40 protein-coding genes and 7 pseudogenes (1 of these 47 running past the window's edge) are annotated in these 57,671 nt (G+C 71.2%); 29 read left to right on the forward strand and 18 right to left on the reverse strand.

What is annotated here, in order from left to right:
- Nucleotides 1-377 (forward strand): ferredoxin (locus ACZ597_RS28200; RefSeq protein WP_471335638.1); only part of this gene is annotated, 377 nt, incomplete at its 5' end.
- A 65-nt stretch (nucleotides 378-442) separates the two neighbouring features.
- Here the strand turns inward: ACZ597_RS28200 and ACZ597_RS28205 are convergent.
- Complete coding sequence (locus tag ACZ597_RS28205; RefSeq protein ID WP_471335641.1) at nucleotides 443-901, reverse strand: MarR family winged helix-turn-helix transcriptional regulator; 459 nt, start codon at nucleotides 899-901, stop codon at nucleotides 443-445.
- A gap of 157 nt (nucleotides 902-1,058) precedes the next feature.
- Between ACZ597_RS28205 and eno the strand changes: the two genes are divergently transcribed.
- The 3 genes and pseudogenes from eno (at nucleotide 1,059) to ACZ597_RS28220 (ending at nucleotide 3,013) form a co-directional block, all read left to right on the forward strand.
- The gene (eno, locus tag ACZ597_RS28210; protein ID WP_471335644.1) at nucleotides 1,059-2,357 is read left to right on the forward strand and encodes a phosphopyruvate hydratase; all 1,299 of its coding nucleotides are present in this window, start codon (nucleotides 1,059-1,061) and stop codon (nucleotides 2,355-2,357) included.
- Nucleotides 2,358-2,483: 126 nt separating this feature from the next.
- A pseudogene (locus ACZ597_RS28215) lies at nucleotides 2,484-2,722 on the forward strand (cytochrome P450); the annotation flags it as partial.
- A gap of 45 nt (nucleotides 2,723-2,767) precedes the next feature.
- Nucleotides 2,768-3,013 carry a ferredoxin gene (locus tag ACZ597_RS28220; RefSeq protein ID WP_471335999.1) on the forward strand — a complete coding sequence of 82 codons (246 nt, stop codon included), beginning with the start codon at nucleotides 2,768-2,770 and terminating at the stop codon, nucleotides 3,011-3,013.
- Between the two features lie 161 nt (nucleotides 3,014-3,174).
- Here ACZ597_RS28220 and ACZ597_RS28225 read toward each other — a convergent pair whose 3' ends face one another.
- The 4 genes and pseudogenes from ACZ597_RS28225 to ACZ597_RS28240 form a co-directional block, all read right to left on the reverse strand.
- Nucleotides 3,175-5,112: an APC family permease gene (locus ACZ597_RS28225; RefSeq protein ID WP_471335648.1), complete on the reverse strand. Its 1,938-nt coding sequence runs from the start codon at nucleotides 5,110-5,112 to the stop codon at nucleotides 3,175-3,177.
- Between the two features lie 129 nt (nucleotides 5,113-5,241).
- Nucleotides 5,242-5,424: pseudogene (locus tag ACZ597_RS28230) on the reverse strand (hypothetical protein); the annotation flags it as partial.
- A gap of 32 nt (nucleotides 5,425-5,456) precedes the next feature.
- A complete protein-coding gene (gene kdpB, locus ACZ597_RS28235; RefSeq protein WP_471335651.1) occupies nucleotides 5,457-7,604 on the reverse strand; it encodes a potassium-transporting ATPase subunit KdpB in 2,148 nt (715 codons plus the stop codon).
- 259 nt (nucleotides 7,605-7,863) lie between these two features.
- Entirely contained in the window at nucleotides 7,864-9,753 is a 1,890-nt protein-coding gene (locus tag ACZ597_RS28240; protein ID WP_471335654.1) for an APC family permease, read from the reverse strand.
- Between the two features lie 89 nt (nucleotides 9,754-9,842).
- Here ACZ597_RS28240 and ACZ597_RS28245 point away from each other — a divergent pair, with 89 nt between their 5' ends.
- From ACZ597_RS28245 to ACZ597_RS28300, 12 genes and pseudogenes are all read left to right on the forward strand, one after another.
- Nucleotides 9,843-10,277, forward strand: a complete 435-nt coding sequence (locus ACZ597_RS28245; protein ID WP_471335657.1) for a DUF4118 domain-containing protein — start codon at nucleotides 9,843-9,845, stop codon at nucleotides 10,275-10,277.
- 200 nt (nucleotides 10,278-10,477) lie between these two features.
- The gene (gene kdpF / locus ACZ597_RS28250) at nucleotides 10,478-10,567 is read left to right on the forward strand and encodes a K(+)-transporting ATPase subunit F (RefSeq protein WP_458639295.1); all 90 of its coding nucleotides are present in this window, start codon (nucleotides 10,478-10,480) and stop codon (nucleotides 10,565-10,567) included.
- Nucleotides 10,568-10,575: 8 nt separating this feature from the next.
- Nucleotides 10,576-12,240, forward strand: coding sequence for a potassium-transporting ATPase subunit KdpA (gene kdpA / locus ACZ597_RS28255; RefSeq protein ID WP_471335661.1), 1,665 nt, complete (start codon nucleotides 10,576-10,578; stop codon nucleotides 12,238-12,240).
- Nucleotides 12,237-14,342, forward strand: a complete 2,106-nt coding sequence (kdpB, locus tag ACZ597_RS28260) for a potassium-transporting ATPase subunit KdpB (RefSeq protein WP_471335664.1) — start codon at nucleotides 12,237-12,239, stop codon at nucleotides 14,340-14,342. The genes kdpA and kdpB (ACZ597_RS28260) overlap by 4 nt, the downstream gene beginning before the upstream one ends.
- Before the next feature lie 9 nt (nucleotides 14,343-14,351).
- Entirely contained in the window at nucleotides 14,352-15,068 is a 717-nt protein-coding gene (locus tag ACZ597_RS28265) for a potassium-transporting ATPase subunit C (protein WP_471335667.1), read from the forward strand.
- 132 nt (nucleotides 15,069-15,200) lie between these two features.
- Nucleotides 15,201-15,890, forward strand: coding sequence for a response regulator (locus ACZ597_RS28270; protein ID WP_471335670.1), 690 nt, complete (start codon nucleotides 15,201-15,203; stop codon nucleotides 15,888-15,890).
- A 40-nt stretch (nucleotides 15,891-15,930) separates the two neighbouring features.
- On the forward strand, nucleotides 15,931-18,474 hold the full coding sequence (locus ACZ597_RS28275) for a DUF4118 domain-containing protein (RefSeq protein ID WP_471335673.1): 2,544 nt from the start codon (nucleotides 15,931-15,933) through the stop codon (nucleotides 18,472-18,474).
- A 516-nt stretch (nucleotides 18,475-18,990) separates the two neighbouring features.
- Nucleotides 18,991-19,797 carry an SDR family NAD(P)-dependent oxidoreductase gene (locus ACZ597_RS28280; protein WP_471335675.1) on the forward strand — a complete coding sequence of 269 codons (807 nt, stop codon included), beginning with the start codon at nucleotides 18,991-18,993 and terminating at the stop codon, nucleotides 19,795-19,797.
- Between the two features lie 17 nt (nucleotides 19,798-19,814).
- Complete coding sequence (locus tag ACZ597_RS28285) at nucleotides 19,815-19,889, forward strand: 50S ribosomal protein bL37 (RefSeq protein ID WP_471336002.1); 75 nt, start codon at nucleotides 19,815-19,817, stop codon at nucleotides 19,887-19,889.
- A 240-nt stretch (nucleotides 19,890-20,129) separates the two neighbouring features.
- Nucleotides 20,130-20,219, forward strand: a complete 90-nt coding sequence (gene kdpF / locus ACZ597_RS28290) for a K(+)-transporting ATPase subunit F (protein ID WP_471335678.1) — start codon at nucleotides 20,130-20,132, stop codon at nucleotides 20,217-20,219.
- A 72-nt stretch (nucleotides 20,220-20,291) separates the two neighbouring features.
- Nucleotides 20,292-20,762, forward strand: a pseudogene (locus ACZ597_RS28295) (histidine kinase); the annotation flags it as partial.
- Nucleotides 20,763-20,786: 24 nt separating this feature from the next.
- Entirely contained in the window at nucleotides 20,787-21,020 is a 234-nt protein-coding gene (locus ACZ597_RS28300; protein ID WP_471336005.1) for an ATP-binding protein, read from the forward strand.
- Here ACZ597_RS28300 and ACZ597_RS28305 read toward each other — a convergent pair.
- Nucleotides 21,004-21,681, reverse strand: coding sequence for a TetR/AcrR family transcriptional regulator (locus ACZ597_RS28305; RefSeq protein ID WP_471335681.1), 678 nt, complete (start codon nucleotides 21,679-21,681; stop codon nucleotides 21,004-21,006). The genes ACZ597_RS28300 and ACZ597_RS28305 overlap by 17 nt on opposite strands.
- A 95-nt stretch (nucleotides 21,682-21,776) precedes the next feature.
- Between ACZ597_RS28305 and ACZ597_RS28310 the strand changes: the two genes are divergently transcribed.
- The gene (locus tag ACZ597_RS28310) at nucleotides 21,777-23,180 is read left to right on the forward strand and encodes a serine hydrolase domain-containing protein (RefSeq protein ID WP_471335684.1); all 1,404 of its coding nucleotides are present in this window, start codon (nucleotides 21,777-21,779) and stop codon (nucleotides 23,178-23,180) included.
- A 120-nt stretch (nucleotides 23,181-23,300) separates the two neighbouring features.
- Here ACZ597_RS28310 and ACZ597_RS28315 read toward each other — a convergent pair whose 3' ends face one another.
- Nucleotides 23,301-24,086, reverse strand: coding sequence for a GNAT family N-acetyltransferase (locus ACZ597_RS28315; protein WP_471335687.1), 786 nt, complete (start codon nucleotides 24,084-24,086; stop codon nucleotides 23,301-23,303).
- A 123-nt stretch (nucleotides 24,087-24,209) separates the two neighbouring features.
- Entirely contained in the window at nucleotides 24,210-25,016 is an 807-nt protein-coding gene (locus ACZ597_RS28320) for an SDR family NAD(P)-dependent oxidoreductase (RefSeq protein ID WP_471335690.1), read from the reverse strand.
- Nucleotides 25,017-25,427: 411 nt separating this feature from the next.
- Here ACZ597_RS28320 and ACZ597_RS28325 point away from each other — a divergent pair, with 411 nt between their 5' ends.
- Both ACZ597_RS28325 and ACZ597_RS28330 read left to right on the forward strand, forming a co-directional pair.
- Nucleotides 25,428-25,616, forward strand: a complete 189-nt coding sequence (locus ACZ597_RS28325) for a hypothetical protein (protein WP_471335693.1) — start codon at nucleotides 25,428-25,430, stop codon at nucleotides 25,614-25,616.
- Nucleotides 25,617-25,676: 60 nt separating this feature from the next.
- A pseudogene (locus ACZ597_RS28330) lies at nucleotides 25,677-25,879 on the forward strand (winged helix-turn-helix transcriptional regulator); the annotation flags it as partial.
- Nucleotides 25,880-26,200: 321 nt separating this feature from the next.
- On the opposite strand, the gene ACZ597_RS28335 reads toward ACZ597_RS28330, so the two are convergent.
- From ACZ597_RS28335 to ACZ597_RS28345, 3 genes and pseudogenes are all read right to left on the reverse strand, one after another.
- Nucleotides 26,201-26,662 carry a GNAT family N-acetyltransferase gene (locus ACZ597_RS28335; RefSeq protein WP_471335696.1) on the reverse strand — a complete coding sequence of 154 codons (462 nt, stop codon included), beginning with the start codon at nucleotides 26,660-26,662 and terminating at the stop codon, nucleotides 26,201-26,203.
- Nucleotides 26,650-27,057 carry a hypothetical protein gene (locus tag ACZ597_RS28340; protein ID WP_471335699.1) on the reverse strand — a complete coding sequence of 136 codons (408 nt, stop codon included), beginning with the start codon at nucleotides 27,055-27,057 and terminating at the stop codon, nucleotides 26,650-26,652. The genes ACZ597_RS28335 and ACZ597_RS28340 overlap by 13 nt, the downstream gene beginning before the upstream one ends.
- Nucleotides 27,058-27,584: 527 nt before the next feature.
- Nucleotides 27,585-27,749, reverse strand: a pseudogene (locus ACZ597_RS28345) (pirin family protein); the annotation flags it as partial.
- 95 nt (nucleotides 27,750-27,844) lie between these two features.
- On the opposite strand from ACZ597_RS28345, the gene ACZ597_RS28350 reads away from it, so the two are divergent.
- The 3 genes and pseudogenes from ACZ597_RS28350 to ACZ597_RS28360 all read left to right on the forward strand — a co-directional run bounded on the left by ACZ597_RS28350 (nucleotide 27,845) and on the right by ACZ597_RS28360 (nucleotide 29,224).
- Nucleotides 27,845-28,654, forward strand: a complete 810-nt coding sequence (locus tag ACZ597_RS28350) for a hypothetical protein (RefSeq protein WP_471335702.1) — start codon at nucleotides 27,845-27,847, stop codon at nucleotides 28,652-28,654.
- A 10-nt stretch (nucleotides 28,655-28,664) separates the two neighbouring features.
- A pseudogene (locus tag ACZ597_RS28355) lies at nucleotides 28,665-28,844 on the forward strand (DUF6817 domain-containing protein); the annotation flags it as partial.
- Between the two features lie 89 nt (nucleotides 28,845-28,933).
- Entirely contained in the window at nucleotides 28,934-29,224 is a 291-nt protein-coding gene (locus ACZ597_RS28360) for a hypothetical protein (RefSeq protein ID WP_471336026.1), read from the forward strand.
- Between the two features lie 56 nt (nucleotides 29,225-29,280).
- Here the strand turns inward: ACZ597_RS28360 and ACZ597_RS28365 are convergent, their stop codons facing one another.
- Nucleotides 29,281-30,021: a thioesterase II family protein gene (locus ACZ597_RS28365; protein ID WP_471335705.1), complete on the reverse strand. Its 741-nt coding sequence runs from the start codon at nucleotides 30,019-30,021 to the stop codon at nucleotides 29,281-29,283.
- A gap of 510 nt (nucleotides 30,022-30,531) precedes the next feature.
- Here ACZ597_RS28365 and panD point away from each other — a divergent pair.
- The 7 genes and pseudogenes from panD to ACZ597_RS28400 all read left to right on the forward strand — a co-directional run.
- Nucleotides 30,532-30,990: an aspartate 1-decarboxylase gene (panD, locus tag ACZ597_RS28370; RefSeq protein WP_471336008.1), complete on the forward strand. Its 459-nt coding sequence runs from the start codon at nucleotides 30,532-30,534 to the stop codon at nucleotides 30,988-30,990.
- A gap of 477 nt (nucleotides 30,991-31,467) precedes the next feature.
- The gene (locus ACZ597_RS28375) at nucleotides 31,468-33,252 is read left to right on the forward strand and encodes an ABC transporter transmembrane domain-containing protein (protein WP_471335708.1); all 1,785 of its coding nucleotides are present in this window, start codon (nucleotides 31,468-31,470) and stop codon (nucleotides 33,250-33,252) included.
- Entirely contained in the window at nucleotides 33,249-35,009 is a 1,761-nt protein-coding gene (locus ACZ597_RS28380) for an ABC transporter ATP-binding protein (RefSeq protein WP_471335711.1), read from the forward strand. The genes ACZ597_RS28375 and ACZ597_RS28380 overlap by 4 nt, the downstream gene beginning before the upstream one ends.
- A gap of 112 nt (nucleotides 35,010-35,121) precedes the next feature.
- Nucleotides 35,122-36,288: a threonine synthase gene (locus ACZ597_RS28385; RefSeq protein ID WP_471335713.1), complete on the forward strand. Its 1,167-nt coding sequence runs from the start codon at nucleotides 35,122-35,124 to the stop codon at nucleotides 36,286-36,288.
- Nucleotides 36,289-36,394: 106 nt separating this feature from the next.
- Nucleotides 36,395-41,050, forward strand: coding sequence for a type I polyketide synthase (locus ACZ597_RS28390; protein ID WP_471335716.1), 4,656 nt, complete (start codon nucleotides 36,395-36,397; stop codon nucleotides 41,048-41,050).
- A 92-nt stretch (nucleotides 41,051-41,142) separates the two neighbouring features.
- Nucleotides 41,143-41,745 (forward strand): cysteine dioxygenase family protein, encoded by a 603-nt coding sequence (locus tag ACZ597_RS28395; RefSeq protein WP_471335719.1) that lies wholly within the window; start codon nucleotides 41,143-41,145, stop codon nucleotides 41,743-41,745.
- Between the two features lie 40 nt (nucleotides 41,746-41,785).
- Nucleotides 41,786-45,220: pseudogene (locus tag ACZ597_RS28400) on the forward strand (amino acid adenylation domain-containing protein); the annotation flags it as partial.
- A 186-nt stretch (nucleotides 45,221-45,406) separates the two neighbouring features.
- Here ACZ597_RS28400 and ACZ597_RS28405 read toward each other — a convergent pair.
- The 6 genes from ACZ597_RS28405 to ACZ597_RS28430 all read right to left on the reverse strand — a co-directional run.
- The gene (locus tag ACZ597_RS28405; RefSeq protein WP_471335722.1) at nucleotides 45,407-49,930 is read right to left on the reverse strand and encodes an amino acid adenylation domain-containing protein; all 4,524 of its coding nucleotides are present in this window, start codon (nucleotides 49,928-49,930) and stop codon (nucleotides 45,407-45,409) included.
- A 5-nt stretch (nucleotides 49,931-49,935) separates the two neighbouring features.
- Nucleotides 49,936-53,079, reverse strand: coding sequence for a condensation domain-containing protein (locus ACZ597_RS28410; protein WP_471335725.1), 3,144 nt, complete (start codon nucleotides 53,077-53,079; stop codon nucleotides 49,936-49,938).
- Between the two features lies 1 nt (nucleotide 53,080).
- Entirely contained in the window at nucleotides 53,081-54,286 is a 1,206-nt protein-coding gene (locus tag ACZ597_RS28415; protein ID WP_471335728.1) for a class-II aminoacyl-tRNA synthetase family protein, read from the reverse strand.
- Between the two features lie 99 nt (nucleotides 54,287-54,385).
- Nucleotides 54,386-54,637: an acyl carrier protein gene (locus ACZ597_RS28420; protein ID WP_471335731.1), complete on the reverse strand. Its 252-nt coding sequence runs from the start codon at nucleotides 54,635-54,637 to the stop codon at nucleotides 54,386-54,388.
- 30 nt (nucleotides 54,638-54,667) lie between these two features.
- Nucleotides 54,668-55,519, reverse strand: a complete 852-nt coding sequence (locus tag ACZ597_RS28425) for a 3-hydroxyacyl-CoA dehydrogenase family protein (RefSeq protein ID WP_471335733.1) — start codon at nucleotides 55,517-55,519, stop codon at nucleotides 54,668-54,670.
- Nucleotides 55,520-55,604: 85 nt separating this feature from the next.
- Nucleotides 55,605-57,671, reverse strand: partial view of a type I polyketide synthase gene (locus tag ACZ597_RS28430; RefSeq protein WP_471335736.1) — the 3' end only. 2,517 nt of this gene lie beyond the right edge of the window; 2,067 of the gene's 4,584 nt are visible here — the last part of the coding sequence; its start codon lies off the right edge, out of view; its stop codon occupies nucleotides 55,605-55,607.

Below are 57,671 nucleotides of genomic sequence, written 5' to 3' on the forward strand. Positions count from 1 at the left end.
CAGCCTCCCCGCACTCAGCAACCGCTCCATCCAACAAGCCACACAAGAAGCCACCACCACCACAACCCCCACACCCAACCAACTCGCAACCAAGTGACGAACGGCACCGCCTCGACCACTCGGACGAGCAGATCGAGGCGGTGCGCGCTCTCTTCCCATGTGACGAAGGAGTCATCGAAGTGATTGAGGTCGAAATCCAGGTCGAGAATTGCCTCGGGACGGGCTCGTGCCTGATGGCGGCCCCGGATGTCTTCGACTTGGACGACGACGGCATCGTGCAACTGCTGCACGAGCGTGTTCAGGGCGACGAAGAGGCCCAGGCCAAGGAGGCCATTCAGCTCTGCCCGGCCCAGGTCATATCCGCCAGACAGCTCTGAGGCCGGAGGCAGCGCCGGGGGGACCGGAGCGCCGCCTACTGCGGTATCCCCAGGACGCCTCCGGCCTAGCGCGCGGCCAGCCGCTCCATCAGGGCCGCGCTGCGCGCGAGCAGTTCCCGCTCGGCTGCCGTGAGTTCGGTTTCGATGGCCAGGGCCAGCCATCCGGCCCTGCGACCGCGCTCCGCCTCCAGGGCGGCCCGGCCGGCGTCCGACAGCTCGAGCAGGGTCTTGCGGCCGTCCGTGGGGTGAGCCCTGCGGGTGACCAGGCCCTGTTCGAGGAGGAGGCCGACGGCGCGGGCCATCGACTGCGGGCGTACGCCCTGATCGGTCGCGAGGTCGCTGGTGGTCATGGCGCCGCCGCGCTCCAGGACTCCGAGCACCGCGATGTATCCGTGCGGAATCCGGTCCTCGTGCTTCACGGAGGGTCCGTGCGGGGTCCGGTCCTCGTGCTTCGCGCGCCGGGTGAGCTTGGCCATCGCGGTGCGCAGTTCGGTGGCGACGGTGGCGGCTTCCGGGGTGGTCATAGGGCACTTTAACCCGGGCGCATCGTTGCGCAGCAGAACTGAACAGCACAACTGAACAGCAGAACTGTTCAGCCATGCTGTACAGTTTTGCCGCGTCGGGCCGAGCGTCAGCGTCGTCGCAGCCAGGGCCCGGCAGGCGACAACGGGAGGAACTCCTATGCCCGCATACACAGTCGAGCCGACCGCCGTCCGCGGCGTCACCGCCCGAGCCGTTCTCGACAGCCGCGGCAACCCGACCGTCGAGGTCGACGTCGTCCTCGCCGACGGATCCCTGGGACGTGCCGCCGTGCCCTCCGGCGCCTCCACCGGCGCCCGCGAAGCCGTGGAGCTGCGCGACGGCGACGCACGGCGTTGGCACGGCAAGGGCGTCGACCGCGCCGTGGCCCATGTGAAGGGCGAGATCGCGGATGCCGTCACCGGCCGGGACGCCGACGACCAGGCCGGCCTCGACGCCGCCCTCGTCGCGCTCGACGGCACGCCCACCAAGGCACGGCTCGGCGCCAACGCCCTGCTCGGGGTCTCCCTCGCCGCCGCGAAGGCCGCCGCCGTCTCGCACCGGCAGCCGCTGTACCGCTACCTCGGCGGAGCCGACGCCCGTGTGCTTCCGGTGCCGATGATGAACATCGTCAACGGCGGCGCCCACGCCGACAATCCGTTGGACTTCCAGGAGTTCATGATCGCGCCGGTGGGTGCGGGATCCTTCCTGGAGGCCGTCCGGATGGGATCCGAGGTCTTCCACACGCTCCGCCGCGACCTGCTGGCCGCTGGCCACTCCACGGGCGTCGGCGACGAGGGCGGCTTCGCGCCCGCCCTGCGCACGGCCGAGGAGGCGCTCGACTTCGTCATGGCCGCGATCGAGCGGACCGGCTACCGGCCCGGCGCGGACATCGGCCTCGTCATGGACCCCGCGTCGTCGGAGTTCTACCGGGACGGCGTGTACGTGTACGCCGGCGAGGGCGTCCGGCGTACTTCCGCCGAACAGGTCGACTACCTCGCCAAGCTGATCGACGCGTACCCGATCGTCTCGGTGGAGGACCCCATGGCCGAGGACGACCTCGGCGGATGGCGCGAGCTGACGGCACGGGTCGGGGACAGGTGCCAGCTGACCGGCGACGACGTGTTCTGCACCAACGAGGCCCTGGTACGCGATGGCATCCGCGCGGGCGTGGGGAACGCCGTCCTGATCAAGGTCAACCAGATCGGGACGCTGACCGAGGCACTCGCGACGGTGGGCACCGCACGGAGGGCCGGATGGGCGGCGGTCATGTCCCACCGCTCCGGCGAGACGGAGGACACGACCATCGCGGACCTGGCCGTCGCCACGGGCTGCGGGCAGATCAAGACCGGCTCCCTGTCACGCTCGGACCGCACGGCCAAGTACAACCAGCTCATCCGGATCGAGGAGGAGCTGGGGGCCTCCGCGATGTACGGGTACGCTGCCGCGCCCGCCGTGTGAGACGCTCCGGCGGACGCGGATCCGCCGGGCCGTCCCGGTAGGACAGGCGGGTGCGGGGGCGCAGCGTTGTCGCTACCTCCGATATCGCCTGCCCAGACGCAGCGGCCGCGACGAAGCCGTCCACCGACACCGAACATGCTGTCCCTCGGCACCTTCGCGCTGCTGCAGAACCCGGTGCAGCCGGCCGCGCTGCGCGCCGACCCCGCGCTCACCGACGGTGCGGTGGAGGAGCTCCTGCGGTACCTCAGCATCGCCAAGACCTTCCATCGGACGGCGCTGGAGGACGTCGAGGTCGGCGGCCAGACCGTCGAGGCCGCACGACGGTCGTCCTGTCGATCAACACCGCCAACCGCGACCGAGGCCGCCGACATCTTCGGCGTCAAGAGCCTCCCGGTCACCTGGGACGAGAAGTGAGCCCGGCCCGCCTGAGCACCGACCGTGAGCGCTGCGTCGGCGCCGGGATGTGCGCCGTGACCGCTCCGGAGGTGTTCGACCAGGACGCCGATGACGGCCTGGTGGTCCTGCTGCAGGCCGAGCCGGCCGCCGACCGGCTCACGGCCGCGCGGATGGCCGTCGGCGTTTGCCCATCCGGGGCGATCGTCCTCAACGAGCCGGAACCGGGGCGGGGTTCAGGAGACCGGCCGCCGTCGCGGTGAGCGGCATCATCCGAGCCCGGAGACCTTGAACACGGACCGGGCCGCCTCCCGGTCGATGTGCTCGGCCAGTTTCCGCAGGGCTGCGGTCCCGGTCAGCCCCGCCGGTCCCCCGCTTTTGCGAGGGACAGACGGGATTCCTCGCGCTTCACATACGGAAGTGGTCAGCCGGCGTGGACGTGGGGCCGGCGGGAGCGTTCGGGCTCGGCTTCGCGGATGACCTCTCGGGTGACGGGGGCGACCTCGCCCTGGCCGAAGAGGAAGAACCGGAAGAAGTTGGCCATCGGGTTGCCCTCGGTCCACTCGAAGTAGATGTGCGGCCGCTGCCCGGTCTCGTCGCGGACGTGGAGCAGCAGCGCGGCGAGGGCGTTGGGGATGCTGGAGCTCTCCAGGGTCAGGACCCGGTAGCGGTCGTGCAGGACCTCACCGCGGACGCGCATCCCGGACTCGAATTCGGACGCGTCCAGGACCGTGACCTCGACGAACATCACGTCGTCCTCGGCCGGGATGTCGTTGTCCGCGCGGATCTGCGCCTTCTTCTGCCGGTACTCCTCGGCGTCCCGGTTGTCGGGCTCGTTGGCGATGAACCGGATCGTGCGGCTGGCGGTGTCCCGGATGAACCGCTGCGCCATGTCGTCGAACTCGATGTCCGTGACGCGCAGCTCGAAGACACGGGCCAGGCGGGACAGCAGGGACAGGGCCATGATGCCGGCGATGAAGCAGGCACCGATCTTCACGCCGTCCGGGCGCTCCACGACGTTGACGCCGGTGGTGTAGATGAAGACGGCCGAGATGATGCCGAAGCCGATGGTCCAGCCGCGCTCCCCCGCCCGGCGGGCGGCGATGGTCACGGCGACGGCGGCCGAGGTGATCAGGACGAGGACACCGGTGGCGTAGGCGCCGCCCTGGGCGTCCACGTCGGCGTTGAAGATCCAGGTCACGAGGAAGGCGATCAGGGTGAACACGATGACCATCGGGCGCAGGGCGCGGGCCCAGTGCGGGGCCATGCCGTAGCGCGGCAGGTACCGGGGCATCAGGTTGAGCAGGCCGGCCATGGCGGAGGAGCCCGCGAACCACAGGATGAGGATGGTGGAGACGTCGTAGACGGTGCCGAAGGCGGATCCCAGGTACTCGTGGGCCAGGTAGGCCAGGGCGCGGCCGTTCGCCTCGCCGCCGGGCTGGAACTGGTCGGCCGGGATCAGCAGCGTCGTGATGAAGCTGGAGCAGATCAGGAAGACGCTCATGATGATGGCCGCGGTGGTGAGCAGCTTCTTCGCCCCGCGGATGCGGCCCGCGGGCCTCTCCACGGTGTCGTCGGGGTCGCCCTTGACGTGCGGCATGACCGCGACTCCGGTCTCGAAACCGGAGAGGCCGAGCGCGAGCTTGGGGAACACGACGAGGGCGATGGCGATCATCATCAACGGGTTGCCGTGCTCGGTGGTCAGCGCGGTCGTCCAGTCGGTGATCACGTGCGGTTCGGTGATCACGTTCCACAGGCCGACCGCCACGACCACGACGTTCAGGCCGAGGTAGGTGGCCACGAGGACCACGGCGACGCCGATGGCCTCGCTGAACCCCTTGAGGAACACGGCTCCGAGGAGCGCGATCATGATCAGGGTGATCAGCACTTCGTGGCCGTGCAGGGTGCTGGTGAGGTGCGGGTTCTCCACGAGGTGCGCGGTCGCGTCGGCCGCGGAGAGGGTGATGGTGATGAGGAAGTCGGTCGCCGCGAACCCGAGCAGGGTCAGGACGAACAGCTTGCCCTTCCAGAACGACAGCAGCTTCTCCAGCATGGCGATCGAGCCCTCGCCATGGGGGCTCTCCTCGGCCACGCGCCGGTAGACGGGCAGCGCGCCGAAGAGGGTGAGCAGGACGAGCACGATGGTCGCGAGCGGCGACAGCAGCCCGGCCGCGAGCGCCGCGATGCCGGGCTGGTAGCCCAGGGTGGAGAAGTAGTCGAGCCCCGTGAGGCACATGACCCGCCACCACGGCCGGCCGTGGGGCTGGGCCGCCGCCTCCTTGGCGGCGGGCGAACTGTTCTCGGCGGTCAAGCCTTCCAGCAGCCACGCGCGCAGGCGCGAGGAGCGGGCAGGGGTGGCCATCGTGGGGGCTCCTGTCGTACGGCAAAGAATCAGCCGTCGACGTCGACGGCTGAGCCAGCGTACGCAGCAGGATCATTCGTGCACGTGCGTGGGCCGATCCTGACGCTTCCTTAACGCGGAGGAAGCCTCCTATGGCGTAGGAGATACGGCCACGGTGGCGCAGCAGCCCTTGCCCTGCCAGGCGTCACGGCTTTCCCTGACGGCCACGACAGCGGTGCGCAGGTCGTCCAGGGCGTGGCCGAGGCGGGGGTCGGCGAGTTCGTACCGCGTGCGGCGCCCGTCGGGAACCGTGATGACCAGGCCGCAGTCGCGCGGGCTCGATGCGCCCGGCCCCGCGGGGGTTCTCATCCGAGGCCGGGGATGGTGGAGACCAGGAGGTCGATGAGCTTGATGCCGACGAAGGGCAGGATGAGGCCCCCGAGGCCGTAGACGCCCAGGTTGCGGCGCAACAGGTCGTGGGCGGAGGCCGGCTTGTAGCGGACGCCGCGCAGGGCGAGCGGGATCAGCGCGACGATGATGAGGGCGTTGAAGATGATCGCCGAGGTGATGGCGGAGGTGGGGCTGCTGAGCCCCATGATGTTGAGGGCACCGAGTCCGGGGTAGGCGGACGTGAACATCGCCGGAATGATCGCGAAGTACTTCGCGACGTCGTTCGTGATCGAGAAGGTGGTCAGGGCGCCTCGGGTGATGAGGAGCTGCTTGCCGATCTCGACGATCTCGATGAGTTTGGTCGGGTTGGAGTCCAGGTCGACCATGTTCCCGGCCTCCTTGGCGGCCGAGGTGCCCGTGTTCATCGCCACGCCCACGTCGGCCTGGGCCAGGGCCGGGGCGTCGTTCGTTCCGTCGCCGGTCATCGCGACCAGCTTGCCGCCCGCCTGCTCCCGCTTGATCAGGGCCAACTTGTCCTCGGGGGTGGCTTCCGCCAGGTACTCGTCGACCCCGGCCTCCGCGGCGATGGCCCGGGCGGTCAGTTCGTTGTCGCCGGTGACCATGACCGTCCGGATGCCCATGCTGCGCAGCTCCGCGAAGCGCTCGCGGATGCCGTCCTTGACCACGTCCTTGAGGTGGATGATGCCGAGGACCCGTGGTCCGTCCCAGTCATGGACCGCGACCAGCAGGGGCGTGCCCCCGGACTCGGACACGGAGGCGGACCAGGTGGCGGCCTCCGCCGCCACGGTGCCGCCGCGCGCCGCGACCCAGTCGCAGACCTGTGCCACCGCTCCCTTGCGGATGGCGCAGCCGGCCCCGTTGTCCCAGCTGAGGTTGATGCCGCTCATCCGGGTGCGGGCGCTGAACTCGGTGAAGCGGGGGTTGCCGAGGTCCTCCGTGGCGACCGGCTGGAGTCCGTACCGCTCGGCCAGGGCGATGACGGAGCGGCCTTCGGGCGTCTCGTCGGCGAGGGAGGAGAGCTGGGCGGCGTCCGCGAGCTTGGTGTGGTCGATGCCGGGGAGCGGGATGAAGGCCGCGGCTTCCCGGTTGCCGTGGGTGATGGTGCCGGTCTTGTCGAGGAGAAGGGTGTTCACGTCGCCGGCCGCTTCGACGGCGCGGCCGCTCATCGCGATGACGTTGCGCTGGACCAGGCGGTCCATGCCCGCGATGCCGATGGCGGACAGCAGCGCGCCGATCGTGGTCGGGATGAGGGTGACGAGGAGCGCGACCAGCACGGTCGTGGACTGGGCGGCGCCCGCGTAGGCGGCCATCGGCTGGATGCCCACCACGATCAGGACGAAGATGACGGTCAGGGCGGCCAGCAGGATGTTCAGGGCGATCTCGTTCGGGGTCTTCTGCCGGGACGCGCCTTCCACCAGGGCGATCATCCGGTCGATGAAGCTGTTGCCCGGGCGCGAGGTGACCCGTACGACGATCGAGTCGGACAGGACGGTCGTCCCGCCGGTGACCGCGGTCCGGTCGCCGCCCGATTCCCTCAGCACGGGCGCCGATTCGCCGGTGACGGCCGACTCGTCGACCATCGCCGCCCCGTCGACCACGTCGCCGTCGGCCGGAACCAGTTCGCCGGCTTCCACGAGGACGAAGTCGAAGGGCTGGAGCTCGGCCGGGGTGACGGCCTCCGTCCGCGCCTGCCGCAGGTTCGCCCCGTACGTCCAGTGCTCCAGCCGCAGCGCGACCGTGTCCGTACGGGCCTTGCGCAGCGACTCGGCCTGGGCGCGGCCCCGGCCCTCGGCGACCGCCTCGGCCAGATTGGCGAACAGGACCGTCAGCCACAGCCAGACGCTGATCACCCAGGTGAAGACGGACGGGTGGATGAGGGCGGAGAGGGTGGTGAGTACGGAGCCGACGGCCACGACGAACAGCACCGGCTTCTTGACCAGCTCACGCGGGTGGAGCTTGGCGACGGCATCCCGGGCGGAAGTGGCGAGGAGCTCGGGCTCCAGCGCCTTCCCCCGGCCGGGGCGCTTCCGGGAGGGCCGGTTGACCGGGGTCCGCGGCGGGGTCCCGAGACCCGGGGAAACGTGCTGGGCGGCGGGAGCCATGAAGAGACCTTCTGGTGAGTGCGGCTGGGCACCCCTCATCGGCCCTGGCGGGCGGGAGGCGGGTGCGCGGGTGAGGAGTGTCGCCGCCGGGGGCCTCTCCCTCGACCCCCTCGGCCGTCATACGGGTATGTGAGACCCCCGGCGGCGCAACAGGCAGGAAGTTACTGCCTGTTGTTCATGAGATCCCCTTTCCGTGAGGGGAATTGGCGCCTTCTTGACGGCGGCGTACGGGCCGTGTCAAAGCGCCATCAAGGGTGCGTCAGCGCGCCTCGGAGGCGACGCGGAAGCGCAGTCGGCAGATGACCGCGTCCGTGTCCCGGCGGACGGCGTGGGCGACGACGGAGCCGCGCTGGTTCTGGAGCAGCCGCTGCCACAGGCGGGCCGGTTCGGTCTCCGGGATGAGCACGGTGACCTGTGCGTCCGGGTGGGTCGCGGTCAGTTCGCGTACGTAGCCGGAGACGGGGCGGCCGAGGGACCGGGCCTGGGAGGGGAGCTCGACCAGCTCCACTCCGGGGTTCCACAGCTCCCAGTCGCGGCGCAGCGCCTCGGCGGCCCGCCGGTCCTCGGGGGCGGTGTGGGTGACGGTGACGGCGAGGACCTCGTCGCCGAGGGAGCGCGCGGCCGTCAGCGCCTGGGAGGTGAGCCGCGACAGTCCCGAGACGGGGACCACGACCAGGGACCGGGCCCGCGTCGGGGGCTGCGGGATCCGGCCGAGCTCCAGGCGCTCGCCGATGCCGGCGTACGTGCGGTGGATCTTCTCGAAGCCGAGGACGAGCAGCGGCAGCGCGACCACGATCAGCCAGGCGCCCTCGGTGAACTTGGTGGCGGTGACGACGGCCGCCGAGACCCCGGTGAGCAGCGCGCCGAAGCCGTTGAGGACGGCCTTCATCCGCCAGCCCCGCGGGCGTTCGCCCCACCAGTGCCGGACCATGCCGACCTGGCAGATGGTGAAGCCGACGAAGACGCCGATGGCGAAGAGCGGGACGAGGGTGTTGGTGTCGCCGCCCGAGAACACCAGCAGGGCGGCGGACACGAGGGCCAGCCAGACCACACCGTGGCGGTGGACCTGGCGATCGGCCTTCAGCGCGAAGACGTGCGGCAGGTGGTTGTCCCTGGCGAGCAGGCTCATCAGGACCGGCAGTCCGCCGAAGGAGGTGTTGGCGGCGAGGGCCAGAAGCACCATGGTGGCGAACTGGACCACGTAGAAGGCGGCGTTGTGGCCGAAAGAGGCGTCTGCGAGCTGCGCGAGCACCGTGACGCCCTCGACGGGCTGGAGGTGGAAACGGCCGATCAGCACCGACAGGCCGATCAGCATGACGCCCAGCAGGGTGCCGAGGGCGACCTCGGTGCGCTGGGCACGGCGAGCGGCCGGGGCCCGGAACGACGGCACGGCGTTGGCGACGGCCTCGACTCCGGTCAGGGCGGAGCAGCCGGCCGCGAAGGCCTTGAGCAGGAGCAGCGCGCCGACCGTGGTCGCGCCCTCGCCGAGGACGGAGGCGTGCCCGGCGGCGGAGGCCGTGCTGACGGGGGCGTCCCGGAACAGCCCGGCGGTGATCATGGCGAGGATGGAGCCGACGAACAGGGCGGTCGGCACCAGGAACGCCTTGGCCGAATCGACCACGCCCCGCAGGTTGACAAGGGTGACCAGGACGAGGATCCCGAGGCAGATCCACACCCGCTCCCCGTACAGCTCGGGGAACGCCGAGGTCAGGGCGGCCACGCCGGCCGTGACGGAGACGGCGACGTTCAGTACGTAGTCCAGGATCAGCGAGGCCGCGGCGACCAGGGCGGTGCGCCGTCCGAGGTGCCGCTTCGCGACGGCGTACGAGCCGCCGCCGTCCGGGAACGCGGCGATGACCTGGCGGTACGAGGCCACCAGCACGGCCAGCAGGGCCGCGATGGCGAACGTCACCGGGAGGGTGAAGCCCATCCCGTACGCGCCGGCCGCCGCCAGCACCAGCACGATCGACTCCGGCCCGTACGCCACGGACGCCATGGCGTCGAGCGACAGCGCGGCCAGCCCCTGCAGCGCGGTCAGTTTGTGCTGGTCCCCGGCCACTGCCACGGGCGTCGCCACGCCGGTATCAGGAGGCTCCTCCGTGCCGGGAGCCCGTCCCGCCGCCGCCTGCTCTCCCATGTGTATGGACATCTTCGCTGTTCCTCCGTTGGACAAGGTCAGGCCAGCGTCGGAACGGCCCGGCGGGACGACCAGTGTTCTTGGCGAGATCCATACGGCGGGTGCCGCAGTCTTCACGCGGTCCTGACGCCGGGGGCGGAAAGTCGGTGCTCCTCGCGGCCCTCGTGACACCCTTCCTCGTGGCGCTCGCGCTCGTTCCCTTCCGTGCGGACCTCTCCGCGACGAACGAGGCCCTGGTCATGGTCGTCGCCGTGGCCGCGGTCGCCTCTGCGGGCACGCGCGCCGCCGGCGCCCTGGCCGCGCTCTCGGCGGCCGCCTGGTGCGACTTCTTCCTCACCAGGCCCTACCAGCGGTTCACCATCTCCGACCGTGACGAGGTCCGGACGGCCGTCCTCCTGCTCCCCTGCCCTCCGAGGAGGCCCGCCGGGTGGCGGTCGCCCTGGCCGCACAGGCCGGGGCCGCCCTGGACACCGTCGGACTCCCCCACCAGGCCTGACACAGCCTTCCCCTGGCCCGCGGCGCAAGAACCCCGTTAAGAGTTGCCCCGCGCCCGTATGGAGCCCGTCAAGGTGTCTTAACGCCGGGGTGAAGACACGGTTATCTCGTCTTCGGCCACATGGCCGATAAACATCTTCCACTTCATCCAGGAGCTCACGGTGGCCGATCTGGCCTTCGTCGTCACCACGGTCGCGGTCTTCGCGCTGGTGGCCCTCATCGCCCGGGGGGTGACCAAGCTGTGAACGCCGAGAACATCGTCGGCCTCGTGGTGGCCGTCTCCCTGCTCGGATACCTCGTCCTCGCCCTCGTCAAGCCGGAGAGGTTCTGAGTACCGACATGAGCCCCGAAATCGCTGGTGTGCTCCAGCTCCTCGCGCTGATCGCCGCACTCGCACTGGCCTACCGCCCGCTGGGCGACCACATGGCCAAGGTCTACTCCTCCGAGAGGCACTACAAGCCGGAGAAGTGGATCTACAAGGCCATCGGCGCCAACCCGTCGACCGAGATGCGCTGGCCCGCGTACCTGCGCGGCGTCCTCGCCTTCTCCGCCGTGAGCGTCCTGTTCCTCTACGCCCTCCAGCGCGCCCAGGGGATCCTGCCCGGCTCGCTCGGCTTCTCCGCGATCGACCCGGACCAGGCCTTCAACACCGCCGCCTCCTTCGTGGCCAACACGAACTGGCAGTCGTACTACGGCGAGCAGGCCATGGGCCACGTGGTGCAGACCGGCGGCCTGGCGGTGCAGAACTTCGTGTCCGCCGCGGTGGGCATGGCCGTCGCGGTCGCCCTCGTACGGGGCTTCGCGCGCTCCCGCACCGGTGAGCTCGGCAACTTCTGGGCCGACCTTGTGCGCGGCACCGTCCGCATCCTCGTTCCCATCGCCGTCGTCGGCGCGCTCGTCCTCGTCGCCTGCGGCGCGATCCAGAACTTCTCCGGGATCCACGAGGTCGGTCAGTTCTCGGGCGGGACGCAGCAGTGGAACGGCGGTGCGGTCGCCTCGCAGGAGGTCATCAAGGAGCTGGGTACCAACGGCGGCGGTTACTTCAACGCCAACTCGGCCCACCCCTTCGAGAACCCGAGTCCGTTCTCGAACCTGTTCGAGATCTTCCTGATCCTGGTCATCCCGTTCTCGCTGACCCGCACCTTCGGCCGGATGGTCGGCAACCTGCGCCAGGGCTACGCGATCCTCGCGACGATGGCGATCATCTGGCTCGGCTTCACCGCCCTGATGATGTGGACCGAGTTCGCGGGCAAGGGCCCGGCCTTCGAGGTCGCCGGCGGTGCGATGGAGGGCAAGGAGACCCGGTTCGGCATCGGCGCCTCGGCGATCTTCTCGGTCGCCACCACGCTCACCTCAACCGGTGCGGTCAACTCCTTCCACTCCTCCTACACCGGTCTGGGCGGCGGCATCCAGCTCCTGGGCATGCAGCTCGGCGAGATCGCGCCCGGCGGAGTCGGCTCCGGCCTCTACGGCATGCTCGTCATGGCGATCATCGCCGTGTTCATCGCCGGCCTGATGGTGGGCCGCACCCCCGAGTACCTCGGCAAGAAGATCAGCACCCGCGAGATCAAGTTCGCGGCCTGCTACATCCTCATCACCCCCGCCCTGGTCCTCGGCTTCACCGCCGCCGCCATGGCACTGCCCACCCCGCCGCACTCGATGCTCAACTCCGGGGCACACGGCTTCTCAGAAGTCCTGTACGCCTACACCTCGGGCGCCAACAACAACGGCTCCGCCTTCGGCGGCCTGAACGCCGACACCCAGTGGTTCAACAGCACCATCGGCATCGCGATGCTGCTGGGCCGCTTCCTGCCCATGGTGTTCGTCCTCGCACTGGCCGGCTCGCTGGCCGAGCAGAAGCCCGTCCCCGAGACCGCGGGCACCCTCCGTACCGACAAGCCGCTCTACGCCGGCCTGCTCGTCGGCACCATCTTGATCATCACCGGTCTGACCTACTTCCCGGCCCTGGCGCTGGGTCCGCTCGCCGAAGGGCTCGCATCATGAGCACCGCCACCCCCACCAGGGCTCCGCACCAGGACGTGCCAACCGGCCACAAGCCCGGCGGCGGCCGCGTCGGCGGCGGCCTGTTCGACCCCAAGCAGTTGCTGAAGTCCTTCCCGGACGCCGTCCGCAAGCTCGACCCGCGCGTGATGATCAAGTCGCCGGTCATGTTCGTCGTCCTGATCGGCTCGGTCGTCACCACCCTCCTCGCGCTGAAGGACCCCACCGACTGGTTCGGCTGGGCGATCACCGCGTGGCTGTGGCTGACCACGATCTTCGCGAACCTCGCGGAGGCCGTGGCCGAGGGCCGGGGCAAGGCCCAGGCCGACACCCTGCGCAAGGCCAAGACGGACTCCGTCGCCCGCCGCCTCACCGCGGACGGCCTCGGCGAGGAATCCGTACCGGGCACCGAGCTGAAGATCGGCGACCTCGTCGTCTGCGAGGCCGGCGACACCATCCCCGGCGACGGTGACGTCGTCGAGGGCGTCGCGTCCGTCGACGAATCGGCCATCACGGGCGAGTCGGCGCCGGTCATCCGCGAGTCGGGCGGCGACCGGTCGGCGGTCACCGGCGGTACCAAGGTCCTGTCCGACCGGATCGTCATCAAGATCACGACGAAGCCCGGCGAGACCTTCATCGACCGCATGATCAACCTGGTCGAGGGCGCCGCCCGGCAGAAGACCCCCAACGAGATCGCCCTCAACATCCTGCTGGCCTCGCTCACCATCGTCTTCCTGCTGGCCGTCGTCACCCTCCAGCCCTTCGCGATCTACGCGGGCGCCAAGCAGTCCATGATCGTGCTGACGGCCCTGCTGGTCTGCCTGATCCCGACGACGATCGGCGCGCTGCTCTCCGCCATCGGCATCGCCGGCATGGACCGCCTGGTCCAGCGCAACGTCCTGGCCATGTCCGGCCGCGCGGTCGAGGCCGCGGGCGACGTCTCCACCCTGCTGCTCGACAAGACGGGCACCATCACCCTCGGCAACCGCCAAGCCTCCGAGTTCGTCCCCGTCAAGGGCACGACCGAGGCCGAGCTGGCCGACGCCGCCCAGCTGTCCTCGCTCGCCGACGAGACGCCCGAGGGCCGTTCCATCGTCGTGCTGGCGAAGGAGAAGTACGGGCTGCGCGAACGCCACCAGGGCGAGCTCGCCCATGCCGAGTGGATCGCCTTCACCGCCCAGACCCGCATGTCGGGCGTGGACGTCGACGGCAGGCAGACCCGCAAGGGCGCGGCCGGTTCCGTCATCACCTGGGTCAAGGAACAGGGCGGACAGGTCACCGAGGAAGCCGGCTCGCTCGCCGACTCGATCTCGCAGGCCGGGGGAACCCCCCTGCTGGTCGCCGTTCACGATGAGAAGGGCGCCCGTGTCCTGGGTGTCATCCACCTCAAGGACGTGGTCAAGGAGGGCATGCGCGAGCGGTTCGACGAGCTGCGCCGCATGGGCATCAAGACCGTCATGATCACCGGCGACAACCCGCTGACGGCCAAGGCCATCGCCGAGGAGGCGGGTGTCGACGACTTCCTCGCGGAGGCCACGCCCGAGGACAAGATGGCCCTCATCAAGCGGGAGCAGGCGGGCGGGAAACTGGTCGCGATGACCGGCGACGGCACCAACGACGCCCCCGCGCTCGCCCAGGCCGACGTCGGCGTCGCGATGAACACGGGTACGTCGGCCGCCAAGGAGGCCGGCAACATGGTCGACCTCGACTCCAACCCGACCAAGCTCATCGAGATCGTCGAGATCGGCAAGCAGCTCCTCATCACCCGGGGCGCGCTGACCACGTTCTCCATCGCCAACGACGTGGCGAAGTACTTCGCGATCATCCCGGCCATGTTCGCGGTGGTCTACCCGGGCCTGGACAAGCTCAACATCATGGGCCTGGCCTCGCCGGAGTCGGCGATCCTCTCCGCCGTCATCTTCAACGCGCTGATCATCATCGCCCTCGTCCCGCTCGCCCTCAAGGGCGTGCAGTACAGGCCGACCAGCGCGGACAAGATGCTCCGCCGCAACCTCGGCGTCTACGGACTCGGGGGCCTCGTCGCCCCGTTCATCGGCATCAAGCTCATCGACCTGCTCATCTCCCTCATCCCCGGAATCGGCTGAGACACGACCATGAACACATCCGTAGGAAACACGGCACGTCTGCTCGGCGCCGGCCTGCGCGCCCTGCTCGTCCTGACGATCGTGTGCGGCGTGCTCTACCCGCTCGCCGTCACCGGCATCGCCCAAGCCCTGTTCAACGACCGGGCCAACGGCTCCGAGATCAAGGACAAGAGCGGCAACGTCGTCGGCTCCTCCCTCATCGGGCAGACCTACAACCTGCCCAAGAAGGACCCCAACGACGCCGAGGAGGCCGCCAGGCCGGACCTCAAGTGGTTCCAGCCCCGCCCCTCCAACGGCCTGGGCGGCAACAGCGTCAACACCCAGTACTCGCTGATCCTCTCCGGCGCCACCAACCGCTCCGCCGACAACGGCACCGTGAACGGCCGGTGCACCAAGGACGCCGAGGAAGGCACCCTCTGCGCCCAGGTCGTCGCCGCCAAGGAAGCCGTCATCGCGGACAACTCCACCGCCGGCCACACGGTCAAGCCCGAGGACGTACCGGCCGACGCCGTCACCTCCTCCGGTTCCGGCCTCGACCCGAACATCTCCCCCGCCTACGCCGACCTCCAGATCCACCGCGTCGCGGAGAAGAACGGCCTGACCGTCAAGCAGGTCGAGAAGCTGGTCGCCGACCACACCCAGGGCCGCACCCTCGGCTTCATGGGCGAACCCCGCGTCAACGTCCTCGAACTCAACACCGCCCTCAAGGCACTGACCAAGAGCTGACCCGTCGTATGACCTGAGAGCCGACGGGGCTCTGGGGCTCCCAAATCCCGCGGCCACCGCTGGGAGGCAACCCCAGAGCCCCGCCGGCTCCTCACCGTTTCGTACCCGCAACGAAGGAAAGGCTGCACACCCATGACCCGGGTGCTGGTGGTGGAGGACGATCCCCAGCTCGTCCGCGCGCTCAAGATCAATCTCCAGGCGCGCAAGTTCGAGGTCGCCGAGGCCGGCGACGGCGGCTCGGCCCTCAGACTCGCAGCCGCGTACAAACCGGATGTCATCGTCCTCGACCTCGGGCTGCCCGACATGGACGGCATCGACGTCATCAAGAGCGTCCGCAACCGGAGCTTGGTCCCCATCCTGGTCCTGTCCGCCCGCCACACCTCGGAAGACAAGATCCGGGCCCTGGACGCGGGCGCCGACGACTACGTGACGAAACCGTTCAGCATGGACGAGCTCCTGGCCCGCCTGCGAGCCGCCAGCCGAAGGCAGGAGCCGTCGGCGACCGCACAGGCCGACAAGGTCACCCGGGTCGCGACTGACGAGTTCACCGTGGACCTCCTCGCGAAGAAGGTGCTGAGGGGCGAGCGCACCGTACGGCTGACCCCGACCGAATGGCACCTGCTGGAGATCCTCATCACCCACCCGGGCCACCTGATCAGCCAGAGTCGGCTTCTGCTGGAGGTCTGGGGCCCGACCTACGCGGAGAACACCAACTACCTCCGCGTATACATGGCCCAGCTGAGGCGCAAACTGGAAGCGGACCCTTCGCACCCCCGGTACCTGATCACCGAGCCGGGCATGGGCTACCGCTTCGAACCCTGATCATCCATCCGGTCACCAGCAGAGAAGAAGAGTCGGGAACATGGGACGCGGCAAGCTCCGTATCTACCTCGGCGCGGCGCCGGGCGTCGGCAAGACGTACGCGATGCTCTCCGAGGCGCACCGCCGGATCGAGCGGGGCACCGACTGCGTCGTCGGCTTCGTCGAACACCACGACCGCCCGCGCACCGAGGTGATGCTGCACGGCCTCGAACTCATCCGGCGGCGCGACCTCGACTACCGGGGCTCCACGTTCACCGAGATGGACGTGGACGCGATCCTGGCGCGCCGTCCCGCCGTGGCGCTGGTGGACGAGCTCGCGCACACGAACGTGCCGGGCTCGCGCAACGCCAAGCGCTGGCAAGACGTGGAGGAACTGCTCCAGGCCGGCATCCACGTGATCTCTACCGTCAACATCCAGCACCTCGAATCGCTGGGTGACGTCGTCGAGACGATCACCGGTGTCCGCCAGCGCGAGACGGTCCCCGACGAGGTGGTGCGGAGGGCCGACCAGATCGAGCTGGTCGACATGTCCCCGCAGGCCCTGCGGCGGCGCATGGCCCACGGCAACGTCTACAAGCCCGACAAGGTCGACGCCGCTCTCTCGAACTACTTCCGTCCCGGGAACCTGACCGCCCTGCGCGAGCTCGCGCTGCTGTGGGTCGCGGACCGGGTCGACGAGTACCTCCAGGAGTACCGGGGCGAGCACAACATCCGCTCCACCTGGCAGGCCCGTGAGCGGATCGTCGTCGGCCTGACCGGCGGACCGGAGGGCCGCACCCTCATCCGGCGCGCTGCCCGCCTCGCCGAGAAGGGCGCGGGCGGCGAGGTCCTCGCGGTCTACATCGCGGCGAGCGACGGCCTCACGTCCGCCTCGCCCAAGGAACTGGCCGTCCAGCGGACCCTGGTCGAGGACCTCGGCGGCACCTTCCACCACGTCATAGGCGACAGCATCCCCGACGCGCTGCTGGAGTTCGCCCGGGGCTGCAACGCCACCCAGATCGTGCTCGGCGTCAGCCGCCGGCGCTCCTGGCAGTCCGTCTTCAGCCCCGGCGTCAGCGCCACCGTCGCCCGCGAATCCGGCCCGGACCTCGACGTGCACATCGTCACCCACGACGAGGCCGCCAAGGGGCGCGGCCTGCCCGTCACCCGCGGTGCCCGCCTCGGCCGGGCCCGCATCATCTGGGGCTGGCTGACCGGCATCGCAGGCCCCGCACTGCTCGCCGTGCTGCTCAACCAGCTCGTGCCCGACCTCGGGCTCGCCAACGACATGCTGCTCTTCCTCACCTGCACGGTGGCGGCGGCGCTGCTCGGCGGGCTGCTCCCCGCCCTGGCCTCGGCAGCCTTCGGGTCCCTGCTGCTCAACTACTTCTTCACCCCGCCCCTGCACGAGTTCACCATCTCCGACCCGAAGAACATCGTCGCCATCGCGATCTTCGTCGGTGTCGCGGTTTCGGTCGCCTCCGTGGTCGACCTGGCCGCCCGGCGCACCCACCAGGCCGCCCGGCTGCGCGCCGAGTCCGAGATCCTCTCTTTCCTCGCCGGCAGCGTCCTGCGCGGCGAGGACTCCCTCGACGCCCTGCTGGAACGGCTGCGCGAGACCTTCGCCATGCAGTCGGTCGTCCTGCTCGAACGCGCCAGCGAAGTCGAACCCTGGACCACCGCGGCATCCGTCGGCACCAGCCCGGTCGCCCGCCCCGAGGATGCCGACGTCGACCTGCCGATGGGTGAGAACATGGCGCTCGCCCTCACCGGCCGGGTCCTCCCGGCCGAGGACCGTCGCGTGCTGGGCGCGTTCGCCGCGCAGGCGGCCGTCGTACTCGACCGCCAGCGCCTCGTCGACGAAGCCGAGAAGTCCCGGGAACTCGCCGAGGCCAACCGCATCCGCACCGCTCTGCTCGCGGCCGTGAGCCACGACCTGCGCACCCCGCTCGCCGGCATCAAGGCCTCGGTCAGCTCCCTGCGTTCCGACGACGTCGAGTGGTCCGAGGAGGACAGGGCCGAACTCCTCGAAGGCATCGAGGACGGCGCCGACCGGCTCGCCGCCCTCATCGGGAACCTCCTCGACATGTCGCGCCTCAACACCGGCACCGTCGTGCCCCTCATCCGGGAGACGGACCTCGACGAGGTCGTGCCGATGGCTCTGGGCGGCGTACCCGAGGACAGCGTGGAACTCGACATCCCCGAGACCCTCCCCATGATCGCCGTCGACCGCGGCCTGCTGGAGCGGGCCGTCGCCAACATCGTCGAGAACGCCGTCAAGTACAGCCCCGGCGGCCAGCCCGTCCTGGTCTCGGCCAGCGCCCTGCGCGACCGCGTCGAGGTGCGCGTGGTCGACCGCGGCCCCGGTGTCCCCGACGAGGCCAAGGACCGCATATTCGAGCCGTTCCAGCGCCACGGGGATGCCCCGCGAGGAGCCGGCGTGGGTCTCGGGCTCGCCGTCGCCCGGGGCTTCACCGAAGCCGTCGGCGGCACCCTGGCCGCCGAGGACACCCCCGGCGGCGGGCTCACCATGGTCATCACGCTGCCCACAGCGGGCGGCACCCCACCGGTTGCCGTCGAACTCCCGGGGTCGGTGGTCACCTGACCGTGCGGCGAAGGGCACGGTGAGACCGTGCGCTGCTTCGAACGGTGTTCAGGTCAGCGCCCGTCGGCCGCGTGCCGCCGGTCCGTCGTCCGGCTCAGTCGCCCCATCAGTCTGCTCCGGGCCGACAGCCCTGGCAGCACTCGTTGACGGGTTCCTTCCGCACGGAAATCGATCTTTGACGCGGCCCTGACGGCGGACATCAGAAGGCCGTCAAGGAGCGCGGGAGGACTTGCCACCGGCTCTCTCCATACGGTGGGATTGCGCCATGAACAGCGGTCCCCGCCACGACGATCGGCCACCGAATCCGGTGCGGCCGACGGCGCCCGCTGTCCGCCCGGCCGTCTGACACAGGCCGCGCGTCACTCCGCGTACGGCCCGCCGGGTCCTGACGGACCCAGGCCGAGGCTCTGCGCGCCTCCTCACCTTCAGCACCCTCACCGCGTGACCTGAGCCCACGCCCCGGCCTCCCGCCGGGCTCCTGGGCATGTCGGTCATGCCTGCATCCGGGAATCACACATGCCTTCATCCCTGTCCGGACGTACCGTCCTCGTCACCGGCGCCACCTCCGGCATCGGCTACGAGACCGCCCGCCGGCTCGCCGGGCGCGGCGCCACCGTCCTCGTCCACGGCCGTACCGCCGAAGAGGCCCGGGCCGCCGTCGACCGGCTCATCGCCACCGCCGGTGTCAGCACCGCGTCGGTACGGCCGCTCGCCGCCGACTTCGCCCGCCTGGAAGAGGTCGAGAACCTGGCCCACGCGGTCGTCCGGGAGTACCCGCGTCTCGACGTACTCGTCAACAACGCAGCCATCGCCGCGCCCGAACGCCACACCCTCACCGTCGACGGCAACGAGATCGCCTTCCAGGTCAACTTCCTCGCCCACTACCTCCTCACCAACCTCCTGGAGCCGGCCCTCACCACCGATCCGGGCGGGCGCGTCGTCAACGTCTCCTCCTCCCTCCACCGCACCGGGGCGATCCAGTGGAGCGACCCGAACCGGGAGCGCCGATACTCCCGCCTCGCCGCGTACGCGCAATCGCAGCTGGCGCTGACCGTCTTCGCGTCCGACCCTCGCGTGACGGCCGTCTCCGTGCACCCCGGCGTCTGCGAGACCGGCCTGCTCCCCCTCTACGGGCACGAGGGCGCGTCCGCCGCCGAGGGCGCCGGCCACGTCGTACGGCTCTGCGACCCGGCCACCGAGATCGTCAACGGCGCCTACTACGACCGCTCCGAGCGCGTCGCCCCGGCCCCGGCCGCCACCGAGGACCGCACCGTCAAGCGCCTCAACAAGCTCGCCGACCTCCTCGTCGGCCACACCGTCTGAAGGGAACCGCCACCGCCATGTCCCAGCGCGCACGCAAGAAGAGGGCCCGCCGCAAGAAGGGCGCCAACCACGGCCGCAAGCCCGGCCAGTAGCCCTCCTCAACACCCGACGGGGCGGCCCTCCTGGAAGGGCCGACCCGCTTCCATGCCCAGGGAAGGGAGCCGAATGGTCATCCTTCCGTCCCACCGCCTCCACCCGATCGACGATACGGGCGTCAATACACCGTCAAGGTCCCGGCCGAGTGGCGTCAGGGGGGCGTACGGGTCGTTTCGTCCAGGTCCTCGCTGCTGTTCCCTGGTGAGGTCGAGGGCACATCGAGGAGTCGGGTTCGGTTGAGCACGGAGAATGTCGTAGGTGTCGTCGTCGCCGTCAGCATCGTCGGGTATCTGGTCCTGGCGTTGTTCTTCCCCGAGAAGTTCTGAGATGACGACCACGAACGAGGCGGTCCCGGTGACCGCGCCGGGGCAGCCGGCGTACCGCGCGGAAGACTCAAGGTGTTCCTCGGAGCGGCCCCTGGAGTCGGCGAGACCTTTTCGATGCTCGACGAGGCGCACCGCCGTGCGGCCCGCGGCGCGGACGTGGTGGTCGGCTTCGTGGAGTGCCACCGGCGCCGGCACACAGAGGCGCAGCTGCACGGCCTCGAACGCCTTCGGCCCGCCGATCGCGCGTACCGGGGCGGCCCGCACTCGGAGCTGGACCGGGAGGCGCTGCTGTCCAGGCGGCCGCAGGTGGTGCAGATCGACGAACTCGCCCACTCCAACCTGCCGGGGGGTGGTGACCGGCAGGCGAAGCGCTGGCAGGACGTCGAGGAGATCCTCGCGGCCGGGATCGACGTCGTCACGACCCTCAACATCCAGCACCTCGAATCGCTGAGTGACGTCGTGGAGAAGATCACCGGGATGCCGCAACGGGAGACCGTCCCCGACGAGTTCGTGCGCCGCGCCGACGAGATCGAGCTGGTCGACAGGATCGCCGACCGGGGCACCGGGATCGACGCCGACGACCGCGAGCGCGTCTTCGAGCCCTTCCAGCGCCTCGGCGACCGCGACAACACCGCCGGGCTAGGCCTCGGCCTCGCTCTGGCCCGGGGCCTCACCGAGGCGATGGACGGCACGCTCACCCCCGAGGACACGCCCGGCGGCGGCCTGACAATGGTCCTCTCCCTGCCCGTCGCCCCAGCCGATGTGGCCGGGGGGGCACTGAAGACTAGCTCCCGCCTTTGAGCAGTCCCTCGAATCCGGCGAGGGTGGCCCGCAGGCCGAACTCGAAGGTGCTGTCGGGGGCCTCTGCGTAACCGGCCCCGGCGCTGCCGGCGATGCGCTCGCGCAGCCGCGGGAAGGCCATGGCGATCCCGGCGGCCGCCGCCATGGTGTCCGCCAGCTCCTTCTCCGGGTCTCCGGTCCTGCTCAGCCGGCGGGTCAGCGAGACCTGGGCGGCGGAGCCGAGGGCGCTGCCGAGCACGAAGACGAAGACTGCGGCGGCCGCGCGGTCCGCGTCGGCGGGCGAGAAGCCGGCCTTCTCGTAGAGGGCGAGGCTGTGGTCGTCGTGGCGGGCTTTACCGGGTCCGTAAAGCAGGTGGCTGCCGAAGGCCTGCCCCAGCCACGGGTGCCGGGTGAGCATCGCGTGCATGCTGCCGGCCATGGCGGTCGCGGCGCTGCGCCAGTCCATGGCGTCGAGGTCGGGCAGCTCGACCTCGTTCCACACGGCGTCGGCGGCGAGCCGGACGAGTTCGTCCTTGGTCTTGATGTGCCAGTAGACGGCGGTGGCGGCCGCGCCGAGCCGCCCGCCCAGGCTGCGCATGTTGAGGCCGTCGAGGCCCTCGTCGTCGAGCAGTTGGATGGCGGCGCGGACGATCTGGTCCGGGGTGAGGGCGTTCCGAGGCATGCCAAGAGACTAGTTGAACTTAGTGAAGAGATGCGCCTATGCTCAATTGCACTTAGTTCAAGAATCCTTGTGACTCACGGACCCGAGGGGGAACCATGCAGGAGCAGCAGCACGACGACCACGGTGATTTCAGCGCGGTCGTCGCGGCCCTGGCCGAGGAGCACGGCGTGCCGGGTGCGTCCGTCGGCATCCTGACCGGCGGCCGGACGGTCTTCCTGAACCACGGCGTCACCAGCGTCGCCCACCCGCTCCCGGTCGACGAGCACACCCTGTTCCACCTCGGATCCACCACCAAGACCTTCACGGCGACCGCGCTGCTGCGTCTCGTCGAGCAGGGCGAGGTCGACCTGGGCGCGCCGGTCCGGCGGTACGTGCCCGAGCTCGTGCTCGCCGACGGGGCGGCCGCCGAGCGGATCACCGTCCTCAACCTGCTGAACCACACGGCAGGTCTGGACTGGAACCTCGTCGACAGCGAGGACGAGGACGGCTCCCTGGCCGCGTTCGTCGCCAAGCTGGACCGGCTGGCGCTGATCGCACCACCCGGCGCCCGCGCCTCGTACAGCCAGGCCGGCTACAACCTCCTCGGCCGGATCATCGAGAACGTGACCGGACAGACCTACGAGCAGGCCGTGGCCTCCCTGCTCCTGGAGCCGCTCGGACTCGCGGACACCGTCTTCGGCCTGGACGACGTCATGGTGCGGAAGTTCGCGGTGGGCTACGTCCGCGACGAGGCCGACGAGTTGAAGCCCGCCCGGCCCTGGAAGGCCTACCGGGCCGGCGCCCGCGGCGACAACCCCGGTGGCGGCATCGTCTCCAACGTGACCGACCTCCTCGCCTGGGCCCGCTTCCACCTCGGCGACGGCGACGGCCTGCTGACGCCCGGCACCCTGCACGGCATGCGCGAGCAGACGGCGGAGCTGCGCGGCAGCACGCTGGGCGACGGCTTCGGCATCTGCTGGTTCCTGCGCGGCGTCGACGGGGTCCGCACCATCGGCCACGGCGGCTCGGGCAACGGGCAGTTCGCCGAACTGCACCTCGTCCCGGAGCACGACTTCGCCGTCGTGTCGCTGGTCAACTCCGAAGACGGCCACGTCTTCAACCAGGCCGTGGTCCGGGCGGCGTTCGAGCACTACCTCGGCCTGGTCGAGAAGGACCACGAGCCCGTACCGCACGACGAGACGCGGGCCCGCGAGGTCGCCGGCCGCTACGAGAGCGACGTCATGAACATCGACATCGTCACCGACGGGCAGCGGCTCACCCTCGCGGTCGGGATCAAGCCGGAGATCCGCGCCGCCTCGGACGCGGAGATGCCGCCGGACTACGCCGCGGCCGCCATGGGCCTCCTGCCCGGCGACGGCGACGAGTACGTCCTCACCGAGGGCGGCCTGAAGGGACAGCGCGGCTTCTTCACCCGAACCGCCGACGGCACGGTCACCGGCGTCGACCTGGGCGGCCGGCTCTTCACCCGGGCCACGACGGGCCGGCGCGATGCGCGCTGAGGACACCGTGCGGGCACGCCACCGGCCCGGTCTCTGAGCCGTTCACGGCCCCAGCATTGCGCAGTGTTCCCCCGGTCCCCCCGCCGTTTCGGGGGAAGCTCAAGGAGTTTCCGTACGGGCTCACGCCGCCTCCGGCTGCCTGCGTAGCATCTGACGGCGAGCCGGGCCGGTGGCGTAGTGGACGTATTCGCGCGTCAGACGGAAGCCTACCGACCAGGCCAGGAGGCGGCTGGGGCGGTTGTCGCGGGAGCAGGTCCAACTCGGTGTACGGCCGCGGGCGGCGATGTCCGCGCACAGGGCGGTGACGCAGGCCAGTGCGAGGTGCTGCCTGCGGTGGCCGGGGTCGGCCAGGGCGGCGACGTCCTCGTGGCCGGTGCCGAGGAAGTAGGTGCAGGCCAGCGAGAGGGCACGGCCGCGGTGGAAGGCGCCCCAGGCGAGACCGGAGGCGGCGAGCCGCTCCGGGCCGCCCCAGGTCTCGTGGATCCAGGCCGCTCCTGGTCCGAGCGCGACGAGAGCCGACGCGTCGCGCGGGGTCAGCCGGCGGACCGTGACGCCGGGTGCCGGGCGGGCGGCCATGGCGGGCTCCCGGTGCACGTAGACCATGCGCTCCCACGGGTCCACGCGGGCGAAGGCACCGCCGAGGACCGGCAGGAAGCGAGCCGGTGCCTCCACGTAGCGGTCTGCGAAAGGAACGAGCGAATCGGGGGACAGCGCGCCCGGATCCCCACGGAGCAGGACGTGGTCCCCGCTGGAGACCGCCACCACCCGCGGATCGGCGGCGCGGTCGGCCCACCAGCGGCCGTTGCCGGTGGCGAGGACGTGGTCGGGCAGAGCCGCGACGCCTGCGGCCCCGCCGGGGAACCAGCGGGCAAGAGCGGGAAGGCTGGAGGGAAGGAGCTCGATCACGACGGATGCCGCCTCGATTCAAGGGACGGAGAGGCGGGGGCGGCCCCGGACGGTGGGCCGCCCCCGCGGGTAACCGGCGCTGGGGGAGTCAGCGCCGGCCGGCGCAGTCTTGGGTGTCGCGCTTCAGGACGAGTGGCCGACCAGCAGGTCGGCGAGCTTGCTCAGCCTCTTGACCGTGCGCTCCTCGGTCGCGCCGGGGGCCGAGTCCTTGCGCGTGTTCCGGTCGTAGTAGGCGCCGTTGACGATCTCCAGCGCCGGGTCGCAGAGCCGCGCTACATGGGCGGCGCCTGCGGCAGGCTTCGCGCCCTCGTGTCCGTAGAGCGGCCGCAGGGCGGTCTCGCAGACGCCCGGGTCGACGGAGACCGCGGTGACGCGGGGGTCCGCGGCGAAGACGGTGAGGGCGAGCCGCGACTGGGCGTAGGCCGCGAGGCGCGAGTACCTGCGCGTGCGGTTGGGATCGTGCCACGAGATCGACGCGGAGCGGTGCATCGAGGAGGAGACGTTGACGACCCGGCCGCCCGGGTCGGTGGTGAGCGCCGGTTCGAGCAGATGGGTGAGCAGGTAGTGGGCGAGGAAGTTCACCTGGAAGGAGAGCTCGTTGCCGTCATCGGTGACCGTGTGGCGCTCGGGGGCGGCGACCGCGGCGTTGTTGACCAGTACGTCGAGGTGCGGATGCCCGGCGATGACACGGTTGGCGAGCCGCTCGACCTCGTCGAGGTGCGCGAAGTCCGCCGCACACGGCCGCAGGAGCTCGGCATCGACATCCGCGGTTGCGATGAGCCGGGTGACCGCTGCCCGGGCCTCCTCCGGGGTACGGCCGTGAAGCAGCACGGTCGCGCCGCACTCCGCGAGCAGGCGGGCGGTCTCGTAGCCGATGCCGGAGGTGGCGCCGGTGACCATGACGGTCCGGCCGGAAAGGAAGAAGGGCATGAATGGTTCCTGAAGATGGGCACGGCGGCGCGAGGCACGGGAAGCCGGGCCACAGCCATGCGGTGAAGTGCGGTGAAGTTGATTCCGGGGCCCAGGGGAAGCTTCGCCCCTCGGCCCAACGGGCGCTAGCTCAGCGGCAGGTGAACAGGGCGCTTCCCCGGCGCCACCGGATTCGGCGGCCGGTCGTCGTAGCGCGATCCGGTGTTCACGTCATCCATCCAACGTGCCCGCGGCTGAGCACTCAAGGGCTCTGACATCCCTTTGATGCAGCCCTGACGGCTTTCGTTCAAAATGCCGCCATGACCGTGGGGCACACCTGCGAAGCGGGCTGCCTGACGGGAGGCGTCCGCACCGAACGAGGAGGAAGCTACCGTTCACAAGACCGGAGCGCCGGAAGGGAACCACCGAGCCATGAGAGACCTCACAGAGGGGCTCAGCGGTCGAGAGGTCGGCGGCGATGAAGGTCTTTTCCTCGACCTCCTCGGGGCGACTGCGGCCGGTGACGAGCACGTCGGCGCCGGCGCCGGCGAGCCGTCGGGCGATGGCGGCTCCGGTCCCCTTGGTGCCGCCTGTGACCAGGGCACGGCGGCCTTCGAGTGATTCGTTGACGGGGCTGGTCATGGCGCCTTCCGATCCCTGGTGCGCACGTTCGGCACCACACTGGTCACCGTGGCGAGCCGCATCAGACCGGAGACCGGGAGTGCCCGCTGTCCACGACGGTGGAACACGTCGGTGAATGGTGGACGCTGCTGATCCTCCACGACGCCTTCGACGGCTACACCCGCTTCGATCAGTTCCAGGAAAACCTGGGCATCTCGTCGAGCATGCTCACGGCCCGCCTGCAACTGGCCGCACCCGAGGGGGCCGGACGGAACAACGTGGACATCGGCCCGTCATCGACAAGGCACCCGGTCTCGCGTTCTCGGGCGGCCTCGACCTGGCGGACTTCCGGCAGACCGCGGCCCGACTGCCGGAGCTGCTCACCGACACCCGGCACGTCGAACTGCCCTGGGCCGGCCATCTCCCCAGCCTGGAGAGGCCTGCCGCCGTCACGGACCTGCTGCTGGACTTCCTGCGCGAGACGGTCCCCACCGGCTGAACAGGCACCTGGCGTCCGGCCGAACCGAGATCGCAGCAAGCAGGCCCAGGCCGGAGACCTGGGCCTGCTTCGTTGACATCGAGGACTACAAAGCCCGGGACACTACGGCGAATCGCAATTCCGGGCGTTCCCAGGTCACCCTCGGCGGTGAGGGAGGAACCTTCCCCACCACCTCGGCACCCAAGCGCCGGTAGAACTGCTCGGCCGGAGGGTGCGACACGACACGCACGTGCGCCAGGCCCGCCCTCCTGGCCTGGTCGATCATGTGCTCCACGAGGAGGCGGCCGACCCCCGTTCCCTGTGCCTCATCCGACACGAACGCGAGGTCCAGTTCCGCTGGTTCCAGCACCAGGGCATAGAAGCCCAGGAGGCGGCCGGTCGTCTCGACCGCTGCGAAGACCTGATGCCGGTCGATGTAGTCAGCCGTGACCCGGTAGCCGGAAATCGCCGTGGCGTACTGCCCCCGATAGGCGCTGGACCTCTGCACCAGCGCGGTGAGGCCCTTGGCATCCTGCTTGGTGGCACGCCTGATCGTCATGGACCGCATAGGCCGAAGTATAGGGGTGCAGAGGGCTTGTGGCCATTACTCATCGAGGTGTGACAGGTGGCCACGAGCCGGCCGATCCCCGGTGTGCGCAGGTAGAGCCCGAGGGTGCCAACGGAGAACGCGGTGAGCGCAACCCCGGCGACAGCGGCAGGGACGACCGGCAGGAGCAGTGCGGTGGCAATGGCGAGCTCGCTGGCGGAGAGCAGCCGGACGAACCTCTGGGCGTCCTGCTTGCCCAGGAACGGGTAGGTCGTGGCGGCGAACTGCTGCATCCCCTCGGCGGTGGCCTCGTCCGCACCGAGTTTCGAGAGCCCGGAATTCAGGAAGAACGCGCCGACCGTGAGCCTGAGCGGAAGTTGCCGTGCTGCGTAACATCGTGCCCAACCGAATGCCATTCCGAGCCTCCCGACATTGGCCCCGAATACAACCCTGCCATCCGTTCGAAGCATGTCAGACGGGGGTCGGTTCTCCCCCACCCGCCGGCCCCGGAGCCCCGGAACCCCGGGCCGGGTCTGTGCAGTGAAGCTGCCAGTCCGGCGGGACTCTGCCCTGCGGCCCCGGGGTCGGCTGCGAGACCGGGTGTGAGGTCGGCGGTGGCGGCGCTGCCCGACCCCGCTGCGATGAAGGGCTGGAAGCCGAAGACCGGCAGCCGAGGAGTCCGGGGACAGGCCTCCCGGCTTGGGGTTCCTCTGCCGCGAGGCGCGCCCGCACTCCCTCTCCAGGAATCTGACTACTCGTCCGTAGAGTCAGCAAAGGGTCAGCATCCGTCCGACTGGACCTGACCACGGCCTGCTTCACATGAGACTCGACCTCAAGACCGGGAAGCGCTCCCAGAGGCCTCGTCGACGTCCGACGGACCTCCGGAAGCGGAGCAGCAGCACGACGAGTACACCGAGCCCCACCTTCAGGACATAGATACAGTTCAGCGCACTCTTCCCCTAGGCTTCAGGCGAGTTGGGGGGAGTTCCGGAGCCGGAATCGGAGCGCCGTCGTAGCCCTTCACCTCTCCGAATCTGCTCCCGTTCATCCAGTCTTCCCGGGCCTGTGCGATATCCTCTTGGGACCGTCCGATCCAGTTCCAGAACATACCCCTGCTCAGAGACATCTCTGCAGGTCAAAGGCCCCCTTGGCCGCTGAAGGTCAGCAAACCGTCAGCATCGCGAGCCAAGGAGTCCGACCACCATGGCGGCCACGACACCCTTCCACGGCATGGGCACGGTCTTCAAGGACTGCGGGCACGCGCCCTCCTACTGGCCGAAGTGTGCCCATGGCTGGAAGATCCGGTACCGCAATGCCTTCGGCAAGCAGAGCGAGGAGTCAGGCTTCACCGAGAAGGACAAGGCGTACGAGCGCCTGTTGGAGATCCACAACCAGAAGGCCTCCAAGCCGGCGAACCAGTCGAAGGCTGAGCGCATCGCGCGATACGGCCAGATGCGGTTCGACGACTACGCCACCGAGTGGAAGCAAGGCCAACGCCACCTGGCTCCGGCATCCATCAACCACCTCGACTCGCTGCTGCAGCACCACCTCTATCCGGTCTTCGCCAGCCGCCGAATGGGCACCGTCGACCACAAGGTCGTCGACGGGTTCATAGGCACCATGGAGAGGAACAGCGTCGGCCTAGCGACACAGTCGAATGTGTTCGACAAGCTCAAGGCGATCCTGCTCGACGCTCACCGCCTCGGGATCTTCGAGGACAACTCGCTGCTCGGTGTACAAGCGCCGGTCTACGACGCCAAGAGGGCCGTCATCCCCTCGCCCGAGCAGTTGCGCAGCCTGCGGACAGCCGGTGACGACATCTTCACCTTGCTAGTCGACGCCATGAGTGGGTGCGGGCTGCGCAACGCCGAGGGCAGCCCAAGTGGCTCGACGGCGAAGATCAAACTTCGGCCGAGGTCCCGCCGCACGGGCGGCGCCAACGGCGAGGAGCCATGGAGGGCCGGTGTCCGCATGCCGGTTCCGGTGTACGCCGGGGCAGGGAGCTCGTCATGATGGGCCCATGATGCACAGCGACGACCAGCACACCGATTCGCCGGCTCTGGCCCTGCTCAAGGAGGTGGGGGCGGAGACGACCAAGCACTCCGGTGGCACGCTCCTGACCCACCTGCTGCGCGTCGAGGCGCTGCTCGCCGCGTGGGGCGCCCGGCCGGCACTGCGGACCGCGGGACTGTGCCACGCCTTCTACGGGACCGACGGGCTGCCGTTGGTGCTGCTGGAGCTGTCCGAGCGCGACCGCTTGGCGGGGCGATCGGTACGGAGGCGGAGGAGCTCGTGTACTTCTACGCCAGCTGCGACCGCCAGTCGTCCTACGCCGGCCTCGCCGCCGACGGGGCGGCGGCGACCTTCCGGGACCGGTTCACCGGTGAGGTGTTCACGCCGTCTCCGCAGCGGCGCCGCGACTTCGCCGAGCTCACGGCGGCCAACGAGCTGGACCTGACCAAGGTCAACGAGTCGTTCCGCGAGCACAACGGGGCGGCCCTGCTGGAGCTGTTCACGTCCTGGGCACCCCTCCTGTCGGAGGCCACCCGCCGCGAGGTGACCGCGGTCCTCGGCCGGGGGTAACGCCGGGCCGGCCGCGGGAGCTCCTGCCCGGCCGCGCCATCGCGCGCGCCGGGGCTTCAGGCCGCGATACCGGTGGCCTGGCGGACGACGCGCAGCACTTCGGGCGCCGACTGGTTCAGGTACATGTGTCCGCCCTCCATTTCCACGAACTCGAAGCCGCTGCTGGTGACGTTCGACCAGTCCCGCGCCTCGGCGAGGGTCACGTTGTCGTCGTCCCGGCCGCGCAGCGACGTAATCGGGACGGGGAGCGAGACGGCCGGATCGTGGACGAACCCTTCGTACATCTCCACGTCGGCGCGGAGCGCGGGCAGGATCAGCTCCCGCATCTCGGGGTTGCCCAGGGCCGGGTGGCGGTATCCCGCGAACTCCTCCACGCGCTCGATGAACTCCTCGTCCGGCAGACCCGTCGCGTGCCGGGCCCGGCGCAGGCCGGGCCCGGGCGCGCCGCTGACGAAGAGCCGGACCACCTCCACATCGGTCCGCGCCGCGAGTTCCCGGGCCAGCGCCAGGGCCAGGACGCCACCACTGCTGTGCCCGAAGAGCGCCACCCGTGTCCCCTCGACGCTCGACAGCAGTTGGGGCACGACGGTGGTCACCGCCTCGTGGATGCTCCGCACCGGCTCCTGCTCGATCAGCCGCTCACGCCCCGGAAGCTGCACCGGCACCAGCTCGATGTCGGGGGCCGCGTGAGACCGCCACGGACGGAAGAAGGACGCACCGGCGCCCGCGAAGGGAACGCAAACAAGAGACAACTTGGACACAGGGGTACTTTCTGGTCTTCGGAGAGTTTCCGGCACCTGCGAGGATCCACGCCGGGAGTCCCGGAATCAGGGACGGCCGCAACAGCGGCAGAGGATCGGAACAGTGCGGAGGCCGGAGGCTCCGGACGGGCCCGCCATCCGGCTCGACGACACTCCGCGGCCACGTCGCCCGGACCGCGGGCCACTGAACGACGGCACAGTTCCGCCACTTTGACGTGTATATTCTTAGCCCGCCCATGAACCTGTCAAGAGGTTCACTCCGATCGGACCGCAGCGGCCGGGGCGGGCACCGCCACACCGCCGGTTATAGTCGGCCCCGTGGGCCAACCGTCGCCCACTGCGCCTTCCTGCCCCATTGCCGAAACCCGGTCCCGAGTTCCGAACCGACCCGGGAATCCGCGGGCAGGACTTCACCTGGCCGGAGAGACCGTGCCGCTCAGCGGCCCGTCCCGTGGTTTCCGCGGGACGGGCCGCCGCATTCTTCACGCCGTCGCCGTCGAGCGCGGCGGCCCGTTCATCCCAGTCACGATTCGAGGGTTGACCAGCATGTACCGCACCATGATGAAGTCCAAGATCCACCGGGCCACCGTCACCCAGGCCGACCTCCACTACGTGGGATCCCTGACCATCAGCGCCGATCTGATGGAAGAGGCCGACCTGCTTCCCGGCGAGAAGGTCGACATCGTCGACATCAACAACGGGGCCAGGCTGTCCACTTACGTCATCGAAGGACCTCGGAACTCCGGGATCATCGGAATCAACGGTGCCGCGGCCCGGCTCATCAGCCCGGGAGACCTCGTCATCATCATCGCCTACGCCCAGGTGTCCGATGAGGAAGCCGGTGGCCTCAAGCCGCGGGTCGTCTTCGTCGACGAGCACAACCGGGTGTCCCTGACCGGGCACGATCCCGCGGACGCGCCCGAGGGCAGCGGGCTGCTGCGGGGCGACCTGGTGGTCCCCCCGTCGAACGCGCCCACCTCGGCCGGGCCCCGCGGCGACCACTGAGCCGTCGGCCGCCACGCGGCCGGGCCCGCCATCACCTCGACGGCAGGCCCGGCCGCCGACCGCTCGCGCGGCGCCGTTCGGACACTCACCGGGAATCAGGCGTTGACAAGCCCGGGTCGCACTAAGAATATGGATCTCACGCTGGCGCATTGTGCGCAGCGCAGAGACTCCGCCCCGTCCGACCGTACCTCCAGCGATCCGGGGCCCTGCGTGACCTGCGCTGTCGGTCGCGCTCCTTCCGCCGGGCATCGCCCGTGCCCCTCACCAGTCTCCGCCGGCCCCGTCGTCCTCACCGCGAAGGACGACGGACCGTCGGTGACGTCTTCATGTCCCCATGCCGTCTCCCGGCGGCACCTGCCGGTCTCCGCCCCCGCCGCGGCGGGGGCGGACGGACCGCGCTCCCGGACAGATTCGCTCCCGCAGCCCATGCCGACACAGTGGTGTCTGCCGATCTGAACCAACACAAGGACGACCGAGATGACCGACGGACCAGACCTGCCCGGCTTCGCGCACCGGGTCCCCTACAGCGACCCCGGGGAACCCGACCACCACAGCCCGCTGCGTTTCCTGTGGTGGCTGATAGTGAGGCAGCGCAAACGGGTCCTCCTCGGGTCCCTGTGGGGCAGCACCTGGATGTGCGCCCTGATGCTGCCGCCCTACCTCATGTCCAGGACGATCGACGAAGGGCTGCGGGCGCGGGACACCGGCGCGCTGGTGGGCTGGGTGGCGGCGGTCCTCGCGGCGGGGGCCGCCATCGCGGTCCTCGGGATCCTGCGCCACCGCACCATGACCTTCATCCGGATGGACGCGGCCTACCGGACGGTCCAGGTCATCACCCGGCACGTCACCCGTCTCGGCTCCACCCTGCCGCGCCACGTTTCGGCGGGGGAGCTGACCCATCTCCAGGCGGGTGACATCAGCCGGATCGCCCAGACGCTGACCATCACGGGCCCCGGGGTCGGGGCGGCGGTCGCCTACATCGCCACCGCCGTCCTCCTGTTCAACATCTCGGCCGTCCTGGCGGTCGTCGTCCTGCTCGGCGTCCCGCTGCTCGCGGTCACCGTCGGTCCCCTCCTGGAACGGCTGCACGGGGCCGAGGGCGACTACCGGGAACAGCAGGGAACGCTCACCGCGCTCGCCGGCGACATGGTCACCGGGCTGGGCGTGCTGAACGGCATCGGCGGCAAGCCGCTCTTCGCACGCCGCTACCGCGAACGCTCCCAGTCCCTGGTCCCACTCGGGTACCGGGTGGCCTCGCTCACGAGCTGGGTACAGGCGCTCGGCGCGTGTCTGCCGCTCCTCTTCCTGGCGCTGGTGACGTGGCTCGGCGCGCGCATGGCGGCCGATGGTTCGATCACGGTCGGCGAACTCGTGGCCGTGTACGGATACGTGGCGGCGCTCCTGGTCCCGGTGTCCTTCTTCATCGAGGGTGCGGACGACCTCCCCCGCGGCCTCGTGTCCGCACGTCGCGTGGTCGACATCCTGGCGCTCGAGCCGGACGTCGACCAGCACGCCGCACGCGTGGCGGCGCCCGGCGAACCCGCCCCGCTGCACGACCCGGAGTCCGGGCTGACGCTGCGGCCGGGGCGGCTGACCGCCCTCGTCAGCGCCCGGCCCGACGAGGCCCGGACCGTGGTCGACCGGGTGGCGGGATACCAGGACTCCGCCGCCACCTGGGGCGGCACCAGCCTGTCCGACATCGAACCCGCCTCGCTGCGGAGCCGACTCCTGGTGTCCGACAACGACTCCTACCTCTTCAGCGGACCGCTCGAATCCGCTCTGTCCGTCCGCGACGGCCACTCCCCCGCGGAGATCGAGCGCGCGCTGCACGCGGCCGTGGCACAGGACGTCGTCGCGTCGATGCCCGACGGTCTGGACTCCCGTCTGGACAGTCAGGGCCGCAACGTTTCGGGAGGACAGCGGCAGCGGCTCCGTCTCGTGCGGGCGCTGCTCGCCGATCCCGACGTACTGGTGCTCGTCGAACCCACGTCGGCCCTGGACGCCCACACCGAGGCCACTGTCGCGACCCGGGTCGGCGCGTTCCGCCAGGGGCGGACCACCCTCGTCGTCAGCTCGTCCCCGCTCCTGCTCGGCCACGCGGACGAGGTCGTCTACCTGGTGGACGGAAAGGTGGCGGCCACCGGCAGTCACGGCGAACTGCTCGCCACCCAGCCCGGCTACGCGGCGCTCGTGTTCCGCGGGGACGGCGACGGCGTCCCCGCGGCCGGTGCCGCGCAGGCCCGAGAAGGAGACACCCGATGAGTCATGCCGACGAGGCCAGGACCCTCCCCGTCGCCGACGCCGCGACGGTGCGCCGGGCCAGCTGGCAGCTCTTGAAGGACGACGGACGCTCCATGGCGGGCATACTCGTCCTGACCTGCCTCGCCTCCCTCGCGGGACTGGCCGGCCCCTGGCTGCTGGGCCGGATCGTCACCCGGATCGAGGCCGGGGACATGACGGTCTCCCAGGTGGACGGAATGGCGGCCGCCGTCCTCGCCTTCGCCGTGGCGCAGCTGGTCCTGATCCGCTACGCACGCTACTTCTCGCACCGCTTCGGCGAGCGCGCCCTCGCCCGCCTCCGCGAGGAAGTCATCGACGGCGCGCTCGCGCTCCCGGGGCGCGTCGTGGACCGGGTCAGCACCGGCGACCTGGTGACGCGTTCGTCGCTGGACGTCGGCACCGTGGCCGCCACGCTGCGCAACGCGGCGCCCGACGTCTTCATCGCCGGCGTCCAGGTGCTGTTCATCTTCGTCGCGGTGTTCCTCCTCGACCCCCTCGTGGGGCTGTGCTCGCTCGTCGGCCTGCCCGTCGTGTGGTGGGTCAGCCGCTGGTACCTCGCCCGTGCCCGGGACGCGTACCTCGCCGAGGGAGCGGCCGCGGGCGGCGTGGCCGAAGCCCTGAACGCCACCGCCCACGGCGCCCGGACCGTCGAGGCCTTCGGTCTGCGCCGACGGCAGAACGGCAGGATCGACAAGGCCATCGACACGACGTACGCCGCGGGCGTGCGGACCCTGCGTCTGCGGACCGTGCTGTTCCCCGTCACGGAGTTCGCCCACTCCCTGCCCATGGCGCTCATCCTGCTGGTGGGCGGCCTCGGCTACCTGAACGGGACCCTGAGCCTGGGCGCGGTCGTCGCCGGCAGCCTCTACATGTGGCAGCTGGTCGACCCCCTCGACCGTGCGCTCGCCTGGGTCGAACAGCTCCAGCGCAGCGGGGCGTCGTTCGCCCGGATCAAGGGCGTCGGCCTGGTGGCGGAGCAGCCGCGGTCCGACGTCCGCCGGCCCGAGGACGACCGCATCACGGTCAGCGGGGTCCGGTACTCCTACACGGGTGCGCAGGACGTGCTGACCGATGTCGGCCTGCTGGTGCAGCCGGGCGAGCGGCTGGCTGTGGTCGGTCCCTCGGGAGCCGGCAAGTCCACCCTCGGCAGGCTGCTGTCCGGTGTCGACCTGCCCGACGCCGGTGACGTCCTGGTCGGCGGTGTGAAGGTCGCCGACCTGGCCGCGGCCGGCGAGCTGGGTACCCGGATCGTCCTGATCACGCAGGAACACCACGTGTTCATCGGAACCCTCCGCGACAACATGACGATGGCGGCCCCGGACGCCGACGACGACGCGATCCTCGAGGCGCTCGCCATGATGGAAGCCGACTGGGTACGGGACCTTCCCGACGGGCTCGACACCCTGCTGGGCTCGGGCGGAGTCGAACTGGAGGCCTCGCAGGCCCAGCAGCTCACGCTCGCCAGGGTCCAGCTCGCGGATCCGCACACGCTGATCCTCGACGAGGCCACGGCGCTGCTGGATCCCACGACCGCCCGTCAGGCCGAGCGGGCCATGGCAGCCGTACGCTCGGACCGCACCGTCATCGCCATCGCGCACCGCCTGCAGACCGCCCATGACGCCGACCGCGTCGCGGTCATGGAGGCGGGCCGGATCGTGGAGCTCGGCACGCACGACGAGCTCACCGCCGCGAACGGGCCCTACGCGGCCCTCTGGCGCTCCTGGAACGGCGAAGGCTGATCCGCTTCCGCGCACGAGAACGCCCCCCGGTCCGGACCGGGGGGCGTTCTCGTCTCCCTGCCTCCTTTGTGCCCCGCTGCACCCCACGCTCTGAAGGGACCCCGCATCCTCCATGGTTGCCACGAAGCACGCCGAAGCGGCCGAGAAGTTCGTCCTGGTCTGTCTGCTCTGTGAGAGCGCGTTCCCGCCCGCACTCGTGTACCGATGTCCGAGCTGCTCGGGTGCGTTGGAGCCCCGCTACTCGCTGGAGCGGCTGAACCGGTACGACCACGCGGACCCCGAACAGGTCTACTTCGACCTCCTGCCGCTGACGTCGAGGGATTTCCTCGACAGCGGCGTGACCAACAGGACGCCCTGTCGGCCGGCGCCGCGCCTCGGAGCGGCCATCGGGGTCCCGGGCCTGTGGGTCAAGGACGAGTCCCGGCAGCCTACGCGTACCACCAAGGACCGTCTCGCCTCGCTCGTACCGGCCGTTCTGCGCCAGTTCGGAGTGAAGGAGTTCGTCGCGTCGAGCACGGGGAACAGCTCGACCGCCCTCGCCCGGGCGGTCCTGATGGACCCGGCGATGCGCGGGACCTTCTTCTGCGGCGAGGACTTCGTCCGCAACCACGTCGTGGCGCGGGACGAGCGGACCACTCTGACCGTGGTGCCTGGAAGTTACGTGGAGGCGTCCGCCGAGGCCCGCCGGTTCGCCGCCGCGCACGGGCTCCACCTCGACGCCGGGTTCTTCAACTGGGCTCGGCGGGAGGGTCTCAAGCTGGCCTACCTGGAGGCCCTCGACGCGATGGACCGCACTCCCGACGTCGTGGTGCAGGCCGTCAGCAGCGGCATGGGCATGCTCGCCGCGCACAAGGGTATGCGCGAGTACCTGGCCCTCGGCGAGCTCGACCGGATGCCGCGGTTCCTCATGGTCCAGGAGGAGTCCTGCGCGCCGGCGGCCAACGCCTGGACCGAGGGCCGGACCGAGCTCACCGCGGACGACGTGATCGAACAGCCGTCGGGACTGGCGACGGCCATCCTCCTCGGTGACGGCTCGCCCTACTACCCGTACCTGCACGCCATCGCCACGAAGACCGGGGGATCGATCGTCCGGGCCCCCCGCGAGGACCTCGTCGAGGCGCGGCGCATGCTCGCGGAGCTCGAGGAGATCGACGTGTGCTACGCCTCGGCGGCCACGGTCGTGGCGGTGCGCGACGAGGCGGCGGCCGGCCGGATCCGGCCCGACCAGACGGTCCTCCTCAACCTGACCGGGCGCAGCCGGATGGTCGAACCCTCCTGATCCCTCCCGCCCCTGGCCCCTCGCCCCCTGCCAACCGGCTCCCCGCCGGGAACGGGTCGGCGACGGCGGGACCCCCTTCTTGTCTTGTTCTGATGACGGAGAAACAGTGGCAGACCACGAGTTCGGGCAGCACGCAGACCGCGACATCGCGATCGTCGGAATGGCCGGGCGTTTTCCCGGCGCCCGCAATCTGGACGAGTTCTGGGCGAACGTCCGCGACGGAGTGGAGTCCGTCTCGTTCTTCACCGAGGAGCAGCTGATCGCGGCCGGTGCGTCGCGCGAGGCCGTCGCCCAGCCGAACTTCGTGCCGGCGGGCGCCTGCCTCGACGACGTCACGGGGTTCGACGCCGGATTCTTCGGGTACACCGCGCGCGAGGCGGAGACGATGGATCCGCAGCACCGCGTGTTCCTGGAGACCGCCTGGGAGGCTCTGGAGCACTCCGGCTACACCCCGGCCCAGGTGAACGGGCGCGTCGGCGTGTTCGGCGGAGCCGGCACCAACAACTACCTCGCCAACGTCTACTCGAACCCCGAAGTCGTCGACACCACCGGCGGGACACAGGTCCTCCTCGGCAACGAACTGGGTTTCCTGGCCGCCCGCGTCTCGTACAAGCTCGATCTGCGCGGCCCCAGCGTCTCGCTGCGCACCGCCTGTTCGACCTCGCTCGTCGCCGTCCACCTCGCCTGCCGCTCGCTGCGCGACGGGGAATGCGACATGGCCCTGTCCGGCGGGGTGTTCATCAACGCGGAACAGAACCAGGGCTACCTCCACCAGGAGGGGTCCTTCCTCTCCCCCGACGGCCACTGCAGGCCGTTCGACTCCCGGGCCGCAGGGACGCTGTTCGGCAGCGGGGCGGGGGTGGTCACCCTCAAGCGCCTCGGCGACGCGCTGGAGGCGGGCGACACCGTGTACGCGGTCATCAAGGGTTCCGCCGTCAACAACGACGGCGCGGTCAAGGTCGGGTTCACGGCGCCGACCGTGGCGGGCCAGACGGAGGTCATCCGCGCCGCCCTTCGCGACGCGGACGTCCCGGCGTCGGCCGTCGGCTACGTAGAGGCACACGGCACGGGTACGGTCATGGGCGATCCGATCGAGATCCGCGCCCTGACCCAGGCCTACGAAGGGGTGCCGGCCGGCACCGTGGCCCTGGGCTCCCTCAAGTCGAACATCGGCCACCTGGACGCGGCGGCGGGCATCGCCGGGCTGCTGAAGACGGTGCTGTCCCTGTGGCACGAGACACTGCCGCCGACCCTGCACTTCGAGTCGCCCAACCCCGCCATCGACTTCGCGGCCGGCCCGTTCGCCGTTCAGCGCGAGCGCGCCCCGTGGCCCCGGTCGCGGCGTCCCCGCCTGGCCGGGGTGAGCGCCTTCGGCTTCGGTGGCAGCAACGCCCACGTCGTACTGGCGGAGGCGCCGGCCGCGCCCGCCCCCGAGGTGTCGGCCCGCTCCTCGCAGCTGCTGCTGCTCTCCGCCCGCAGCAAGGAGGCGCTGGACGAGCTCGGTGAACGCGTGGCGGGGGCCCTGCGCACCGGGACGCCCCTGCCCGACGCCGCCTACACCACGGCGGTGGGGCGCCACGTCTTCCCGGTGCGCCGCATCGTCACGGGCCCGGACGGTCCGGCCGTGGCGGACGCCCTGGCGGCCGGCGACCCCGCACGGGTCGTCGACGGTCACCACGAGGGCGGCCGGCCGGGCGTGGCGTTCCTGCTCAGCGGGCAGGGGGGCCAGTACCCGGGCATGGCGGCCGAGCTGTACGCCCAGGAGCCGGTGTTCCGCCGGGCGGTCGATGCCTGCATCGGGGCACTGGCCGAGAGCGGAAGCGGTACGAGCGTACGGGACCACCTCCTCGGTGACCGCGAGTCGGCGCAGGCGGCCGCCGCGCTGAACCGGACGGAAGCCGCGCAGCCCGCGCTGTTCGTCCTCGAGTACGCCCTCGCCCGGATGTGGGAGTCGTGGGGCGTGAAGCCCGAGGCACTGCTCGGGCACAGCCTCGGCGAACTCGTCGCGGCCTGCCTGGCGGGCGTGTTCACCCTGCCGGACGCACTGCGCCTGGTCGTGCTCCGCGGGGCACTGATGCAGCGCCGGGAGCGGGGTTCCATGCTGAACGTGGTGGCGGACCGCGACTCCCTCCTGGCCCTGCTGCCGGAGGGCCTCTCGCTCGCCGCCCACAACGGCCCGAAGGACTGCGTGGTGGCCGGACCGGACGGGGACGTGGCCGCTTTCGCCGGGCGGCTCGCGGCCCTCGGGATCGCCACCCACCCGGTGGCGACGTCGCACGCCTTCCACTCGGCCCTCATGGCGCCGATGGTCGAGGAGTTCGTGGCGGCGGTCGCGGCGGTCCCCCGCCGGGAGCCCGCGGTGCGCTTCGTGTCGAACGTGACGGGTACCTGGATCACCGCCGAGCAGGCGCAGGACCCCTGGTACTGGGGCCGGCAGATCCTGAGCCCGGTCGAGTTCGCCGCCGGGGTGAACGCCCTGGCCGCCGATCCCGGTCTGGTGCTCCTGGAGCTGGGTCCCGGGACCACGCTCAGCAGCCTGGCGCGGCGCGTCCTCACCGGTGGTACCGCACGCCTGGTCACCGCCACGCTGCCGCACCGGCGGGACGGGCGGCACCCGGTGGAGGCGGCACAGCGCGCGCTCGGTCAACTGTGGCTGCACGGCTGCGAACCGGACTGGGCCGGCGTCCACGGGCACGAGCGGCGCCGGCGCGTCGGCCTGCCCACGTACCCGTTCCAGCGGCAGCGGTACTGGCTGGAGCGGCGCACGCGCGCGGCCGCCGAGCAGCCCGGACACGCACGGCGGCGGCCCGATGTCACGGACTGGTTCCAGGTCCCCTCCTGGGAGCGCACGGCCCTGCCGCCCGCGCGGCCCGACCGCGCCGGCGAGCGCTGGCTGGTGTTCACCGACGGCCTGGGGCTCGGCGCGGCTGTGGCGGCTCGTCTGCGGGCCTCCGGTGCCGCGGTCACGACGGTCTCGGCGGGGTCCGTGTGGGAGCGGCGGGACGACGGCGGGTTCACGATCGACCCGCGTGACCCGTCGCACCACGGCCGCCTAGTGCGGGCCCTGGCCCAGGACGGTCCCGTACCCGCGTTCGTCGCCCACTGCTGGGGCGTCACCGACGGCCCCGCGCCGCAGGAGGCGCCCCGGGAGGACTCCGAGGAGCTGTGGCTGGGGTTCAACAGCCTGCTGTCGCTCTCGCAGGCCCTCAGCCGGCTGGCCGACGGGGCCCAGCGGTCGGTGTGGGTGGTGACCAACGGGATCCAGGACGTGACCGGGTCCGAGCCGCTCATGCCGCTCAAGGCCACCGTGCTCGGGCCGTGCCGGGTCGTTCCCCGGGAACACCCCGGGCTGGCGTGTCGCAGCGTCGACATCGTCGTGGACGGCTCGCCCGTGAACGTGCACGCCGCCCGGCTGGTCGCCGAGTTCGCCGTACCGCCGGCACACGCGGCGGTGGCGCACCGGGGACCGCACCGCTGGTCCCAGACCTACGCGCCCGCTCCGCTGCCTCCCGTGGAGGACGGGACGTCGGCCCTGCGCGAGGACGGTGTCTACCTGATCACGGGCGGCACCGGTGGGCTCGGACTCGCGCTCGCGGCCCATCTGTCCCGGCCCGGCCGCAGGCTGGCCCTGCTGGCCCGCACTCCCGTCCCCGCAGAGGACGGGGCGGGCGGTCGGGCCGCGGGGGCTGCCCCGTCCTCCGGGGTCGTCCAGAAGCTGCGGGAGATCAGGGAACTGGGTGCCGAGGTCCTGGTGGTCGCGGCGGACGTCTGCGATCGCGCGCAGACGGAGGCGGCGGTGTCCCGGATCACGGACGCCTGGGGGCGGATCGACGGCGTGTTCCACGCCGCGGGGGTCGTCGGCGGCGGGCTCGCGCAGCTCAAGACCCTGGAGGAGGCCGCCGCGGTGATGGCTCCGAAGGTCGGCGGAACGCTCAACCTCGAGCGGGCCCTCGCTCCGGTGAACCCGGACTTCATGGTGCTGTTCGGTTCCAACTCCGCCAACGTGGGCGACTTCGGGCTCGTGGACTACGTGGCGGCCAACTGCTTCCTCGACGCCCATGCCCGGTCCCGCGCGGCGGGCGCGGAGTCCTCACCCCGCGTGCTCACGGTGGACTGGGGTCCGTGGCAGGAGGTCGGCATGGCCGTCACGACGGATCCGGGCAACGTCCTGGCGCAGGCCCGCGGCAAGGACGTGGCCGAGCGCGGCATGGCCCCCGCCGACGCCATCGAGGCGCTGGAGCGCGCTCTGTCGGGCTCTCACGAGCCCCAGCTGATCGTCACGCCCGTCGATGCCCGCCACCTGATCGAGAACGCCTTCACCCTGGGCGGCCAGGACCAGGACGCCGACGCGAGGCTGAGCGGCCTGGGTTCACCCCAGACGGTGCACCCGCGGCCGGAGGTGCCCAGTGCCTACGCGGCCCCGCACGGCACGGTGCAGCGTCGTCTCTGCGCGATGTGGCAGGAACTGCTGGGCATCGATCAGATCGGCGTCGACGACAGCTTCTTCGACCTCGGCGGCAGTTCCCTGGTCGCCATTCAGCTCGTCTCCACCGTCAACAAGTCGCTCGGCACGTCCCTGACGGTCGCCCAGCTCTACGAGTCCCTGACCGTCGCCCGCCTGGCGGCGCTGGTGGACGGCGGGGGCGCCGCCCCCGCGGGGGACGCCAAGAACTCGCTCGAGGAGGTGCGCAGCCGTGCCGGCTCACGACGTCAGCAGCAGCAGAACCGTATGGCCCGCTCTCGGAGCCGCCGTCAGCAGTGAAGCGAAAGGAGTCAGCAATGCAGGTGAACGCGGTTCAGCGTGCTGTCGGGGAAGGGCCCGGGGCGGCGTCTGCGCGTACGGAGGCGGAACACGTGCCCTCCTCGCCGGGGACCCCCCGCCTACACCGGCTCGTCGAGGACGTCCGGGCGGCGCTGCGCGCCCGCCCGGGGGCGTCGGCCGAGGAGACGGGCCGGGAAGTGGCGGCGGCGCTCGCCCCGCACCTGGGCCGTGCCGGCCTCCTGACCCCCGCCCAGCGGGAGGCCGACCGGGACGGCTACCGGCAGCACGTCCTGCACGTCGAGGTGGACGGCTCCTTCTCCGTCGTCGCGCTCGTCTGGCTGGCGGGTCAGCGCACGCCCGTGCACGATCACGTGTGCTGGTGCGTCATAGGGATCCACGAGGGTGCCGAAGAGGAGACCGTCTACCGCCTCTGCGGCAGTCCGGAGCAGCCGCACCTCCTCGCCGTGGACACCACCACGAGCGGGGTCGGCGCCGTGGCGGCCCTCGCTCCGCCGGGCGACATCCACGACGTCCGCAGCACGGCCGCCGGCCGGACCGTCTCCATCCATGTGTACGGAGCGGACATCAACCGGCTCGGCACCAGTATCCGCAGGGTCTACGACCTGCCGGTGAGGCAGGCCCAGGACCCGGCCGCGGCCCGGCCCGGCCATCAGTCCAACAGTATTGGGAAGTGACGTCATGGGCGACAAGTCAGCTCACGGCATGACGGCAGAGACCCTGCCGGACCTGTTCTCGGCCCAGGTGGCCAGGACTCCCGAGGCCGTCGCGCTCATCGCCGACGGAGTCTCGTTGACCTATGCCGAGCTCGACGGGAGGGCGCACCGGCTGGCGGTGTCGCTCGTGGCGAAGGGGGCGGGTCCCGAGACCGTCATCGCGGTGTCCATACCGCGTTCGGTCGAACTCGTCATCGCGCTGTACGCCGTGCACAAGACCGGGGCCGCGTACCTGCCGCTCGATCCGGACGGCCCGGACGAGCGGGTCCGGCACATGGTCGAAGACGCCGAGCCGCTGCTGGTGCTCACCGCCGACGACGTCGGCGGGACGGCCGGGCCGGCCCTTGCGGACGGCGCGGGCCGGCCCCTCCCGGCCCCGCACCCGCTGGACACGGCATACGTCATCTACACCTCGGGATCCACCGGACGTCCCAAGGGCGTCGCGGTGTCCCATGCCGCGATCGTGAACCGTCTCCGCTGGATGCAGGCCGAGTACCCGCTCGGCGACGACGACCGCGTGCTCCAGAAGACCCCTGCGGGCTTCGACGTGTCGGTGTGGGAGTTCTTCTGGCCGTTGTGCGTGGGGGCGTGCCTCGTGCTCGCCGCCCCGGACGGGCACCGCGACCCCGCCTACCTCACCGAGGTGATCCGGACTCAGCGGATCACCACCCTGCACTTCGTGCCGTCCATGCTGCGGCTGTTCACCGACGAGCCGACCGCGAGGCTGTGCACCACCGTGCGCCGGGTGTTCGCGAGCGGTGAAGCGCTCTCGGGCGAGCTGCGGGACCGGTTCTTCACCGTGCTGGACGCGGAGCTGCACAACCTCTACGGGCCCACCGAGGCCGCCGTGGACGTGTCCTACTGGCAGTGCCGGCCGGACGACGAGCCGGGTCCGGTCCCGATCGGCAGGCCCGTGTGGAACACCCAGCTCTACGTCCTGGACCCCGATCTCCGTCCGGTCGGCCCCGGTGTGACGGGAGAGCTGTACATCGCGGGCGTCCAGCTGGCGACGGGGTACGTGAAGAGGCCCGGGCTGACGGCCGAGTGCTTCCTTCCCGACCCGTTCGGCCCCCCCGGCACCCGCATGTACCGCACCGGGGACCTCGCCCGCATCCGCGAGGACGGGGCCGTCCACTACGCCGGGCGCACCGACCACCAGGTCAAGGTGGGGGGTGTCCGGATCGAACCCGGCGAGGTCGAAGCCGTGCTGTTGCGGCATCCCGCAGTCGCCGAGGCCGTGGTGACCCCCGCGCCGGACGGCCGCGGCGGCACACAGCTGGTCGCCCACGTCGTCCCCGACCCCGTCGCCGCGGCGTCCCTGCGGAACCTGTGCCGGCTCGAGGGCGAGGGGGCCCTCGAGGCCGGTGAGCTGCACACCCTTCCGAACGGCATGGCGATCGCCGCGAACAACGCGGCCGAGACGGACTTCCTCTACCGGGAGATCTTCGAGGGACACGAGTACCAGCGGCACGGCATCGTCCTGCCGGAGGGCGCCCGTGTCTTCGACGTCGGTGCCCACATCGGGCTGTTCGCGCTCTCGGTCGCCCGGTCCTGCCCCGGCAGCGTCGTCTACTCGTTCGAGCCCATCCCGCAGCTGTTCCGCCTGCTCGAGCTGAACACGCGGATCCACGGCGTCGACGCACGACTGTTCCCCTGCGGCATCGCGGAGCGGTCGGGGAGCGCCGCGTTCACCTACTACCCGCAGCTGTCGATCATGTCGGGACGGTTCGGCGACCTCTCCGAGGAGCGCGGTGTGCTGGAGGCGTTCGTCCGCAACGAGACTCCGGGGGACGAGCCTGCCGCTCCCGGCAACGAAGCCGACCTGGACAGCCTGCTGACCGAGCGGCTCAGGCACGTGGACGTCACCTGTGCCCTGCGGACGCTCTCGGACGTCATCGAGGAGACCGGCGTCGACCGGATCGACCTCCTGAAGATCGACGCGGAGAAGAGCGAGCGGGAAGTCCTGCTCGGGCTGCGCGAGGAGCACTGGCCCCTCGTCCGCCAACTCGTCATCGAGGCCCACGACCTGCCCGGTCAGGTCGACTGGATCCGGCGGCACCTGGAGGCCAGGGGGTACCACGTCTCCGTCGACGGGCAGCACATGCTCGCCGACACCGGGCTGGTCACCGTCTACGCGGTCCGGCACCGGGCGGCGGGGACCGCGCCCCGCGGCCGGGCCGAGGCGCACGGGGCGCCCGCGACCGTCGGCGGGGACTGGTCCGACCCCGGTCTGTTCACCGAGGACGTGCGGCGAGAAGCCGCTCTGCGCCTGCCGGGCCAGATGGTGCCGTCGCAGTTCGTCGTCGTCGACGCGCTTCCGCTGACGCCCAACGGGAAGCTGGACCGGGCGGCCCTGCCGGCTCCGCGCGCACGGACCGCCCAGGCCTTCACCCCCCCGCGCGACCCCGTCGAGGACGTGCTGTGCAGCCTGTTCGCCGAGGTGCTCGGGGTGCGGGCGGTGGGCATCCACGACGACTTCTTCCAGCAGGGCGGCCACTCGCTCGCCGCCATCCGGCTGATGGGCCGGATCCGGGCGGTGTTCGGTACCGGGCTGACGGTGCGCAGCCTGTTCGAGGCTCCCACGGTGGCACGGTTCGCACCGCTGCTGGGCCGCGATCAGGGCGGGGACCCGTTCGCGGGGCTGCTTCCCCTGCGCGCCACCGGCACGGCCGCGCCCTTGTTCTGCGTCCACCCCGCCGCGGGCGTCGGGTGGGTCTACTCGGGGCTGCTGCAGCACGTCGGGACCGATCGGCCCGTCTACGCGCTGCAGGACGCGGGGCTCGCCGGTGGTGAGCCGGCGGCGGGCGTCGAAGAGGTGGCCGCGGGCTACGTACGCCTGATCCGTTCGGTGCAGCCGGCCGGCCCTTATCACCTGGTCGGCTGGTCGTTCGGAGGGCTCGTGGCCCAGGCCATGGCAACGCTCCTCCAGGAGTCCGGTGAGACGGTCGCCCTGCTCGCGGTGCTCGACGCCTATCCGCTGTACGACCGGGCCGTGCCCGACGCGCTCTCCTCGGACGGGCTCCGGGAGCTGCTCGTGTCCCTGGGGTACGAGGTGCCCGGCGCATCCGGGGGTGCGATGACCGCTGCGGAGTTCGCCGAGGCCGCCGACGCCGTCGGCGGCGTCGGCGGCGTCCTCGCCGATCTGGAGGAGCAGCAGGTCATGGCCATGGCCAAGACGTTCCGGCGGAACATCGTCCTGGCTCACGGCTTCCGGCCCGCCGTGTTCGACGGTGACCTGCTCCTCTTCACCGCCGCGGTCGGCCGGACGGACGGCACCCCGTCCGCCGAGGACTGGTCCCCCTACCTGACGGGTCGGGTGCGGACCGTGGACGTCGCCTGCACGCACGGCGAGATGACCGGCCCGGCGGCCGTGGCCGACATCGGCCCCCGGATCGCGGACAGGCTGTCCGGCGCGGTCTCCCACCGGGCCGGGTGAGCGGACACGCCCTCGAACGGGGTCCCTGCCGGGGACCCGCACGCACCAGGCCCGTCCGGCCGAGCGTTCAGCTCGGCCGGACGGGCCTTTCCGTCTGTCCGGGTACGGTGCGGGTCCGCGGGGCGGAACGGCGACGGCCCGCCGAACGCGTCGGCGGGCCGTCCTCGTGTGCGGGTGTCCGCGTCGTCAGCCGCCAGCCGCCGCGCCCACGACGGACTCGGGGTCCTGGGCCACCCGCTCCAGCAGGGCCGTGTACCCGTGCAGCAGCTCCTGCGCCGCCGTGACGGTGAAGAGGTCGGTCGCGTAGGCGAGGCGGACCTCGATGCCGTCGGGCGTGCCGTCGGCGGTCCGGCGGTCCGCCAGCTCGTACCGCAGGTCGAACCGGGCCGGCTGGTCCGCCAGCGGCTCGGTCCTGACCTCAAGGCCGGGCAGCGACAGGTCGGGCAGCACGTTGTTCTGGAAGGCGAGCATGACTTGGAACAGCGGATGGCGGCCCGCCGACCGGACGGGGTTGACCGCCTGGACGACGTGGTCGAAGGGCACGTCCTGGTGGGCGTACGCCGCGAGGTCGGTGGTGCGGACCCTCGACAGCAGCTCTCGGAACGTAGGGTTCCCGTCCGTCCTGGTCCTGAGCACCAGTGTGTTCACGAAGAACCCCACGAGGTCGTCGAGCGCCTCGTCGGTGCGCCCGGCGACCGGTGTCCCGATCGCCACGTCCGTGCCCGCGCCCTGTTCGGTGAGCAGGGCTGCCAGTGCGGCCTGGCACACCATGAACATGCTGACGCCGCACCGGGCCGCCAGCGCGTGCAGGCGCTCCTGGACGGACTCGGGAATCCGGGCGTCCAGCTGCCCGGCCCGGTACGAGGGGGTCTCCGGGCGCTCGGCCGCGGCAGGAATCGTCAACCGGTCTGGCAAGCCGGCCAGTTCCCTCGTCCAGAACCCGGTCTGGCGGTTGAGCTCCGACTCCGGCCGGTCGGCTTCGCCCAGCAGCGCGTGGGACCACAGGGTGTAGTCCGGGTACTGCACGGCGAGGTCGGTCCACGCCGGCCGGACGCCGGCGGCCGACGCGGCGTAGGCGAGGGCGATGTCCCTCGCCAGCGGGGTGAGCGACCAGCCGTCGCAGGCTATGTGGTGCACCACCAGCAGGAGTACGTTCTCGTCCTCCCCGATCTCGAACAGACGTGCCTGTACCGGTGTCTCCCCGGTGAGGTCGAACGGATGGCGGGCCTCGGCGGCCAGCAGGTCCGGCAGGTCTTCCTCGGTCGTCACCCGGAGGGGCAGCTCGACGTGCGCCTCGTCCGGTTCGAGCACCACCTGCTGCGGAACGCCGTCCCAGTCGGGGAAGGCCGTGCGCAGGCTCTCGTGCCGGGCGACGACCTCGTTGACGGCCCGGTGGAGGGCGGCCCGGTCGAGACGGCCGGTCAGCCTCAGCGCCATCGGCATGTTGTAGTTGCCGTTCGCGCCCTCCAGCCTGTTCTGGAACCAGAGCCGACGTTGGACCGGGGCCAGCGGCAACTCTTCCGGCCGCTCCACCGGCCCCAGCGCTGGACGTACGGCCGCGGGCCGCTCCTCGAGGTTCTCGGCGAGGCGGGCGACCGTCGGGGCCTCGTAGAGGGTGCGCAGGGCGACTTCCACCCCCATCTCCCGCCGGATCCGCCCGATGAGCCGCGTGGCCAGCAGCGAGTGTCCGCCCAGGTGGAAGAAGGAGTCGTCGATCGTCACCCGGTCGAGCCCCAGCACCTCGGCGAAGAGTCCGCACAGGAGCTCTTCCCGCCCCGTCCGCGCTGCGCGGCCGGACGAGGCCGACTGGAAGTCGGGAGCGGGCAGGGACTTGCGGTCGATCTTGCCGCTCCCGGTCAGCGGCACCTCGGGAAGCGGGAGGACCAGCGCGGGAACCATGTACTCGGGGAGCTGCCCGAGCAGATCCGCGCGCAGTTCCGCTCCGTCCGGCGGCCCGCCCTGCTGTGCGGGGACGACGTAGGCGATCAGCCGGGGCCTGCCCTCGGCGTCGGGGCGGTCGACGACCACCGCCGCCTCCACGTCCGGGTGGGCCGCCAGGACCGCCTCGATCTCGCCCGGTTCGATCCGGAAGCCCCGTATCTTGACCTGTCCGTCGACGCGCCCGTGGAATGCGAGCTGTCCGTCGGGGCGACGGCTGACCAGGTCGCCCGTGCGGTACATCCGCCCGCTGGCCTCCCCGAAGGGGCACGCGGGAAAGCGCTCCGCCGTCAGTTCGCGCTGGTTGAGGTACTCGTCGGCGAGGCAGGCGCCCGCGAGGTGCAGTTCGCCCACCACTCCCACGGGCACCGGGCGCTGCCAGGCGTCGAGCACATAGGTCCTGGTGTTCCACACGGGGCGGCCGAGGAGGACGTCGGGCCCGTCGGCCTCGGCGTAGAGGCTGTCCGCGCCGGCCTCGGACGAACCGTAGAAGTTGACCAGGCGCGCGCCCGGCAGGAGGGAGCGGAACTGCCGTACCAGTTCGGGGGTGAGGGCCTCACCGCTGGACACCCAGAGCCCGCAGGACGTCAGGTCACGCCGGTCGGCCTCTTCCAGCAGCGCCCTCAGCAGGCTCGGGACGACCGTGATCCGGCACCGTCCCGCGCCCTCGACCATCTCGGCGAGGGCGATCGCGCTCCGGGCGGTCTCGCCGTCGGCGAGCGCGATCCGGGCGCCGTTCAGGAGGGCTCCCAGCAGTTCGACGGATCCGTCGACGAAGCTGAGGGTCGTCTTGGCGATCACCGTCTCGTCCGGGCCGTACGGGAACTCGGCGGCGTACCAGGCGATCCGGTTGAGTACGGAGCGGTGGCCGGCCACGACGCCCTTGGGCCGGCCGGTGGACCCCGAGGTGTAGACGACCCATGCCGGGTCGGCGGCCGTCGGTGCGGTGAGGCGTTCTCCGTCCGTCAGGTTCCCGCCGGGCAGTCCTTCCGTCAGCGCGCGGAAGCCGTCGCCGCCCTCCGGCACGGTGATGGCCGGTACGACCGGTACGCCCGCTCCGACGACGGACAGCAGTTCCTGCGTGGTCAGCACGACGTCGGGCGCCGCGTCGTCCAGCATGAACCGCACCCGCTCCGCGGGAAGGCGGGGATCCACCGGGACGTAGGCGGCACCGGACTTCAGGGCCGCGAGCAGGGCCACCACCATGTCGGTCGAGCGGGGCAGCATCAGGGCGACACGGCCCCCCGGGCCCGCTCCGCGGCCGACGAGGAGCCTCGCCAGCCGGTTGGCCCTGTCGTTCAGTTCCCGGTAGGAGACGACGGACCCCGCGAAGACGACCGCGTCGGCGTCGGGGGTGCGCTCCGCCTGCGCTTCGAACCCGTCGGCCAGGGTTCCCGCCGGAACGTCCCGGACCGGTCCGTGCCAGCGCTCCAGGAGTTCTTCCCGCTCGCCCGGGAGCAGGGGGACCAGGTCCTGGAGGGTGCTCCCGTCGGCCGCGGCCATCATCGCCAGCAGCCCGACCAGCCGGTCGGACCAGGACTGCGCCTTCTCGGCCGTCATCAGGTGGGGCTGATAGCCGAGGCGTATCTCCAGCACGGCGCCGGGGACGATGGTGAGGGTGAGGGCGTAGTGGGTCGCGTCGGCGATGTCCACGCCGGTCATCCTGATGCCCGGGGCCAGCTCGTCGCCCACGGCGGCGTCGACCGGATAGTTTTCGAAGGCGGTCACCGTGTCGAAGAGCACGGGCAGACCCGTCAGCTCGTGCAGGTCCTGGAGCCCCAGGTGGTGGTGGGGCAGCAGTCGCGCCTGCTCGTCCCTCAGCCGGCCGAGGTAGGACGGCACAGACTCGTCGGCGTCGAGCCGCACCCGCACCGGAACGGTGTTGGTGAGCAGTCCGACCATGGACTCGACCCCGGGGAGCTCCGGAGGCCGGCCGGACACGACGGTCCCGAGGACGACGTCCTGACTGCCCGTCATCCAGCCGAGCAGCAGGCCCCACGCCCCCTGCACCACGGTGTTCAGGGTGACCTGACCGCGGACGAGGGCGCCGAGGGCCCGCGTCTGCGCCTCCGGCAGCACGGAGACGACGGTGCGGGGCGGCTCCTGGTGTCCCGGGGGCACCGCGGGAGCGCCGGACGCCACCATGGCCGGCTGGTCGAAGCCCTCGAAGGACTCCCGCCAGGCCGCCACCGCCTCCGCGTGGTCCTGGTCCGCCAGCCACTCCAGGTAGGAACGGAACGGGACGGGCTCGGGGAAGCCGGAGTCCTGCCCTCCGTCGGTGTAGACGCGGAAGATCTCCTGCACCAGCACGGGGAACGACCAGCCGTCGAGGACCAGGTGGTGGTTGGTCATCACCAGGGTCCACTGCTCGTCCGCGGTCCGGATCAGCCTGAAGCGCACGAGCGGAGGACGGGCGAGGTCGAAGGGCCGGCGGCGGTCGTCAGCGATCAGCCGCTCCCGCTGGGCGGCCCGTCGGCCCGGGTCCGTCCCGCGCAGGTCGGACGTGGACCACGGGGGCGCGGCGTCACGGACGACGAATTGCAAGGGGTCGCCGGTGGCACGGGTCTTGAACCCGGCGCGGAGCGGGGCGTGACGCCGCACGACGGTCGTACAGGACCGGGCGAGGCGCTCCGGATCCAGCGGGCCCGACAGGTCGAGGGTCAGCTGTGCGGTGTAGAGGTCGGCTGCCGCGCCGGCGAGCCGGGCGTGGAAGTACAGCCCTGACTGCAGCGGGGTGAGGGGGTAGACGTCTTCCAGTCGGGACGTACGCATAGGTTCTAGGCCCACCGTTCCAGTTCGGCTTCCAGGTCGTCGACCTCGTCCTGGCCGAGCCCGGTGAGATAGAGGTCAGAGGGGGTGTGCCGACTGACCTCGCGGTCCGCGGCTGCGGCGGCGAGTGCGTCCAGGCCCTCTTCCCAGAGCGTGCACAGCCGGTCCAGGGCTCCGTCACCGAGCCATCCGGCCGGAGCGCTCCAGCCGGCTTCCAGCCGGGGCCCGCCGTCGGCCTCTCGGACCAGGACGTCGATGGTGAGCCCGTGGCCGGCCGGGCCTCGGGGGTCGCGCCCGTCCCTCAGGACGTCGGCGGCGGGTACGGGGCTCCAGTCGGCGTCCTCGGCGCCGGGGAGCCGTCCCAGGTAGTTGAAGAGGATCTGCGGCCTTGCCAGGCCGCGCAGTTCCCGTCCGGTGTCCGCGTTGAGGTGGCGCAGCGGGCCGAAGCCCACCCCGTCCCCCGGGACGGCGCGCAGCTGTTCCTTGACCCGCGCGAGGGCCCGGACGGCGTCCCGGGGGGCCGCGCCGGCGGCGTCCGCGGCGTTCAGCCGGACGGGGTGCATGCTCGTGAACCAGCCGACGGTACGGGACAGGTCGACCTCGTGGCAACCGTCGGCACGGCCATGGCCCTCCAGGTCGAGCAGGACGTCGTGGGAAGGCGCGAGCCCTCGTTCACCGCGCCATGCCGGGATCGCCAGGGCCAGCGCCGTGAGCAGCACGTCGGGGATCGTGCCGTGCACGGCGGCCGGCACCGTGGACAGCAGAGGAGCGGTGCGGGCGGGGTCGAGGACCAGGTGCCTGCGCGTGCTGGTCGCGGCCGTGTCCACCGACTGGTCCAGGGGCCGTTCCCCGAGCGACGGGGTGTCCGGGGTGAGCACGGAGCGCCAGTAGGGCAGTTCCGCCAGCCTTCCGGCGTCGTGGGCCGAGTCCGTCAGGAGCTCGCTCCACCGCTTGAACGAGGTCGCGACCGGGGGGAGTTCGACGGGGCGGCCTTCCCCGTGGGCTTCCCAGGCGAGGGCCAGGTCGCGCAGCAGCGTGTACCAGGACGCGCCGTCCACAGCGAGGTGGTGGACCACCAGCAGCAGCATGCCCCGCCGTTCCGGGCCGCCGTCGAAGAGGCGCGCCTGGAGCAGGGTGCCGGCCCGCGGGTCGAGGCGTTCGGCGGCCTGCCGGACGTGGGCGGCGGCGAGTGCGACGGTCTCCTCGTCCGAGCGGTCCTCCACGGCGACGCGCTCGATGAGCTGCTCCACGGCGATGCCGCCGGGCGGGGCGATGTGCAGGCGCCACCCGTGCTCGTCCACCAGCCGGGCGCGCAGGATGTCGTGGTGGTCGGTCAGGGCGGCCAGCAGCGTCCGCAGGGTGTCCTGCGTGAGTCCGGCGGGAGTACGGATCAGCAGGGACTGCTGGTACGCGTCCACCGGGCCGCCGAGCTCCTCCAGCCACTTCAGGATCGGACTCGCCGGGACGGGCCCCGTGACGGCGTCGTGCGGGACGTGCCCCCCCGCCGCCTGCTCCTCGACCACGGGAACCGCGACCTTCGCGAGCTCGCGCGGCGTCTCACGGGCGAAGACGTGCTTGAGGCTGATGGCCCACCCCTTCTCCCGGGCGCGGGAGACGAGCTGGATGGCGGTGATGCTGTCGCCGCCGAGGTCGAAGAACGCGTCGTCGGCGGCCGCCCCCTCGACTCCGAGGACGCTCCGGAACAGCTGGACCATTGCCTCCTCGGCGGCCTCGGTCCCACCCGGCCCGGCCTGCTCCGGGACGGTGGCCCGCTGCGGTGCCGGCCGTGCCGCCGGCCGTGCGCCGGGGCCGTCCGGGTCCGGGGCCCCAGCCCTGGCCGCCTGCGGGGCGGGGGTCGCCGCGAGGGAGCCGACGGTGGCCTGCGGGTCATCGGCCGCGGCGCGGAACAGGGCGAGCAGGGTCTGCTCGTGATGGGCCAGCTCCCCTTCCGCGTACCGTGCCGAGCTCGCGTCCATGTCCAGGCTCAGGCCCGCGCCGTCCTGGCGGCCGCACACCGCGACGGCGAGGTCACCGACCGGGCCGTTGGAGAGGTTGTGGGCGACGGCGGTGTGGCCTCCGACGGCGAAGGTGTAGGGGAACGTCATGACGTTCACCATCGGGCCGACGACCCCGCGCTCGCCACGGGCGAAGCCCAGGTCGCGGTGGAGGTCCTCGGCGCGGTAGCGCTGGTGCGGCAGTGCTTCCTTGATGACGGCCGCCGCCTGGCGGGTCAGGTCGGTGAAGGACATGCCGCCGTGCACGGCCAGCCGGAGGGGAACGGTGTTGGACAGCATGCCGGGAGTGCGCCGCGCGACGTCTCCCCGCCGGGCCGTGACGGGGAGCGAGACGATGACGTCCTCGGCGCCCGTCACCAGGTGCAGCTGGGCCGCCAACGCCGCCACCGCCGTCGGGGCCAGGGACCGGCCGAGACCGGCGCGCAGCCGGTCGGCCCGATCCGCGGGGATCCGTGCCGTACGGCGCAGCACCGGCGCGTTCGGCTGCCAGGACCGGTCGGAGAGCGACACGGGCCGCGGCCGGTCGGCGAGCCGGTTCGTCCAGAAGTCCCGGTCCGCGTCGAACGCGGCCGAGGCCCGGTACGCCTCTTCGTCCGCCAGCAGTTCGGCCAGCGAGCCGAAGGAAGGGGCGGCCGCCTGCGGGCCGCCCGTCTCCTGCGCGTAGCGGGCGGCGACGCGCTGGGCGAAGAGCGCCGCCCCGAATCCGTCCACGGCCAGGTGGTGGGCGCGCTGGTACCAGAGGAACCGCCGGGAGGAGAGGCGGAACAGGCACACCGTGAAGACCGGTTCGCGGGTCACGTCGATCGGCCGGGCCAGGTCGTCCCGCATCCGGCCGAGCGCCGCGGCTTCGGGGTCCTCCGCGGTGGTGAGGTCCAGGAACCGGATGTCGGGCGACGGCCCGAGCAGGACCGACTGGCGTGGACCCGTCGGTGTGTCCCTGACCACCACGCGCAGCGCCTCGGTCTCCTCCCATGCCCGGATCCAGGCGGTGCGGAAGGCGGTGGGGTCGATCGGTCCCGCTATGTCGAAGTACTCCGCTATCTGGTAGCGGCCCCCGTGGACCTCGTCCTGGTCGGCGAACCAGATGCCGAGCTGGGCCCGGGAAAGGGGGAAGTCCGTGCTCGTGCTGTCGTTCATGTCAGATCCCGCTCAGCCCTTCGACGCCGGCGCGCACCGCGGCGGGCCAGCCCTCGGGGTCGACCCCGTGCTGGCACAGGAACGCGTACACCAGGCGCTCCAGGCCGAATCCCACGCAGGCGCTCCTGACCGGGCCGTCGGCGCCGTGCTGGATGCCGAAGTTGCGGCCGAACAGGTCGTCGTGGAAGTTGAAGGATCCGACGGCGACGGTCCGGCCGGGGCCGACGTCGAGGCGGAGCTCGTACTTGAGCTCGAGCAGCCGCTGCGACCAGATGCGCTGGGAGGTGTCGGTGCCGCAGAAGAAGGGGTCGTTCCCCACCTCGCAGAACCCCGACAGTCCGAGTTCCTCGACGAGCGCGAACACGTTCCGCATGTACGTCTCGCGTGCGGAGAGCACTTCCTCGCGCGCACCCATGAACACGATTTCCCGGATGGTGAAGTCCCAGAGCCGTTCGAGCGTGGTGGCGTAGTCGGACTCGTACCGGAAGGACTTGCCGCGGGCGGTGACCACGTGGATCCGGTCCGCGCTCAGCTCGCGCCCGCTGTACTGGTGGAAGGTGTGGTAGCACATCGTTGGCGGCAGGCAGTAGTCCACGTTTCCGCACGATTCGAGTACGGCGGAGTCGATGCCCTCTCCCGCGTACTTCTCCTGGAACCCCTGGTACACGTCGATGTCGTTGTGCAGCCGCGTCACGAACATGAGGTGCTGGGGGAACGACGTGAAGTACCCGGCCGTCTCCAGCGCCCGGGTGCTGATGAGGGTCGGATAGCGGAACTCGCTCACCTGGAAGTCCTGGCGGAGGAGCTTCTTGACCGTACGGTCGAAGTACTCCAGCAGGGAGAGAAACGGCTCTCCCACCGCTACCTGGCCTTCACCGGCCTCGCTGACCGCTCCGGCTGCGGCGAGGAGGGCGAAGGTACCCTCCCCCACCTCACGCCGGTGGGGGGACCGCCACACGGATTTGGCGGGCGTCGCCCTCTGCGGGCGCACGTCACCGTCGACCACGCGGTTGACCTTGTCGGCCAGGACGGCGTGGTCGAGGGGCTTCGACGACCGGATCACCACCCCGCGCACCTCGCCCTCGCCGGCCACCAGCTCGAAGGCTTCGACGTCGCTGGACACGAAGAACATGCGCCGCTCGATCTCGGACGCGAGGTGCTCCGGCACGGGAGCGTGCAGATCAACACGGGCACTGAATTGGGTCATGGTCGTTCACTCCTGGCCGGATGGTGGGGCGGGACGGGCCGCGGGGTACTCGCGGGCACCCTGCTCGGCCCCGGGGACGGGGTCCCCGGGGCCGTACGGTCAGACCGCCGCGGCGGTCTTCGCGTTGACGAGGTCGACGAGGCCCGAAACGGTGCGGAAGTTGTCGAACTCCATGTCCTCCGCGCCCAGCTGGAGGGAGAACTCCTTCTCGATGAACAGGACGAGCTGCATGGCGAAGAGGGAGTTGACGTATCCCAGGGCGAAGATGTCGTCTCCGTCCGCGACCTCCTGGCCGCCCAGGTGCGGGGCGAGGAATGCGCGGATGCGGGCGTTCACGTCGTTGTGCGTCATGTCGTTGCTCCTGATGGGTGAAAGGGAATGTCAGTAGGTGTAGAAGCCGCGGGACGTCTTCCGCCCGAGCAGCCTGGCGTCGACCATCTTCTGCAGCAGTGGGGCGGGCCGGTACTTGGAGTCCTTGAAGCTCTCGTACATGACCGTGAGCGAGTTCAGGATCGTGTCCAGGCCGATCAGGTCGCCCGTCTCCAAAGGGCCCATCTTGTGGCCGAAGCAGCCCTTGAACATCCTGTCGACGTCCTCTGCGGTGGCGACCTGGTCCTGCACGCAGAAGACGGCTTCGTTGATGGTGAGCATCAGGACCCTGTTGGTCACGAATCCCGGGGCGTCCTGTACGACGATGCCCTCCTTGCCCGCGGACTCCAGGAGCCCCAGGGCGATGTCGAGCGTCTCGTCCGACGTGAAGTACCCGCGTACGACCTCGACGGTGTCCATGAGCGGCACGGGATTCATGAAGTGCAGTCCCAGCACTTCGGCCGGCCGCTCGGTGACCGATGCCACGCGGGTGATCGGGACGGCCGAGGTGTTGACCGCGAAGACCACGCCGGGCCGGCAGATCTTGTCTATCTTCTCGTAGACCTCGCGCTTCACGTCCCAGTTCTCGGTGACGTTCTCCACGACGAAGTCGACGTCCGCGAGGTCCGCCAGTTCGGTGGTGGTGGTGATGCGGCCCAGGATGGTCTCCGCGTCGTCCGCGAGCTTCTCCGCGCGGAACAGTCCCTGCATGCGCAGGTCCCGCTCCATCTGGCTCCTGGCACTCGCGAGCTGGCTCTCCGAGATGTCGACCAGGACCACCTCGAACGAGGACTGTGCCAGGGACTGGGCGACACCGCGGCCGATCGTCCCGGCACCGATGACACCTATCTTGCTCACGCTCACGCCTGCCGCCTTCGGTAGTTCAAAGAATGGAATGGATGGGATGTCGATGGGCGGCCCGGTGCACGGGCACCGGGCCGTTGACGCGTCATCGGCCGGCGGCCGCGCGGAGGTCGTCGACGAGGCTGCCCAGGGCCCGGACGGTGGGACCTTCGTAGACGACCGTCAGCGGCACGGCCAGGGAGAGTTCCTGGCGCAGCCGGTGCACGACCTGAAGGCCGAGGAGGGAGCTGCCGCCGAGCTCGAAGAAGTTGTCGTGGACGCCGACGCTCTGGACCCCCAGCAGTTCCTGCCAGATCACGGCGACCTGCCGTTCCGTGTCGCTGTCGGGCGCGACGTAGGGGTTGCGGAGGTTGGGGCGCTCGTGCTGCCGTCGCGGCATCGCGGCCTCCGCGGCGGGCGCGACCCACTGTTCGCGGCGTCGGACCGGATCGGAGGTGGAGACCACGACCTGTGCCTGCGGGACCGCCGCCAGCAGGATGTCCGTCACCCGGCGTCCTTCGTCGGGGTCCAGGGCCAGGGCCTGGACCGCCGATCCTATGCCGGCCTCGTCCCTCGGCGCCGCCGAGAACCGCCAGGCCTCCCAGTTGACGCTGGACCACGGCTGCCGGGCCCCGTGGTGGCGCTGCGCGAAGGCGTCGAGCACCGCGTTCGCGGCCGCGTACGCGGCGAACCCGAGGCCGCCGAGGAGGGAGGCGATCGAGGAGCAGAGGATGGCGAAGTCCAGACTCTGGTCCGCCAGTACCTCGTCGAGGACGTACGTACCGTACAGCTTCGGGTCGAAGTGCCACGCGCTCTCGCGCTCGCCCAGGTCGGCCACCACGCGGTGGGCCTCGCCGCCGGTCGTGCCGGCGCAGTGCAGCAGCCCGTCGACCCGGCCGTACGCCTGGACCACCGCCTCCTTCACCTCGCGCATGCGGACGGGATCGGAGACGTCGGCGGCGAACACCGCCACCTCGGAGCCCAGCGCTTCGAGGGCCCGGACGCCGCGGATCAGGTCCAGGGTCGCCACGGGGTGGTCCGGTGAGTCCCAGGTCTCCCGCGACGGCAGCCCGGTGCGCCCGAGGAGGACCAGGCGCACCCGTTCCCGCTCGGCGATGGCCCGGGCCATCAGCATGCCGATCTTCCCGAGTCCACCCGTGATCAGGTAGACCCCGTCCGCCCGGACCGGAGCGGAGTCACGGGGCGGCTGCTCCGCCGCCACGAAGGTGGGTGCCCACCAGCGCCGTCCGCGCAGCGCGAGCGTCCGCTCGCCCGCGGGACGCGAGAGCGCCGCGAGGACCGCGGCCGGGTCCGCCGGTGCGGCGTGCCCGCCCGCGAGGTCGAGGTGGACGCAGGTGAGGGACGGGTACTCCTGCGGGAGGACGCGGGCGATGCCCTGGACCGCCGCCTTCGGGGGGCACAACGCCTCTTCCCCGGTCACCGAGTAGACCTCGCTGGACACGACGTCCCACCGCTGGGGCAGGCTCAGCCGGGACTCGGTGGCCTGGGCCCAGTGCAGCAGCGAGTAGAACCCCCGGTCGAGGAGGGACCGTACGTCCTGCGGGTCGGTGCCGTGGTCCGAGTCGTCTCCCACGCTCCAGCAGTGGAGGACGCGGTCCGGCGGCGCACCCCCCTCCTCCCGCAGGGCTTCGGCCAGCCGGACGTAGTGCTCCGGGTCGGCGGGGTCGAGCACGTAGACGCCCTCCCCCTTCCGGCTCCACTCACTGCCGGCCCGTACGGTGCGCACGGTCGCGCCGAGGGCTTCGAGCCGGTCCGCCAGCTCGCCGCCGACTCCCGTCTCGTCCGCGAAGACGAGCCAGCCGTGCGCCGCCAGCTCCGCCGCGTCGGCCGGGGCCATCGGTGCCGTCTGCTGCCAGGACGGGGCGTGGAACCACTGTGCCGGTTCCGTGTGGCGCCGGGCTTCGGCAGGTGCGCCGGCCTGTGCCGTGCCGCGCTCCACCCAGTAGCGGCGCCGCTCGAACGGGTAGGTGGGCAGCGGGGTCCGCCGCGCGCCCCGCACGGGCGGGAACGGCTGCGCCCGCCCGGCCAGCCACAGCCTGGCGGCGGCGCGGAGCATGGTGGCGCGGTCGCTCTGTCGGTCGAAGACCCCGGGCAGCGAGTGGACCACGACCCGGTCGGCGACCGCGGCCGCCGCGGGGTGCTGCACGACTCC

This window comes from Streptomyces sp. NPDC040718 (genome assembly GCF_055593565.1).

Bases quoted from the DNA above. Each gene is read 5' to 3' on its own strand.
- ACZ597_RS28205 (WP_471335641.1), bottom strand. From the start codon at position 901: ATGACCACCCCGGAAGCCGCCACCGTCGCCACCGAACTGCGCACCGCG.
- eno (WP_471335644.1), top strand. From the start codon at position 1,059: ATGCCCGCATACACAGTCGAGCCGACCGCCGTCCGCGGCGTCACCGCC.
- ACZ597_RS28225 (WP_471335648.1), bottom strand. From the start codon at position 5,112: ATGGCCACCCCTGCCCGCTCCTCGCGCCTGCGCGCGTGGCTGCTGGAA.
- kdpB (WP_471335651.1), bottom strand. From the start codon at position 7,604: ATGGCTCCCGCCGCCCAGCACGTTTCCCCGGGTCTCGGGACCCCGCCG.
- ACZ597_RS28240 (WP_471335654.1), bottom strand. From the start codon at position 9,753: ATGTCCATACACATGGGAGAGCAGGCGGCGGCGGGACGGGCTCCCGGC.
- kdpA (WP_471335661.1), top strand. From the start codon at position 10,576: ATGAGCCCCGAAATCGCTGGTGTGCTCCAGCTCCTCGCGCTGATCGCC.
- kdpB (WP_471335664.1), top strand. From the start codon at position 12,237: ATGAGCACCGCCACCCCCACCAGGGCTCCGCACCAGGACGTGCCAACC.
- ACZ597_RS28265 (WP_471335667.1), top strand. From the start codon at position 14,352: ATGAACACATCCGTAGGAAACACGGCACGTCTGCTCGGCGCCGGCCTG.
- ACZ597_RS28270 (WP_471335670.1), top strand. From the start codon at position 15,201: ATGACCCGGGTGCTGGTGGTGGAGGACGATCCCCAGCTCGTCCGCGCG.
- ACZ597_RS28275 (WP_471335673.1), top strand. From the start codon at position 15,931: ATGGGACGCGGCAAGCTCCGTATCTACCTCGGCGCGGCGCCGGGCGTC.
- ACZ597_RS28280 (WP_471335675.1), top strand. From the start codon at position 18,991: ATGCCTTCATCCCTGTCCGGACGTACCGTCCTCGTCACCGGCGCCACC.
- ACZ597_RS28305 (WP_471335681.1), bottom strand. From the start codon at position 21,681: ATGCCTCGGAACGCCCTCACCCCGGACCAGATCGTCCGCGCCGCCATC.
- ACZ597_RS28310 (WP_471335684.1), top strand. From the start codon at position 21,777: ATGCAGGAGCAGCAGCACGACGACCACGGTGATTTCAGCGCGGTCGTC.
- ACZ597_RS28320 (WP_471335690.1), bottom strand. From the start codon at position 25,016: ATGCCCTTCTTCCTTTCCGGCCGGACCGTCATGGTCACCGGCGCCACC.
- ACZ597_RS28325 (WP_471335693.1), top strand. From the start codon at position 25,428: ATGAGAGACCTCACAGAGGGGCTCAGCGGTCGAGAGGTCGGCGGCGAT.
- ACZ597_RS28335 (WP_471335696.1), bottom strand. From the start codon at position 26,662: ATGCGGTCCATGACGATCAGGCGTGCCACCAAGCAGGATGCCAAGGGC.
- ACZ597_RS28340 (WP_471335699.1), bottom strand. From the start codon at position 27,057: ATGGCATTCGGTTGGGCACGATGTTACGCAGCACGGCAACTTCCGCTC.
- ACZ597_RS28350 (WP_471335702.1), top strand. From the start codon at position 27,845: ATGGCGGCCACGACACCCTTCCACGGCATGGGCACGGTCTTCAAGGAC.
- panD (WP_471336008.1), top strand. From the start codon at position 30,532: ATGTACCGCACCATGATGAAGTCCAAGATCCACCGGGCCACCGTCACC.
- ACZ597_RS28375 (WP_471335708.1), top strand. From the start codon at position 31,468: ATGACCGACGGACCAGACCTGCCCGGCTTCGCGCACCGGGTCCCCTAC.
- ACZ597_RS28380 (WP_471335711.1), top strand. From the start codon at position 33,249: ATGAGTCATGCCGACGAGGCCAGGACCCTCCCCGTCGCCGACGCCGCG.
- ACZ597_RS28385 (WP_471335713.1), top strand. From the start codon at position 35,122: ATGGTTGCCACGAAGCACGCCGAAGCGGCCGAGAAGTTCGTCCTGGTC.
- ACZ597_RS28405 (WP_471335722.1), bottom strand. From the start codon at position 49,930: ATGCGTACGTCCCGACTGGAAGACGTCTACCCCCTCACCCCGCTGCAG.
- ACZ597_RS28410 (WP_471335725.1), bottom strand. From the start codon at position 53,079: ATGAACGACAGCACGAGCACGGACTTCCCCCTTTCCCGGGCCCAGCTC.
- ACZ597_RS28415 (WP_471335728.1), bottom strand. From the start codon at position 54,286: ATGACCCAATTCAGTGCCCGTGTTGATCTGCACGCTCCCGTGCCGGAG.
- ACZ597_RS28420 (WP_471335731.1), bottom strand. From the start codon at position 54,637: ATGACGCACAACGACGTGAACGCCCGCATCCGCGCATTCCTCGCCCCG.